This is a genomic window from Enterobacter sp. H2G27, assembly GCF_054403075.1.
Map to the genome: position 1 here is coordinate 4240739 of NZ_JBSVSI010000001.1, position 57671 is coordinate 4298409.

Annotated in this window: 51 protein-coding genes, 1 tRNA gene and 3 rRNA genes (2 of these 55 running past the window's edge); 34 read left to right on the top strand and 21 right to left on the bottom strand. The window is 54.0% G+C overall.

Going from position 1 to position 57671, the window contains the following annotated elements:
• The 4 genes from glnA to ACW9E7_RS20205 all read left to right on the top strand — a co-directional run.
• A protein-coding gene (gene glnA, locus ACW9E7_RS20190) for a glutamate--ammonia ligase (RefSeq protein WP_008501856.1) crosses the window boundary here: on the top strand, window positions 1–105 show its final stretch. The gene continues 1305 nt to the left of window position 1, outside the view; the window shows 105 of its 1410 coding nt (coding positions 1306–1410); its start codon lies beyond the left edge, outside the window; its stop codon occupies window positions 103–105.
• Between the two features lie 170 nt (window positions 106–275).
• Window positions 276–1325: a nitrogen regulation protein NR(II) gene (gene glnL, locus ACW9E7_RS20195; protein ID WP_008501857.1), complete on the top strand. Its 1050-nt coding sequence runs from the start codon at window positions 276–278 to the stop codon at window positions 1323–1325.
• A gap of 11 nt (window positions 1326–1336) precedes the next feature.
• The gene (glnG, locus tag ACW9E7_RS20200; RefSeq protein WP_008501858.1) at window positions 1337–2749 is read left to right on the top strand and encodes a nitrogen regulation protein NR(I); all 1413 of its coding nucleotides are present in this window, start codon (window positions 1337–1339) and stop codon (window positions 2747–2749) included.
• 110 nt (window positions 2750–2859) lie between these two features.
• Window positions 2860–2970, top strand: coding sequence for a YshB family small membrane protein (locus ACW9E7_RS20205; RefSeq protein ID WP_136196048.1), 111 nt, complete (start codon window positions 2860–2862; stop codon window positions 2968–2970).
• Window positions 2971–3070: 100 nt separating this feature from the next.
• Here ACW9E7_RS20205 and hemN read toward each other — a convergent pair whose 3' ends face one another.
• Both hemN and yihI read right to left on the bottom strand, forming a co-directional pair.
• On the bottom strand, window positions 3071–4444 hold the full coding sequence (gene hemN, locus ACW9E7_RS20210) for an oxygen-independent coproporphyrinogen III oxidase (protein WP_458728267.1): 1374 nt from the start codon (window positions 4442–4444) through the stop codon (window positions 3071–3073).
• A gap of 188 nt (window positions 4445–4632) precedes the next feature.
• Window positions 4633–5148, bottom strand: a complete 516-nt coding sequence (gene yihI / locus ACW9E7_RS20215) for a Der GTPase-activating protein YihI (protein ID WP_032644299.1) — start codon at window positions 5146–5148, stop codon at window positions 4633–4635.
• Between the two features lie 577 nt (window positions 5149–5725).
• On the opposite strand from yihI, the gene yihA reads away from it, so the two are divergent.
• Window positions 5726–6355 (top strand): ribosome biogenesis GTP-binding protein YihA/YsxC, encoded by a 630-nt coding sequence (gene yihA / locus ACW9E7_RS20220; RefSeq protein ID WP_111963937.1) that lies wholly within the window; start codon window positions 5726–5728, stop codon window positions 6353–6355.
• Between the two features lie 97 nt (window positions 6356–6452).
• Here yihA and ACW9E7_RS20225 read toward each other — a convergent pair whose 3' ends face one another.
• Together ACW9E7_RS20225 and polA are read right to left on the bottom strand one after the other, a co-directional pair.
• The gene (locus ACW9E7_RS20225; RefSeq protein ID WP_071892919.1) at window positions 6453–6500 is read right to left on the bottom strand and encodes a spot 42 RNA, inhibition of DNA synthesis; all 48 of its coding nucleotides are present in this window, start codon (window positions 6498–6500) and stop codon (window positions 6453–6455) included.
• 166 nt (window positions 6501–6666) lie between these two features.
• Entirely contained in the window at window positions 6667–9459 is a 2793-nt protein-coding gene (gene polA, locus ACW9E7_RS20230) for a DNA polymerase I (protein ID WP_458728268.1), read from the bottom strand.
• A gap of 440 nt (window positions 9460–9899) precedes the next feature.
• Between polA and ACW9E7_RS20235 the strand changes: the two genes are divergently transcribed.
• The gene (locus tag ACW9E7_RS20235; protein ID WP_133295371.1) at window positions 9900–10808 is read left to right on the top strand and encodes an acyltransferase; all 909 of its coding nucleotides are present in this window, start codon (window positions 9900–9902) and stop codon (window positions 10806–10808) included.
• A 23-nt stretch (window positions 10809–10831) separates the two neighbouring features.
• On the opposite strand, the gene dsbA is transcribed toward ACW9E7_RS20235, so the two are convergent.
• From dsbA to ACW9E7_RS20250, 3 genes are all read right to left on the bottom strand, one after another.
• Window positions 10832–11455, bottom strand: a complete 624-nt coding sequence (gene dsbA / locus ACW9E7_RS20240) for a thiol:disulfide interchange protein DsbA (protein WP_045285687.1) — start codon at window positions 11453–11455, stop codon at window positions 10832–10834.
• 26 nt (window positions 11456–11481) lie between these two features.
• The gene (locus tag ACW9E7_RS20245; protein ID WP_115876964.1) at window positions 11482–12468 is read right to left on the bottom strand and encodes a serine/threonine protein kinase; all 987 of its coding nucleotides are present in this window, start codon (window positions 12466–12468) and stop codon (window positions 11482–11484) included.
• A gap of 75 nt (window positions 12469–12543) precedes the next feature.
• Complete coding sequence (locus tag ACW9E7_RS20250) at window positions 12544–12813, bottom strand: YihD family protein (RefSeq protein ID WP_008501866.1); 270 nt, start codon at window positions 12811–12813, stop codon at window positions 12544–12546.
• 68 nt (window positions 12814–12881) lie between these two features.
• On the opposite strand from ACW9E7_RS20250, the gene mobA reads away from it, so the two are divergent.
• Window positions 12882–13466: a molybdenum cofactor guanylyltransferase MobA gene (gene mobA, locus ACW9E7_RS20255; protein ID WP_458728269.1), complete on the top strand. Its 585-nt coding sequence runs from the start codon at window positions 12882–12884 to the stop codon at window positions 13464–13466.
• Window positions 13463–13966 carry a molybdopterin-guanine dinucleotide biosynthesis protein MobB gene (gene mobB, locus ACW9E7_RS20260; protein WP_458728270.1) on the top strand — a complete coding sequence of 168 codons (504 nt, stop codon included), beginning with the start codon at window positions 13463–13465 and terminating at the stop codon, window positions 13964–13966. Before mobA ends, mobB begins: the two co-directional genes overlap by 4 nt.
• A gap of 99 nt (window positions 13967–14065) precedes the next feature.
• Here the strand turns inward: mobB and rrf are convergent.
• The 4 genes from rrf to ACW9E7_RS20280 form a co-directional block, all read right to left on the bottom strand.
• Window positions 14066–14181 (bottom strand): 5S ribosomal RNA (gene rrf / locus ACW9E7_RS20265).
• A gap of 72 nt (window positions 14182–14253) precedes the next feature.
• Window positions 14254–17158, bottom strand: a 23S ribosomal RNA gene (locus tag ACW9E7_RS20270).
• Window positions 17159–17342: 184 nt separating this feature from the next.
• A tRNA-Glu gene (locus tag ACW9E7_RS20275) sits at window positions 17343–17418 on the bottom strand.
• Between the two features lie 84 nt (window positions 17419–17502).
• Window positions 17503–19044 (bottom strand): 16S ribosomal RNA (locus tag ACW9E7_RS20280).
• Together the 16S, 23S and 5S rRNA genes with 1 tRNA gene alongside form the textbook arrangement of a ribosomal RNA operon.
• Before the next feature lie 454 nt (window positions 19045–19498).
• Between ACW9E7_RS20280 and ACW9E7_RS20285 the strand changes: the two genes are divergently transcribed.
• Window positions 19499–20206 (top strand): FadR/GntR family transcriptional regulator, encoded by a 708-nt coding sequence (locus ACW9E7_RS20285; RefSeq protein WP_136195843.1) that lies wholly within the window; start codon window positions 19499–19501, stop codon window positions 20204–20206.
• Window positions 20203–21636 (top strand): multidrug transporter subunit MdtD, encoded by a 1434-nt coding sequence (mdtD, locus tag ACW9E7_RS20290; protein WP_115876784.1) that lies wholly within the window; start codon window positions 20203–20205, stop codon window positions 21634–21636. The genes ACW9E7_RS20285 and mdtD overlap by 4 nt, the downstream gene beginning before the upstream one ends.
• Here the strand turns inward: mdtD and rbsR are convergent.
• From rbsR to kup, 7 genes are all read right to left on the bottom strand, one after another.
• The gene (gene rbsR / locus ACW9E7_RS20295; RefSeq protein ID WP_111964226.1) at window positions 21602–22594 is read right to left on the bottom strand and encodes a ribose operon transcriptional repressor RbsR; all 993 of its coding nucleotides are present in this window, start codon (window positions 22592–22594) and stop codon (window positions 21602–21604) included. The two genes, mdtD and rbsR, sit on opposite strands and share 35 nt — an antisense overlap.
• 3 nt (window positions 22595–22597) lie before the next feature.
• Window positions 22598–23527 carry a ribokinase gene (gene rbsK / locus ACW9E7_RS20300; RefSeq protein WP_458728409.1) on the bottom strand — a complete coding sequence of 310 codons (930 nt, stop codon included), beginning with the start codon at window positions 23525–23527 and terminating at the stop codon, window positions 22598–22600.
• A gap of 107 nt (window positions 23528–23634) precedes the next feature.
• Window positions 23635–24525, bottom strand: a complete 891-nt coding sequence (gene rbsB / locus ACW9E7_RS20305; protein ID WP_008503498.1) for a ribose ABC transporter substrate-binding protein RbsB — start codon at window positions 24523–24525, stop codon at window positions 23635–23637.
• A gap of 27 nt (window positions 24526–24552) precedes the next feature.
• On the bottom strand, window positions 24553–25518 hold the full coding sequence (gene rbsC / locus ACW9E7_RS20310; RefSeq protein WP_021242657.1) for a ribose ABC transporter permease: 966 nt from the start codon (window positions 25516–25518) through the stop codon (window positions 24553–24555).
• Window positions 25519–25522: 4 nt separating this feature from the next.
• Window positions 25523–27028, bottom strand: a complete 1506-nt coding sequence (gene rbsA, locus ACW9E7_RS20315; protein ID WP_021242658.1) for a ribose ABC transporter ATP-binding protein RbsA — start codon at window positions 27026–27028, stop codon at window positions 25523–25525.
• A 7-nt stretch (window positions 27029–27035) separates the two neighbouring features.
• Window positions 27036–27455 (bottom strand): D-ribose pyranase, encoded by a 420-nt coding sequence (rbsD, locus tag ACW9E7_RS20320; protein ID WP_003862392.1) that lies wholly within the window; start codon window positions 27453–27455, stop codon window positions 27036–27038.
• Window positions 27456–27671: 216 nt separating this feature from the next.
• On the bottom strand, window positions 27672–29540 hold the full coding sequence (gene kup / locus ACW9E7_RS20325; RefSeq protein ID WP_023309781.1) for a low affinity potassium transporter Kup: 1869 nt from the start codon (window positions 29538–29540) through the stop codon (window positions 27672–27674).
• A 222-nt stretch (window positions 29541–29762) separates the two neighbouring features.
• Between kup and ravA the strand changes: the two genes are divergently transcribed.
• Window positions 29763–31259 (top strand): ATPase RavA, encoded by a 1497-nt coding sequence (gene ravA, locus ACW9E7_RS20330; RefSeq protein ID WP_115876782.1) that lies wholly within the window; start codon window positions 29763–29765, stop codon window positions 31257–31259.
• Window positions 31253–32704 carry an ATPase RavA stimulator ViaA gene (viaA, locus tag ACW9E7_RS20335; RefSeq protein WP_115876781.1) on the top strand — a complete coding sequence of 484 codons (1452 nt, stop codon included), beginning with the start codon at window positions 31253–31255 and terminating at the stop codon, window positions 32702–32704. The genes ravA and viaA overlap by 7 nt, the downstream gene beginning before the upstream one ends.
• Here the strand turns inward: viaA and asnA are convergent, their stop codons facing one another.
• The gene (asnA, locus tag ACW9E7_RS20340; protein ID WP_115876780.1) at window positions 32705–33697 is read right to left on the bottom strand and encodes an aspartate--ammonia ligase; all 993 of its coding nucleotides are present in this window, start codon (window positions 33695–33697) and stop codon (window positions 32705–32707) included.
• Window positions 33698–33848: 151 nt separating this feature from the next.
• Between asnA and asnC the strand changes: the two genes are divergently transcribed.
• The 21 genes from asnC (at window position 33849) to ACW9E7_RS20445 (ending at window position 55130) form a co-directional block, all read left to right on the top strand.
• Entirely contained in the window at window positions 33849–34307 is a 459-nt protein-coding gene (gene asnC / locus ACW9E7_RS20345) for a transcriptional regulator AsnC (RefSeq protein WP_008500198.1), read from the top strand.
• Between the two features lie 90 nt (window positions 34308–34397).
• On the top strand, window positions 34398–34847 hold the full coding sequence (gene mioC, locus ACW9E7_RS20350) for an FMN-binding protein MioC (RefSeq protein WP_458728271.1): 450 nt from the start codon (window positions 34398–34400) through the stop codon (window positions 34845–34847).
• A gap of 374 nt (window positions 34848–35221) precedes the next feature.
• A complete protein-coding gene (gene mnmG, locus ACW9E7_RS20355; protein ID WP_458728272.1) occupies window positions 35222–37111 on the top strand; it encodes a tRNA uridine-5-carboxymethylaminomethyl(34) synthesis enzyme MnmG in 1890 nt (629 codons plus the stop codon).
• A 107-nt stretch (window positions 37112–37218) separates the two neighbouring features.
• The gene (rsmG, locus tag ACW9E7_RS20360) at window positions 37219–37842 is read left to right on the top strand and encodes a 16S rRNA (guanine(527)-N(7))-methyltransferase RsmG (protein WP_115876778.1); all 624 of its coding nucleotides are present in this window, start codon (window positions 37219–37221) and stop codon (window positions 37840–37842) included.
• Between the two features lie 616 nt (window positions 37843–38458).
• Window positions 38459–38839 (top strand): F0F1 ATP synthase subunit I, encoded by a 381-nt coding sequence (gene atpI / locus ACW9E7_RS20365; protein ID WP_008500194.1) that lies wholly within the window; start codon window positions 38459–38461, stop codon window positions 38837–38839.
• Between the two features lie 8 nt (window positions 38840–38847).
• The gene (gene atpB, locus ACW9E7_RS20370; RefSeq protein ID WP_008500193.1) at window positions 38848–39663 is read left to right on the top strand and encodes a F0F1 ATP synthase subunit A; all 816 of its coding nucleotides are present in this window, start codon (window positions 38848–38850) and stop codon (window positions 39661–39663) included.
• Window positions 39664–39712: 49 nt separating this feature from the next.
• Window positions 39713–39952 (top strand): F0F1 ATP synthase subunit C, encoded by a 240-nt coding sequence (gene atpE / locus ACW9E7_RS20375; protein ID WP_000429386.1) that lies wholly within the window; start codon window positions 39713–39715, stop codon window positions 39950–39952.
• A gap of 48 nt (window positions 39953–40000) precedes the next feature.
• Complete coding sequence (atpF, locus tag ACW9E7_RS20380) at window positions 40001–40471, top strand: F0F1 ATP synthase subunit B (RefSeq protein WP_014072436.1); 471 nt, start codon at window positions 40001–40003, stop codon at window positions 40469–40471.
• Between the two features lie 14 nt (window positions 40472–40485).
• On the top strand, window positions 40486–41019 hold the full coding sequence (gene atpH / locus ACW9E7_RS20385; protein WP_023309790.1) for a F0F1 ATP synthase subunit delta: 534 nt from the start codon (window positions 40486–40488) through the stop codon (window positions 41017–41019).
• A 12-nt stretch (window positions 41020–41031) separates the two neighbouring features.
• Window positions 41032–42573 (top strand): F0F1 ATP synthase subunit alpha, encoded by a 1542-nt coding sequence (gene atpA / locus ACW9E7_RS20390; protein WP_006808751.1) that lies wholly within the window; start codon window positions 41032–41034, stop codon window positions 42571–42573.
• Between the two features lie 51 nt (window positions 42574–42624).
• Window positions 42625–43488, top strand: a complete 864-nt coding sequence (atpG, locus tag ACW9E7_RS20395) for a F0F1 ATP synthase subunit gamma (protein ID WP_133295377.1) — start codon at window positions 42625–42627, stop codon at window positions 43486–43488.
• Between the two features lie 31 nt (window positions 43489–43519).
• Complete coding sequence (gene atpD, locus ACW9E7_RS20400) at window positions 43520–44902, top strand: F0F1 ATP synthase subunit beta (RefSeq protein ID WP_003862362.1); 1383 nt, start codon at window positions 43520–43522, stop codon at window positions 44900–44902.
• A gap of 20 nt (window positions 44903–44922) precedes the next feature.
• On the top strand, window positions 44923–45342 hold the full coding sequence (locus tag ACW9E7_RS20405) for a F0F1 ATP synthase subunit epsilon (protein ID WP_003862360.1): 420 nt from the start codon (window positions 44923–44925) through the stop codon (window positions 45340–45342).
• Between the two features lie 138 nt (window positions 45343–45480).
• Window positions 45481–46851 (top strand): bifunctional UDP-N-acetylglucosamine diphosphorylase/glucosamine-1-phosphate N-acetyltransferase GlmU, encoded by a 1371-nt coding sequence (gene glmU / locus ACW9E7_RS20410; protein WP_458728273.1) that lies wholly within the window; start codon window positions 45481–45483, stop codon window positions 46849–46851.
• 226 nt (window positions 46852–47077) lie between these two features.
• Window positions 47078–48907, top strand: coding sequence for a glutamine--fructose-6-phosphate transaminase (isomerizing) (glmS, locus tag ACW9E7_RS20415; RefSeq protein ID WP_048990817.1), 1830 nt, complete (start codon window positions 47078–47080; stop codon window positions 48905–48907).
• A 321-nt stretch (window positions 48908–49228) separates the two neighbouring features.
• Window positions 49229–50269, top strand: a complete 1041-nt coding sequence (gene pstS, locus ACW9E7_RS20420; protein WP_008500186.1) for a phosphate ABC transporter substrate-binding protein PstS — start codon at window positions 49229–49231, stop codon at window positions 50267–50269.
• A 128-nt stretch (window positions 50270–50397) separates the two neighbouring features.
• Window positions 50398–51357, top strand: a complete 960-nt coding sequence (pstC, locus tag ACW9E7_RS20425; protein ID WP_023309793.1) for a phosphate ABC transporter permease PstC — start codon at window positions 50398–50400, stop codon at window positions 51355–51357.
• The gene (pstA, locus tag ACW9E7_RS20430) at window positions 51357–52247 is read left to right on the top strand and encodes a phosphate ABC transporter permease PstA (RefSeq protein ID WP_111964235.1); all 891 of its coding nucleotides are present in this window, start codon (window positions 51357–51359) and stop codon (window positions 52245–52247) included. Before pstC ends, pstA begins: the two co-directional genes overlap by 1 nt.
• 47 nt (window positions 52248–52294) lie before the next feature.
• The gene (pstB, locus tag ACW9E7_RS20435) at window positions 52295–53068 is read left to right on the top strand and encodes a phosphate ABC transporter ATP-binding protein PstB (protein ID WP_008500183.1); all 774 of its coding nucleotides are present in this window, start codon (window positions 52295–52297) and stop codon (window positions 53066–53068) included.
• Window positions 53069–53094: 26 nt separating this feature from the next.
• Window positions 53095–53820, top strand: coding sequence for a phosphate signaling complex protein PhoU (gene phoU, locus ACW9E7_RS20440; protein ID WP_008500182.1), 726 nt, complete (start codon window positions 53095–53097; stop codon window positions 53818–53820).
• A 161-nt stretch (window positions 53821–53981) separates the two neighbouring features.
• On the top strand, window positions 53982–55130 hold the full coding sequence (locus ACW9E7_RS20445; protein WP_458728410.1) for an esterase: 1149 nt from the start codon (window positions 53982–53984) through the stop codon (window positions 55128–55130).
• 31 nt (window positions 55131–55161) lie between these two features.
• Here the strand turns inward: ACW9E7_RS20445 and yieH are convergent, their stop codons facing one another.
• A complete protein-coding gene (yieH, locus tag ACW9E7_RS20450; RefSeq protein WP_136195846.1) occupies window positions 55162–55827 on the bottom strand; it encodes a 6-phosphogluconate phosphatase in 666 nt (221 codons plus the stop codon).
• Window positions 55828–55992: 165 nt separating this feature from the next.
• Between yieH and adeP the strand changes: the two genes are divergently transcribed.
• Window positions 55993–57330, top strand: coding sequence for an adenine permease AdeP (gene adeP / locus ACW9E7_RS20455; protein ID WP_145974506.1), 1338 nt, complete (start codon window positions 55993–55995; stop codon window positions 57328–57330).
• A 91-nt stretch (window positions 57331–57421) separates the two neighbouring features.
• On the opposite strand, the gene ACW9E7_RS20460 is transcribed toward adeP, so the two are convergent.
• Window positions 57422–57671: the 3' portion of an NADPH-dependent FMN reductase gene (locus ACW9E7_RS20460; protein ID WP_045372098.1), read on the bottom strand. The gene runs 317 nt beyond the window's last position; only the last 250 of its 567 coding nucleotides appear in the window; its start codon lies beyond the right edge, outside the window; it ends in the stop codon at window positions 57422–57424.

The window sequence follows — 57671 nt, forward strand, 5'->3', positions numbered from 1 at the left end:
ACTGACGACGCTATCGATGCTTACATCGCCCTGCGCACTGAAGAGAACGACCGCGTGCGCATGACTCCGCATCCGGTTGAGTTCGAACTGTACTACAGCGTTTAATTAAGTTGTTTTACCCGGCGTGACAAGCGCCGGGAGTAGTTGCCGTGGAAACTTTTAGCCCATCTCCGGATGGGCTTTTTTCTCCACCAACAATCTGATCTCACGCGCTTTTTACGCCGAAAACGCTATACTGCACTAAATTAGTGCAAACGACTCCAGGAGACTGCTGAATGGCAACTGGCACGCTGCCCGATGCTGGGCAGATCCTCAATTCTTTGATTAACAGCATTTTGCTGGTCGATGACGAGCTGGCCGTTCATTACGCCAACCCGGCGGCACAGCAGCTGCTTGCCCAAAGCGCACGTAAACTATTCGGTACCCCGCTTCCGGAACTCCTGAGCTATTTTTCGCTGAATATTGGCCTGATGCAGGAAAGCTTACAGGCAGGCCAGGGTTTCACCGATAACGAAGTGACGCTGGTGATCGACGGGCGCTCGCACATTCTGTCGCTAACCGCGCAACGTCTTCCCGAAGGCCTGATCCTGCTGGAAATGGCGCCGATGGATAATCAGCGTCGACTGAGCCAGGAGCAGCTTCAGCATGCGCAGCAGATTGCAGCCCGTGACCTCGTGCGCGGTCTGGCGCATGAAATTAAAAACCCGCTGGGTGGGTTACGCGGCGCGGCGCAGCTTCTGACCAAGGCGCTGCCTGACCCTGCGCTGGCGGAATATACCAACGTCATCATTGAGCAGGCGGACCGTCTGCGGAATCTGGTAGACCGTCTTCTCGGTCCGCAGCAGCCGGGAATGCACGTCACTGAAAGCATCCATAAAGTGGCTGAGCGGGTGGTGAAGCTCGTCTCAATGGAGCTGCCGGAGAACGTCACGCTGGTACGTGATTACGACCCAAGCCTGCCGGAACTGGCCCATGACCCGGATCAGATTGAGCAGGTCCTGTTGAATATTGTGCGTAATGCTCTGCAGGCGCTGGGACCTGAAGGCGGCGAGATTATTTTACGCACCCGCACCGCCTTCCAGCTCACGTTACACGGCGTGCGCTACCGGCTGGCCGCCCGAATCGACGTTGAGGATAACGGGCCCGGCATTCCATCGCATCTGCAGGACACCCTGTTCTACCCGATGGTCAGCGGCCGTGAAGGCGGAACCGGCCTGGGCTTATCCATTGCCCGCAGTTTGATCGACCAACACTCTGGAAAAATTGAATTTACCAGTTGGCCGGGACATACCGAGTTTTCGGTTTTCCTGCCGATTAAAAAATAAAGGTGACGTTTATGCAACGAGGGATAGTCTGGGTAGTCGATGACGATAGCTCCATCCGTTGGGTGCTTGAACGCGCGCTCACAGGGGCGGGATTAAGCTGCACGACGTTTGAGAGCGGCAGCGAAGTGCTCGACGCACTCACCACTAAAACGCCCGATGTTCTGCTGTCGGATATCCGTATGCCGGGCATGGACGGGCTGGCGCTGTTAAAGCAGATCAAACAACGCCACCCTATGCTACCGGTCATCATAATGACCGCGCACTCCGATCTGGATGCCGCAGTGAGCGCCTATCAGCAAGGGGCGTTCGATTACCTGCCCAAACCGTTTGATATCGACGAAGCGGTGGCGCTGGTTGAGCGCGCGATTAGCCATTATCAGGAGCAGCAACAGCCGCGCCACGCGCCCGATTTTGGGCCAACCACCGACATCATCGGCGAAGCGCCGGCGATGCAGGACGTGTTTCGCATTATTGGCCGTCTGTCCCGCTCGTCCATCAGCGTCTTGATTAACGGCGAATCGGGCACCGGTAAAGAGCTTGTGGCGCATGCGCTGCATCGCCATAGCCCGCGGGCAAAAGCCCCGTTCATCGCCCTGAATATGGCGGCGATCCCGAAGGATTTAATTGAGTCCGAACTGTTCGGCCATGAAAAAGGGGCATTTACCGGCGCAAATACCATTCGCCAGGGGCGCTTCGAACAGGCTGACGGCGGCACGCTGTTCCTGGATGAAATCGGTGATATGCCGTTGGACGTTCAGACCCGCCTGCTGCGCGTGCTGGCCGACGGGCAGTTTTATCGCGTGGGCGGCTATGCGCCGGTGAAAGTGGACGTGCGTATTATCGCCGCGACCCACCAGAACCTGGAGCAACGCGTGCAGGAAGGAAAATTCCGTGAGGATTTATTCCACCGTCTGAACGTCATCCGCGTTCATCTGCCGCCGCTGCGTGAACGTCGGGAAGATATTCCCCGCCTGGCGCGTCATTTTCTGCAGGTGGCTGCCCGCGAGCTGGGCGTGGAAGCCAAGCAGCTTCACCCGGAAACCGATGCCGCTCTGACGCGTCTGGCGTGGCCGGGCAACGTGCGTCAGCTGGAAAACACCTGCCGCTGGTTAACCGTGATGGCTGCCGGTCAGGAAGTGCTGATTCAGGATTTACCGGCCGAACTGTTTGAGGCGACCGCGCCGGAAAGCAGTAGCGGACACGCGCTGCCGGACAGCTGGGCGACGCTGCTGGCGCAGTGGGCCGACCGCGCGCTGCGTTCCGGTCATCAAAACCTGCTGTCTGAGGCTCAGCCTGAGATGGAGCGTACGCTGTTGACCACCGCGCTTCGTCATACGCAGGGTCACAAGCAGGAAGCCGCTCGCCTGTTGGGATGGGGTCGCAATACCCTGACGCGCAAGCTGAAAGAGCTGGGAATGGAGTAATATCCGCGCTTGTGTAAAGGTTATTAATTGAACGCAAATCGTCGTTATTTTGCGCTTTACTGTTCCGATGAGTTTTGTATGATCGTGCCCGGAAATTGGGGGTGAACATCATGCTGGAAACATTCGTGAATATGCTCTCTAGCGGAGCCGCTGAAAGCCACACGCCACAAACAGCCGTTGCGGCTATGTTGTGCGCGGCGCTGGTTGGGCTGTTTAGCTAGCGAGTTGGCGATGAAAAGCCGGGTGACGCTTCGCTTACCCGGCCTACATTTCGCACTTTTGTAGGCCGGGTAAGGCGAAGCCGCCACCCGGCATTACAGTTTAAATAACTCGCGAGAACTGCTGCATTCGCGCTTTCTGACGCAGATACGCGTCAAAGCACATGCAGATATTACGGATCAACAGACGCCCTTTCGGGGTGACCTCTATGGCTCTCTCCGACACATCCACCAGCCCGTCTTTCGCCAGCGGCGCCAGAAGCTTCAGATCTTCCGCGAAATAATCGCTGAAGTTCAGTTCCCACTGCGCTTCCACATCGCTGAAATCGAGACGGAAGTTGCAGATAAGCGCCTTAATCACATCGCGACGGATACAGTCATCACGCGTTAACGCAATGCCGCGCCACAGCGCGTTGCCAGTCTCATCAACCTGCTGGTAATACAGCTTCAGCTCTTTCTGGTTCTGCGCGTAGCAGTCGCCAATCATGCTAATGGCGGAGACACCCATTCCCAGTAAATCGGTATCGCCCTGGGTCGTATATCCCTGGAAGTTACGGTGCAGGACCCCTTCGCGCTGAGCAACGGCCAGCTCGTCATCCGGGCGGGCAAAGTGATCCATGCCGATAAACTGATAGCCGGTGTCGGTCAGCGAGGTGATGGTTTCCTGCAGGATATCCAGCTTCTGCTGGGCAGAAGGAAGATCGGCATCTTTGATTTTGCGCTGGGCGGCAAAGAGCGTTGGCAGATGCGCATAGTTAAAGACGCTCAGGCGGTCCGGGTTAAGTTCAGCCACGCGCTTCAGCGTGAAGGCGAAGCTTTCCGGCGTTTGCTTTGGCAGGCCGTAAATCAGGTCAATATTGGTCGAGGTGAAACCAATCTCACGCGCGTGATTGAGTAAGGCAAAGATAAATTCTTCGTCCTGCTCGCGGTTCACCAGACGCTGAACCTCTTTATTGAAATCCTGTACGCCCATGCTCAGACGGTTGAATCCTTCTGCGCGTAAATGACCCAGGACATCCAGCTGAATTTCACGCGGATCGACTTCGATCGAGATCTCAGCGTCAGCATTAAAACTGAAATTGCCGCGCAGAAGCGCCATCAGGCGGCTTATTTGCGCTTTGTTCAGATAGGTTGGCGTACCGCCGCCCCAGTGAAGCTGGCTCACGTGACGGCCTTTAAACAGCGGCGCGCGATGCACAATTTCCTGTTCGAGCGCATCAAGATACTGGTCGGCTTTATGCTGCTGGCGGGTCACGATTTTATTGCAGCCGCAGAAGTAGCAAAGCTTGTGGCAGAACGGAATATGGACGTAGAGCGACAGCGGACGCTCAGGATAGCGCGCGACAGCCTGCTGGAAATCACGCTCTCCGAAGGCATCGGAGAACTCCAGCGCGGTGGGGTATGACGTATAACGCGGCCCGGAATAGTTATATTTCTGGATTAGGGCCAAATCCCAGTCGATAGTTGATGCTGACATGCTCACTCCTTCCGTTGGTGTCGCGTTCGTATACGGCGGCCCGTTCTGACCCCATTGCGGGCCATCATTCGGGTGCGCAGCCACTTCTGTCGCCGCGACAACCGCCGTAGTTTAACGAATAACCACACCAGATAACATATAACCGGAAGGGTTATAAGCAGGACTATCGTGCCTGCCGGGTGCAAATGTTAGTTTCCACCCTTCAGAAGACGCATCATATCTTCCTGCTTCTCGTCTTCTTCTTCATCTTCGTCATCGTCGTATGACAGGCCCAGCTTCTGCATCAGTTCATCAATACGATCCAGTTTGGCATCCACCCATGACTGCTCTTCAGCGGTCAGGGTTTCACCCTCTTCAAGACGTTCCAGCAGCGCGTCCAGGCGCTCATCGTTCTCCAGCAAATCCAGCTCAGCCTGCGGTGAAAGCATAGGTTTCTCGCTCTTTGGTTTGTGCTGCTTAGTGACCGGGGTGTCTGTCACGCCCAGTGGAATGGGAGTTTTACTGCCGATACGAGGATCTTTCTGCTGCTTGCCTTTTGCAGAAGCGCCCGCTGCACCACCACCGTTGGCACGGCTACCCGCAGCATGACCGCGATGTTTTTTGTCGCGTTTGCGGTCACGCGCTTCCTGGTTCAGTTCTTCGCGCGTTTTGCGGCGTGCTTTTGCAGGGCGTTTCGCGCCCGCAGCGGAGGTTGGTTTTTTCATGATGTTTTATCTTTAAGTCGTTTTCTTCAGTATAGAATTGCGGCGAAATCTAGCAGAAAGCAAGCAAAGAAAAAAGGCGACAGAGCAATCTGTCGCCTTTTTTCCTGACTCACAACCCTTAGCGGGTCAGACATTCCATGTTTGCCAACAACAAACCCTGTTTATCCCTTGGCTAATACCGTCCGTGATACGGTTCCATTTCCTTTTAAAACGCCTCCAGGCGCTGGTCGTCCTGACAATCCTGCGTCTTCGCCTCCTGGCGCTCCTGACCCTAATCCTTAAGTCGATTTCCTGTTGGCTTCCTCGCCCTGACGCACACTTTACCTTGTTCCGTTAAACTAACAAGCAACGAAACGGCATAAAAAGAGATTTTCAGACAATTACCCGAAAATAAGCTTATGATTTAAAACAGTTTGCATTTTTTAACGCCTGCGAATTCTCTGAAATCTCCCATAGCATCACTGGCCGATCTCTCACACCGGTTGGGGCATTCGCCTACAGCTCATAGCAATCAGAAAAGCCTTTTGCCTGCATTCGGGTATAATCCCCTTCAGATTACGATTTTGGAGACGACCACGTGACTACCTGGAACTACCAACAGACGCATTTTGTCACTAGTGCGCCCGATATTCGCCACCTGCCTTCTGATACCGGTATTGAAGTGGCCTTTGCTGGCCGCTCAAATGCGGGGAAATCCAGCGCCCTGAATACGCTGACCAATCAGAAGAGCCTGGCGCGTACCTCAAAAACACCTGGCCGTACCCAGCTGATCAACCTGTTTGAAGTCGCAGAGGGCAAACGCCTGGTCGACTTACCGGGCTACGGTTACGCGCAGGTACCGGAAGAGATGAAAATCAAGTGGCAGCGTGCGCTGGGTGAATACCTGGAAAAACGTCTGTGCCTGAAAGGTCTGGTGGTGCTGATGGATATTCGTCACCCGCTAAAAGATCTCGATCAGCAGATGATCGACTGGGCTGTAGCAAGCGATATCGCCGTACTGGTGCTGCTGACGAAAGCCGATAAGCTGGCGAGCGGCGCGCGTAAAGCGCAGGTGAATATGGTTCGCGAAGCGGTGCTGGCGTTCAACGGTGATGTACAGGTTGAGCCGTTCTCCTCGCTGAAAAAGCAGGGCGTGGACAAGTTGCGTCAGAAACTCGATACCTGGTTTAGCGAGCTGGAACCCGCGAAGGAAGCGGAAGAAGAGTAATACCTGGCGCGGCAATGTCCGCGCTTTTTTTGCCTGAACATTTCTTTGCCGCAATAAAAAACGCCCCAGTCATTACTGACTGGGGCGGCTAAAATATTCAGCCAAATCCGATTACGTGAAGTAAAAGGTCTGAAAGATAGAACATCTTACCTCTGTACCCTACGCCGATAACTCTACCCCTTTTTGTGCTGCAGAAAAAGCACTTTTTGTAGTTTTTTTTCATTCTTTACATAGGGAATTCTAATGATCGTCACAAAACGCGCGTTCTAATGTTGCAAACTTACATAAATAGCGCGTTATGCGAAGAATCGTTAGTGAGCCTGATCCCAGTTTTCACCACTTCCCACTTCCACCAGCAACGGCACATCAAGCGTCATGCTGCTTTCCATCAGTTCGTGGATCTTCTTCGACACGGCGTCGAGGTCGTCCTTGTGCACTTCAAATACCAGTTCATCGTGTACCTGCATGATCATTTTCACGCGAGGCTTCTCTTCTTCCAGCCAGGCATCAACGGCGATCATTGCACGCTTAATAATATCCGCCGCGGTACCCTGCATCGGGGCGTTGATCGCCGCACGCTCTGCGCCAGCGCGGCGCGCCGCGTTGCTGGATTTGATGTCCGGTAGGTAGAGACGGCGGCCATCCAGGGTTTCGACGTAACCTTTTTCCTTCGCCTGCGCGCGTGTGCGTTCCATATATTCCAGCACGCCCGGATAACGCTCGAAGTAGAGATCCATATACTTCTGCGACTCTTTACGCGGAATGTTGAGCTGGCGCGACAGACCAAATGCACTCATGCCGTAGATCAGACCGAAGTTGATCGCCTTAGCGCTGCGGCGCTGCTCGTTGGTCACGCTGTCCAGCGGCAAGCCGAAGACTTCCGCCGCGGTTGCCCGGTGGATATCCTTTCCTTCAGCAAACGCGGTAAGCAGGCCTTTGTCACGGGACAGATGCGCCATTATGCGCAGTTCGATTTGCGAGTAGTCAGCAGAGACAATCAGATAATCCTCTGGTGCGATGAAAGCCTGGCGAATACGACGGCCCTCTTCGTTACGTACCGGGATGTTCTGTAGGTTAGGATCGGTAGACGAGAGACGACCGGTCGCCGCAACAGCCTGATGATACGACGTGTGTACGCGACCCGTTTTCGGGTTGATCATAAGCGGAAGCTTGTCGGTGTAGGTCGACTTCAGCTTCGCGAGACCACGGTACTGCAGAATCACTTTTGGCAGCGGGTAATCCAGCGCCAGCTCTTCCAGCACCTCTTCAGAGGTTGACGGTGCACCGCCAGGGGTTTTCTTCAGCGGCTTGATGCCCTGCTTTTCAAACAGAATGGTTTGCAGCTGCTTCGGTGAAGAGAGGTTAAACGGCTCGCCTGCAAGCTCATGCGCTTTTTGCTCAAGCTCGGTCAGGCGCTGCGCCAGCTCCCCGGAGTGGTTATGCAGCACCGTTGGGTCGATTTTCACGCCGTTGCGTTCAATGCGGGATAGCACGGGCACCAGCGGCATCTCGATATGCTGGAACACGTTCAGCGGACCTTCGTGCTTCTGCAGTTTTGGCCACATCTTCAGATGCAGCTGCAGCGTGACGTCAGCATCTTCCGCCGCGTAGCGACCCGCCTCTTCAAGAGCAATCTGGTTAAAGGTGAGCTGATTTTTCCCTTTTCCGGCAATCTCTTCAAAGGTGATGGTTTTGTGCTTGAGCCAGCGGTCAGATAAGGAATCCATATCATGGCGGCCCGCGACGCTGTCCAGAATGTAGGATTCGAGCATGGTGTCGAAGGCGATCCCACGCAGTTCAATGCCGTAGTTTTGCAGAATGCCGCGGTCGTACTTGAGGTTTTGCCCAACCTTGAGCGCCTTTTCGTCTTCCAGGATCGGCTTCAGCAGCTCAAGCACGCGTTTACGGGAGAGCTGCTCCGGCGCATCCAGGTAATCGTGCGCCACAGGAACGTAGGCTGCAATACCCGGCGCTGTCGCAAATGACAGGCCAACCATATTGGCTGAGATGTTATCGAGACTGTCAGTTTCGGTATCAAAGGCAAAGACCGGCGCCTTTTTCAGTTTCTCGATCCAGGCGATCAGCTGTGACTCTTCAAGAATGGTTTCGTAGTTGTCGAATGAAAGCGCCACGGCTTCTTCTTCAGCCTGATCTTCTGCTTCAACAACAATCGTCTCCTTCGGCTTTGCAGCAGGTTTGGCCCCTTTTGCCTGTAGCCATTTACCGGCTTCCACGTCAGTGATCCAGCGCTTGAATTCGTATTTCTTAAACAGGCTCAGCAGATCGCCAGCAGAAGGCTGTTGCACCTCAAGCTGCTCACAGCCCAGCTCCAGTTCGACATCGGTTTTGATTGTAGCCAGCTTATAGGAGAGATAAGCCACCTCTTTGTTCTCTGCCAGTTTTCCGGCCATGGTTTTTGCGCCACGGAAGGAGAGCCCGGCGATTTTGTCTGATTCCGCGTAGAGCGTATCCAGCCCGCCCAGCCCTTGAAGCAGCGCCTGCGCGGTTTTCTCACCAACGCCAGGGACACCCGGGATGTTATCCGAGGAGTCGCCCATCAACGCAAGGAAGTCGATAATCAGCTCAGGCGGCACGCCATACTTAGTGACAACCTCTTCAGGCCCCAGAATGGTATTGGTCATGGTATTAATCAGGGTGATACCTGGCGTCACCAGCTGCGCCATATCTTTATCACCGGTGCTGATCAGTACAGGACGACCCATCTTTTCTGCTTCACGCGCCAGCGTACCGATGACGTCATCGGCTTCAACGCCAGAGACGGCCAGCAGCGGTAGCCCCATCGCTTTTACCATGGTGTGCAGCGGCTCAATCTGCGCACGCAGATCGTCAGGCATTGGCGGACGGTGAGATTTGTAATGCTCAAACAGCTCATCGCGGAACGTTTTGCCTTTCGCATCAAAGACCACAGCCGCATGGGTTGGCTGGTACTGAAGGATCAGGCTGCGCAGCATGTTCAGCACGCCGTACATTGCGCCGGTGGGTTCCCCTGCGCTATTGGTCAGAGGAGGAAACGCATGGTATGCCCGATACAGGTAAGAAGAGCCATCGACGAGAATAAGAGGGTTTTCTGGGATCTGAACCATAATGTCCGTGCCTTTAATCAATTTATGGGTAAAGGATGCCACAGAAGGATGAAAACATCAGTTATTAGCGCCTGATACAGGAAAAGATTTTGCGATCGTGAGGATCGCTCGCAAAATTCAAACTGTGGATAAGTTTGTGCATATTTTCACTTCATATGAATAACAGACAAAAAATACACATATGAGTTATTTTTTAGATCTTAATTATCATGCTGTTATGGCATTAGATCTTATCTATATGGCCAACCGATGGCAATTTAGTCTATGTGGATATAAGCCTTGATAAGCGCGGAATCACAGTGAAATCGTCTACGACAGGGTAAAAGCGGCCAAAACATCACATGAAAGCGCCATTAATTTGTCCGTTTTCTGGTAAAATCAGCGCCCAGCGTCGAATAGCCGGCCGCTAACTTACAGCTAACTACCTGAAAAAGCTCATCATGTCGAGATTGCTCGCTGCAATAACATTACTGTTAAGCATCATTTTAACTATTCTGGTAACTGTCGCATGTTCTGTGCCGATCATCGTAGCCGGGATCATTAAACTGCTGCTGCCTGTCCCCATGGTGTGGCGAGCCGTGTCCGCATTTTGTAATTTCATGATGTACTGCTGGTGCGAAGGGCTGGCGATCCTGCTGTGCCTGAACCCGCATCTGAAGTGGGATATCAAAGGACTGGAGAGTCTTAACAAGAAGAACTGGTACCTGCTGATCTGCAATCACCACAGCTGGGCGGACATCGTGGTGTTATGCGTGCTTTTTCGCAAACACATCCCGATGAACAAATACTTTCTGAAACAGCAGCTCGCCTGGGTGCCTTTTATTGGGCTGGCCTGCTGGGCGCTAGATATGCCCTTTATGAAACGCTATTCGCGCAGCTATTTGATTCGTCATCCCGAGCGTCGCGGCAAAGATGTGGAGACCACGCGCCGTTCCTGCGAAAAGTTTCGCGCGCATCCAACGACCATCGTGAACTTTGTTGAAGGTTCCCGGTTTACGGAAGAGAAGCGCCAGCAAACTCGCTCTCCTTATCAGCATCTGTTGCCGCCAAAGGCAGCGGGGATTGCGATGGCGCTTAACGTGCTGGGAGCACAGTTCGATAAACTTCTTAACGTCACGCTCTGCTATCCGGAAAACGACAGGACGCCATTCTTCGACATGCTCAGCGGCAAACTGACGCGCATTGTCGTGCATGTCGACCTGGTTCCGATTGACGCTGAACTGCACGGTGATTACGTTAACGACAAGAATTTCAAACGTCGTTTCCAGCAGTGGCTTAATACGCTTTGGAAAGAGAAAGACGAACAGATAGGCAAGATTAAATCTTCATACAAAAACGCCGGTCAGTGACCGGCGTTTTTACATCAGTGAAATTACTTCTTCTCAACCAGGTATTTCACGGTATCAGCATACTGTTGTACGAAGATATCCATGCTGCTGGTGTCCATGCCCTGCATGTTCAGCTGATATTTGCCGTTAACAAACATCGCCGGAACGCCCTGAAGCTGGAGGTCAGCAGCCGCTTTTTCCTGCTGGGCAACCAGTGATTTCACCACGAAGCTGTTCCACGCGGCATCATACTCTTCACCTTTCACGCCGGCATCAACGAACACTTTACGGATATCCGCAGTGGTCTGAACGGTCTGTGTTTTCTGTACGGCTTCAAACATTGGCGAAGTGATCTTATCTTCCACGCCCAGTGCCATCGCCACCGCCCATGCCTGAGTCAGGTCTTTACCCAATGGGCCCAGGAACTCGACGTGGTACTTGGTCATTTTTGTGCCTTCCGGCAGCTTTTTCTTCACGTTGTCAGAAACATGCAGCACCTGCTCGAACTGATAGCAGTGTGGGCAATAGAACGAGAAGAACTCCAGAACCTGTGGCTCGCCAGCGACCGGCTTGTCCAGCGTGATGTACTGTTTGCCGTCGGTAAACTGCGCAGCAGAAGCGCTAAATGCCAGAATCATACCTGCCAGCGCCAGCCAAATTTTTTTCATGATTAACTCTCTCCTGGGTGTGTCCATTAATACATCGGCGTTAATTGCAGAGGGGGCTCCTGAAGAACCTTAACCTGCTCAGTAAATGTAGATATCTGGCTACGCCAGTAATCCTCTCCGGTAAGCCACGGGAAATTGCGAGGAAATGCCGGATCGTCCCAACGCCTGATTAACCATGCGAGATAATAAACAAAACGCATCGCACGTAAAGGCTCAATCAGGGCAATTTCGTCTGAATTAAACGGGCTAAATTCTTCATAAGCTTCAATAATGGTTTCAAGCTGCATGCGCTGCTCGGCTTTATCGCCATTGAGCAGCATCCACAGGTCCTGAACCGCTGCCCCCATGCGCGCATCGTCGAGATCGACAAAGAGCGGGCCGTCACGCCAGAGAATATTCCCGGCGTGACAATCGCCATGCAGGCGCAGGACGGAAATATCATCGCGCCAGCAGGTTTTCACTGCAGCAATAAGCTTATCGGTGGCGTTGAGGAAATCATCCTTTAGCGCTGCGGGGATCATTGCAGACGTTTCGAATACTTGGCGCGGTTCAAGAAGGTATTCCTGAATCCCGATAGTCGGGCGGGCAATAAAGGCTTTTTTGCGTCCCGTCTGGTGTATACGCCCAAGATAGCGGGCAACCCACTCCATCTGATCGATATTATCCGCTTCAAACTGGCGCCCCCCCAGGCTCGGGAATACAGCGTAGTAAAACCCTTCGTGCGTGAGGAGCGTTTGGTTATTGAATTTCAGCGGTGCGGCAACGGGAACATCGTCATCCAGCAGATCGTGAGCAAACTGATGCTCTTCCTGAATTTGTTCTGCGGACCAGCGTTCAGGACGATAGAATTTTACGACGTAGCGCTGACGATCCTCGTCCTGAAATTGATAGACGCGGTTTTCGTAGCTGTTTAAAGGTGTTAGCCCGGAATCCACCCGAATACCCTGTTCAAACAGGGCATCCATAATGGTGTCCGGGTGTAATGTCTGGAAAGTAAAAGCCTGGTCGTTCATCCGATCATCCGGAAATTATACGAATGATTCAGGATATCATCTTGTGGCGATTTCGGTGCCGCCGCTTACAAGCTTTTACTCTTTAATTACGCCTCGTGCGCGCAATAATGCGGTCTTAAAATCTTCCTCATAATCTTTCTGAATACCAGGAATAACAGCATCTTTGGCAGAGTCGCGCATTTTAAGGTGGTAGATCAGGATGTCGTCAGAAAGGTCAGCCAGATCGCCGTCAAAACCTGACTCTTTCGCCAGTTTCTGTAAAAATTGCATCAGATTTAGCTCTGGCTCTTTTTGCCAGGCGGGCTGGAGGAGTTCAATAACTTCATTCAGACGTTTACATTTCATGGTGGTGCTCCTTTCATTTAGAGTGACACGTTAGCAGGGTCAATCCCACAATAAAAGAGGCGATATTCGTGAATCTTAGCCAGGAAATCATCGGGGTCGTTCTGGCAGGCGGCAGAGCAACGCGAATGGGCGGAAAAGATAAGGGGCTTCAGCTTCTTAATGGAAAACCCTTGTGGCTGCATGTCGCCGATACGCTCTCAGGCCAGGTGTCGACAATGGCCATCAGCGCTAACCGGCATATCGACACTTACCGAAGCAGCGGGTACGCCGTCTACCAGGATATCGTTGAGGATTACCCAGGACCGCTGGCCGGTATGCTTTCGGTCATACAACAGTCTCAAGGAGAGTGGTTTATCTTCTGCCCCTGCGATACCCCGTTTATTCCGTCCTGTCTTGCCGAGCGTTTATTACAGCTTCGCAGTACAGCTCCAGTGGTTTGGGTACATGACGGCGAGCGTGACCATCCTGCTATCGCATTAATGCACCGATCGCTAGCGCCTGCTCTGCAGAGCTATCTGGCTGGGGGAGAGCGCAGGGTAATGGTCTTCATGCGTGAGTCTGGCGGCCATTCCGTTGATTTTAGCGATGTGAAATCAGCGTTTGTGAATGTGAATACGCATGAAGATTTGCAGATGATGCAGGAGAAAAAATGATACCTGTTGTAGCCATATCCGCCTGGAGTGGAACCGGGAAAACCACGCTGCTGAAAAAGCTCATTCCTGCGCTATGTGCCAGAGGTATTCGTCCAGGATTGATTAAGCATACCCACCATAATATGGATGTCGATAAACCGGGAAAAGACAGCTTTGAGCTGCGTAAAGCGGGTGCCGCGCAAACGATAGTGGCAAGTTCTCAACGCTGGGCGTTAATGACAGAAACGCCGGACGAGGCGCCGCTGGATCTCGCTTATCTTGTCAGTCGGATGGATCACTCCACCCTGGATCTGGTGCTGATTGAGGGATTTAAGCATGAGGCAGTGCCTAAGATCCTGCTATTCAGAAGCGATGCCGGGCATGATTTCAGTGAGTTAACGCTGGATGAGCATGTGATTGCGGTGGTCAGTGATGTTGTATTGCCACTTGAAGTTCCGGTACTGGATTTAAATGATGTGGATGGGATTGCGGAGTTTATTATGGAGTGGAGTGCGATCTGACTTGCCAGGTGGCGGCTTTGCCTTGCCCGGCCTACAAAATTCGGTGGTTCCGAAACGCAAAAAGGCCATCCTTCCGGATGGCCTCTTCACTTGTTTGATGCCTGGCAGTTCCCTACTCTCACATGGGGAGACCCCACACTACCATCGGCGCTACGGCGTTTCACTTCTGAGTTCGGCATGGGGTCAGGTGGGACCACCGCGCTAAAGCCGCCAGGCAAATTCTGTTAATCTGTATCAGGCTGAAATTTGATTGTTCTGTCTCTTCGCCAAAACATCTTCGGCGTTGTAAGGTTAAGCCTCACGGTTCATTAGTATCGGTTAGCTCAACGCATCGCTGCGCTTACACACCCGACCTATCAACGTCGTCGTCTTCAACGTTCCTTCAGGACCCTTAAAGGGTCAGGGAGAACTCATCTCGGGGCAAGTTTCGTGCTTAGATGCTTTCAGCACTTATCTTTTCCGCATTTAGCTACCGGGCAGTGCCATTGGCATGACAACCCGAACACCAGTGATGCGTCCACTCCGGTCCTCTCGTACTAGGAGCAGCCCCCCTCAATTCTCCAGCGCCCACGGCAGATAGGGACCGAACTGTCTCACGACGTTCTAAACCCAGCTCGCGTACCACTTTAAATGGCGAACAGCCATACCCTTGGGACCTACTTCAGCCCCAGGATGTGATGAGCCGACATCGAGGTGCCAAACACCGCCGTCGATATGAACTCTTGGGCGGTATCAGCCTGTTATCCCCGGAGTACCTTTTATCCGTTGAGCGATGGCCCTTCCATTCAGAACCACCGGATCACTATGACCTGCTTTCGCACCTGCTCGAGCCGTCACTCTCGCAGTCAAGCTAGCTTATGCCATTGCACTAACCTCCTGATGTCCGACCAGGATTAGCTAACCTTCGTGCTCCTCCGTTACTCTTTGGGAGGAGACCGCCCCAGTCAAACTACCCACCAGACACTGTCCGCAACCCGGATCACGGGTCTACGTTAGAACACCAGCCATTAAAGGGTGGTATTTCAAGGACGGCTCCACGCAGACTGGCGTCCACGCTTCAAAGCCTCCCACCTATCCTACACATCAAGGACCAGTGTTCAGTGTCAAGCTATAGTAAAGGTTCACGGGGTCTTTCCGTCTTGCCGCGGGTACACTGCATCTTCACAGCGAGTTCAATTTCACTGAGTCTCGGGTGGAGACAGCCTGGCCATCATTACGCCATTCGTGCAGGTCGGAACTTACCCGACAAGGAATTTCGCTACCTTAGGACCGTTATAGTTACGGCCGCCGTTTACCGGGGCTTCGATCAAGAGCTTCGCGTTGCCGCTAACCCCATCAATTAACCTTCCGGCACCGGGCAGGCGTCACACCGTATACGTCCACTTTCGTGTTTGCACAGTGCTGTGTTTTTAATAAACAGTTGCAGCCAGCTGGTATCTTCGACTGATTTCAGCTCCACCCGCAGGGGCTTCACCTACATATCAGCGTGCCTTCTCCCGAAGTTACGGCACCATTTTGCCTAGTTCCTTCACCCGAGTTCTCTCAAGCGCCTTGGTATTCTCTACCTGACCACCTGTGTCGGTTTGGGGTACGATTTCGTGTTACCTGATGCTTAGAGGCTTTTCCTGGAAGCAGGGCATTTGTTACTTCAGCACCGTAGTGCCTCGTCATCACACCTCAGCGTTAATAAGGTACCGGATTTACCTGGAACCTCCGCCTACATGCTTAAACCGGGACAACCGTCGCCCGGCTAACATAGCCTTCTCCGTCCCCCCTTCGCAGTAACACCAAGTACAGGAATATTAACCTGTTTCCCATCGACTACGCCTTTCGGCCTCGCCTTAGGGGTCGACTCACCCTGCCCCGATTAACGTTGGACAGGAACCCTTGGTCTTCCGGCGAGCGGGCTTTTCACCCGCTTTATCGTTACTTATGTCAGCATTCGCACTTCTGATACCTCCAGCATGCCTCACAGCACACCTTCAACGGCTTACAGAACGCTCCCCTACCCAACAACACATAGTGTCGCTGCCGCAGCTTCGGTGCATGGTTTAGCCCCGTTACATCTTCCGCGCAGGCCGACTCGACCAGTGAGCTATTACGCTTTCTTTAAATGATGGCTGCTTCTAAGCCAACATCCTGGCTGTCTGTGCCTTCCCACATCGTTTCCCACTTAACCATGACTTTGGGACCTTAGCTGGCGGTCTGGGTTGTTTCCCTCTTCACGACGGACGTTAGCACCCGCCGTGTGTCTCCCGTGATAACATTCTTCGGTATTCGTAGTTTGCATCGGGTTGGTAAGCCGGGATGGCCCCCTAGCCGAAACAGTGCTCTACCCCCGAAGATGAGTTCACGAGGCGCTACCTAAATAGCTTTCGGGGAGAACCAGCTATCTCCCGGTTTGATTGGCCTTTCACCCCCAGCCACAAGTCATCCGCTAATTTTTCAACATTAGTCGGTTCGGTCCTCCAGTTAGTGTTACCCAACCTTCAACCTGCCCATGGCTAGATCACCGGGTTTCGGGTCTATACCCTGCAACTTAACGCCCAGTTAAGACTCGGTTTCCCTTCGGCTCCCCTATACGGTTAACCTTGCTACAGAATATAAGTCGCTGACCCATTATACAAAAGGTACGCAGTCACACCACGAAGGTGCTCCCACTGCTTGTACGTACACGGTTTCAGGTTCTTTTTCACTCCCCTCGCCGGGGTTCTTTTCGCCTTTCCCTCACGGTACTGGTTCACTATCGGTCAGTCAGGAGTATTTAGCCTTGGAGGATGGTCCCCCCATATTCAGACAGGATACCACGTGTCCCGCCCTACTCTTCGAGTTCACAACCTGTGTGCTTTCGTGTACGGGACTGTCACCCTGTACCGTGCGACTTTCCAGACGCTTCCACTAACACACAAGCTGATTCAGACTCTGGGCTGCTCCCCGTTCGCTCGCCGCTACTGGGGGAATCTCGGTTGATTTCTTTTCCTCGGGGTACTTAGATGTTTCAGTTCCCCCGGTTCGCCTCGTTAACCTATGTATTCAGTTAACGATAGTGCAACGAATTGCACTGGGTTTCCCCATTCGGACATCGCCGGGTCAAAGGTTCATATCACCTCGCCGGCGCTTTTCGCAGATTAGCACGTCCTTCATCGCCTCTGACTGCCAGGGCATCCACCGTGTACGCTTAGTCGCTTAACCTCACAACCCGAAGATGTTTCACTTCATGATCGCGAAAATTTGAGAGACTCAAACACACCATTAAAGATGTGTCGTTTCAATTTTCAGCTTGATCCAGATTTTTAAAGAGCAAATATCTCAAACATGACTCGCAAGTCAGTTTTGAGATATGACGGCAGGTGACTTTCACTCACGAACCAGCAAGTGGCGTCCCCTAGGGGATTCGAACCCCTGTTACCGCCGTGAAAGGGCGGTGTCCTGGGCCTCTAGACGAAGGGGACGTGTAGTCTCAATCGCAAGACGCCTTGCTATTTACTTTTCATCAGACAATCTGTGTGAGCACTACAAAGGCAGGTTCTTTAAGGTAAGGAGGTGATCCAACCGCAGGTTCCCCTACGGTTACCTTGTTACGACTTCACCCCAGTCATGAATCACAAAGTGGTAAGCGCCCTCCCGAAGGTTAAGCTACCTACTTCTTTTGCAACCCACTCCCATGGTGTGACGGGCGGTGTGTACAAGGCCCGGGAACGTATTCACCGTAGCATTCTGATCTACGATTACTAGCGATTCCGACTTCATGGAGTCGAGTTGCAGACTCCAATCCGGACTACGACGCACTTTATGAGGTCCGCTTGCTCTCGCGAGGTCGCTTCTCTTTGTATGCGCCATTGTAGCACGTGTGTAGCCCTACTCGTAAGGGCCATGATGACTTGACGTCATCCCCACCTTCCTCCAGTTTATCACTGGCAGTCTCCTTTGAGTTCCCGGCCTAACCGCTGGCAACAAAGGATAAGGGTTGCGCTCGTTGCGGGACTTAACCCAACATTTCACAACACGAGCTGACGACAGCCATGCAGCACCTGTCTCAGAGTTCCCGAAGGCACCAATCCATCTCTGGAAAGTTCTCTGGATGTCAAGAGTAGGTAAGGTTCTTCGCGTTGCATCGAATTAAACCACATGCTCCACCGCTTGTGCGGGCCCCCGTCAATTCATTTGAGTTTTAACCTTGCGGCCGTACTCCCCAGGCGGTCGACTTAACGCGTTAGCTCCGGAAGCCACGCCTCAAGGGCACAACCTCCAAGTCGACATCGTTTACGGCGTGGACTACCAGGGTATCTAATCCTGTTTGCTCCCCACGCTTTCGCACCTGAGCGTCAGTCTTTGTCCAGGGGGCCGCCTTCGCCACCGGTATTCCTCCAGATCTCTACGCATTTCACCGCTACACCTGGAATTCTACCCCCCTCTACAAGACTCTAGCCTGCCAGTTTCGAATGCAGTTCCCAGGTTGAGCCCGGGGATTTCACATCCGACTTGACAGACCGCCTGCGTGCGCTTTACGCCCAGTAATTCCGATTAACGCTTGCACCCTCCGTATTACCGCGGCTGCTGGCACGGAGTTAGCCGGTGCTTCTTCTGCGGGTAACGTCAATCGCTGAGGTTATTAACCTCAACGCCTTCCTCCCCGCTGAAAGTACTTTACAACCCGAAGGCCTTCTTCATACACGCGGCATGGCTGCATCAGGCTTGCGCCCATTGTGCAATATTCCCCACTGCTGCCTCCCGTAGGAGTCTGGACCGTGTCTCAGTTCCAGTGTGGCTGGTCATCCTCTCAGACCAGCTAGGGATCGTCGCCTAGGTGAGCCATTACCCCACCTACTAGCTAATCCCATCTGGGCACATCTGATGGCAAGAGGCCCGAAGGTCCCCCTCTTTGGTCTTGCGACGTTATGCGGTATTAGCTACCGTTTCCAGTAGTTATCCCCCTCCATCAGGCAGTTTCCCAGACATTACTCACCCGTCCGCCGCTCGCCGGCAAAGTAGCAAGCTACTTTCCGCTGCCGCTCGACTTGCATGTGTTAGGCCTGCCGCCAGCGTTCAATCTGAGCCATGATCAAACTCTTCAATTTAAGTTTGATGCTCGTGAATTAAACTTCGTAATGAATTACGTATGTTCACTCAGAGACTTGGTATTCATTTATTGTCCGAAGACATTAAGAATCCATGTCACTTTGAGTGCCCACACAGATTGTCTGATAAATTGTTAAAGAGCAGTGCCGCTTCGCTTTTCGCAGCGGCGCGGGGTGTGCATATTACGCCTTCCCGCTTCAGAGTCAAGCGTTTATTTACGCTATTCTCTGCTGACCCGGCGGCGTGTGTGCCGTTGTTCCGTGTCAGTGGAGGCGCATTATAGGGAGTTATTCCGACGTGACAAGAGGAAATTTAAAAAAAGTTTTCATCCGCGTTTTTTTTCACCACCAGAGGTGAAATCAAGCTACAAATTGTTCTATTTGATGTATCTGCAACCACAATCACATTCGAGGTGGCATAATTATCAGCATGTATCTTTAAGGAATAAAAGCGATGCCATTAAGCGCACAACAGCTGGCCGCCCAAAAAAACCTGTCGTACGTGCTGGCAGAAAAGCTGGCGCAGCGAATTTTAGCGGGTAAATATGCCCCCGGTAGCATCCTGCCGGGTGAAATAGAGCTGGGTGAGCAGTTTGGGGTGAGTCGTACCGCGGTTCGCGAGGCGGTAAAAACCCTGACGGCAAAAGGTATGGTGCTTCCACGTCCTCGCATTGGCACACGCGTAATGCCACAGAGTAACTGGAATTTTCTCGATCAGGAGCTGCTCTCCTGGTGGATGACGGAAGATAACTTTCATCAGGTCGTCGATCACTTTCTGGTGATGCGCAGCAGCCTTGAACCTCAGGCATGTCTGCTTGCCGCTACGCTGGGAACAGCAGAGCAGAAAGCGCAGCTTAACGCGTTGATGGCAGAGATGGTGTTCCTGAAAAAACACTTCAACCGCGAACGCTGGGTTGAGGTCGATATGGCCTGGCATGAACACATCTATATGATGAGCGCCAATCCGTTCCTTACCTCTTTTGCCTCATTATTTCATTCGGTGTATCACACCTACTTTACCTCTATTACACAAAACGAAGTGGTAAAACTGGATTTGCATCAGGCGATAGTGGATGCCATCCAGGAAAGCGACGGGCAACGAGCCCTGAGTGCGTGCCAGGCATTGCTGGCCGCGCCAACCCACCAGCAGGTAAATAAATGACAAAGAAAAAAGCGCGCAGCATGGCCGGATTGCCGTGGATTGCAGCCATGGCGTTTTTTATGCAGGCACTGGATGCCACCATCCTCAACACCGCGCTTCCCGCTATTGCGCAAAGCCTCAACCGTTCCCCACTGGCGATGCAGTCAGCCATCATCAGCTACACCCTGACGGTGGCAATGTTAATACCGGTCAGCGGCTGGCTGGCCGACCGCTTTGGCACCCGCAGAGTTTTCATGCTGGCCGTAACGCTCTTTACGCTCGGTTCGCTGGCCTGTGCGCTCTCCTCATCATTAACAGAGCTGGTTATCTTCCGCGTATTGCAGGGCATCGGCGGCGCGATGATGATGCCCGTGGCGCGCCTTGCCCTACTGCGAGCCTACCCGCGCAGCGAATTACTTCCCGTGCTCAACTTTGTTACCATGCCAGGCCTTGTTGGCCCGATACTTGGACCGGTACTCGGTGGCGTGTTTGTCACCTGGGCAAGCTGGCACTGGATCTTCCTGATTAATATTCCAATTGGCGTTGCGGGGCTGCTGTATGCCCGCAAATATATGCCGAACTTCACCACGCCAAGGCGCAGCTTCGACATGGGCGGCTTTTTCCTGTTCGGCCTGAGCCTGGTATTATTCTCCAGCGGGATGGAGCTGTTTGGCGAGAAGATCGTCGCAACGTGGATAGCGCTCTCCGTTATCCTGGGCGGTATTCTGTTATTTCTTCTTTATATACGTCACGCGCGCCGCCACCCGACACCGTTAATCTCCCTGGGGCTCTTTAATACCCGAACCTTTTCCGTAGGGATTGCAGGCAACATTGCGTCTCGTCTGGGGACGGGTTGTGTGCCGTTCCTGATGCCATTGATGCTGCAGGTGGGTTTCGGCTACCCGGCCCTGATTGCTGGCTGCATGATGGCGCCCACGGCAATGGGCTCGATTCTGGCAAAATCAACCGTTACGCAGGTGCTGCGCTGGTTTGGCTATCGTAAGACGCTGGTTGGCGTGACGGTCTTTATCGGTTTGATGATTGCGCAGTTTTCGCTGCAGTCCGCCGCGTTACCCGTCTGGATGCTGATCCTGCCGCTGTTTGTGTTGGGCATGGCGATGTCGACGCAGTTCACATCGATGAACACCATCACTCTCGCCGACCTGACTGACGAGAACGCCAGTAGCGGCAACAGCGTGCTGGCGGTAACGCAACAGCTGTCGATCAGTTTAGGGGTTGCCGTGAGTGCAGCGGTGCTGAGGTTTTATGAGGGTTTTGACAACGCAAATACCGTTGAGCAGTTCCACTATACCTTTATTACCATGGGCGCACTTACCGTGGTATCGGCGCTGGTCTTTATGCTGTTAAAACCGAAAGACGGCAGAAACCTGATTAAAGAGCGTCATAAAGAGAAAGCTAAACCGAACCGCGTTCCATCAGAACAGGAGTAAGCTGCAGGCGTTGTTGCTGCAGCGTGGGCTGCGCCATACGGTGGATCAACACATCTATGGCCAGCTCTCCCAGTTCATCCTTCGGCTGATGAATAGTAGTCAGCGGCGGCGTCATGTAGCGGGCAAGTTCAATATCATCGTAGCCAATCACCGCCATATCGTCCGGCACGCGTAGCCCCGCCTGGTACAACGCCTGATAGGCACCAAACGCCATCGCATCATTACCAATAAAGACCGCCTGCGGGCGCTGCGCTTGCGTCAGCAGTTTCTGCATTGCCTCGAAGCCACCGTTAAATTCGAAATCACCAGTGATCCGGTAGCCATCAGGAATGGCGAGCCCTGCTCGATCCATGGCGGAGAGATACCCTTCCAGACGCAAACGCGCCGGGGTTTTATCCAGCGGACCGGTAATACAGGCGATGCGGGTATAGCCTTTATCAATCAGATACTGAGTCGCCATATCACCACCCAGCAGGGAGTTATCCTGAATGAGATCGCTGGTTCCGTCGAATGGGGCCCAGTCCATCATCACGGTGGGAATAGAAGGATAGCGCTGGATGATCTCTTTCGAGGGCTGGTGCGTTTCGGTGCAGAGCAACAGTAGCCCGTCGACGCGTTTTTGCATCAGCGTCTCCAGGTTACGATTCATGCGCTGCTCGTCACCTTCGGTGTTACACAGCACCAGGCTGTAGCCGCGCTCGAAGCAGCTGCGCTCCACGCCGCGAACCAGTTCTGAATAAAAGGGGTTGGTACTGGCAGTGATCAGCATACCGATAGTACGCGTCTGATTGAGCTTAAGGCTGCGCGCCAGCGCAGACGGCGCATAGTTGAGTTCTTTTACCGCAGCTTCGACTTTTTCCCGAATCGCCTCGCTGACGAAGCGATCTTTATTAATGACGTGGGAGACCGTCGAGGTAGAAACGCCCGCCATACGGGCTACATCTTTCATTGTAGCCAAGCGTTACCCCTGCTGACTTAAGAATTCATCGATCTCTTTACGCCACGGAACGGAAGGCTGGGCGCCCTTGCGCGTCACCGCAATCGCGGCAGCGGCGTGAGCGAAGCGAATAGCGTCATCCATTTTCTTGCCTTCCAGCAGCGCGGTCACCAGTGCACCATTGAAGGTGTCTCCCGCTGCGATGGTATCAATCGCTTTGACCTTAAAGCCCGGCACGCGACGACCTTCGCCATTGACGCTTGCCCACACCCCACGGCTGCCAAGGGTGATAATTACGGTGCCGATGCCCTTATCATGCAGTGCACGCGCGGCTCGTGCGGCATCGTCATCATTTTCTACGCGAATGCCCGTCAGCTTTTCGGCTTCGGTTTCGTTCGGCGTAATGATGTCCACCAGCGCCAGCAGCTCGTCTGATAATACACGTGCTGGGGCCGGGTTCAGTACAACAGTGGTATGATTTTCATGTGCAATTTTTGCGGCGGCCAGCACGCTTTCAACCGGTGATTCCAGCTGCATGAGCAGGGCTTCCGCTCCGGCGATGCTTGCATGTTGCGCTTCTACGCGCTCCGTCGTCAGCGCAGCGTTAGCCCCAGCATGAATACCGATGACATTCTCACCTTCAGCATTGACGAAAATCAGCGCCACGCCGGTAGATTCCCCTGCAACAACGCTGACCGGTGCGATATCAATGTTGTCGCTCGCGAGCTGCTTGCGTACACGCTCCCCGGTATCGTCATCCCCCGTGCAGGCGATAAACGCAATATTCGCCCCACTGCGACCCGCGGCCACGGCCTGGTTGGCACCTTTACCGCCAAATGCCACCTGATAATGATTACCCGTGACGGTTTCGCCCGGTGCAGGGAACGATTCAAGGTTAAGAATGTGATCGGCATTGATACTGCCAAGGACGACGAGGTTGCCTGCGGTTTTCATGGTTGGGTTGTCCATCTGAGAGCGCCACCGGTGTTACCCGGTGGCGTATGCCACACTTTTCTTTTATTGGTGTCCCTCAGGCAGCCAGCGACTGCCTGATTCGCCTTTTACTGCTTGATGACCAGCTTCAGGTCAACCGGGTATTTAGCCTGAACTTTTTCGCCCTTCAGCACTTTGTCGGCAGTTTCAACGCCAGTGGCGCCAATCTGCTCAGGCAGCTGAGCGATGGTCGCAGCCAGTTTGCCATCGTTTACTGCTTTTTCACCATCCGGCGTGCCGTCAAATCCGACAACCATCACATCAGATTTACCTGCAGTCTGCAGAGCACGCAGCGCACCGAGCGCCATTTCGTCGTTCTGCGCGAAGACCGCCTGCACGTCAGGATGTGCGGTCAGCAGGTTCTGCATGACGTTCAGACCTTTGGTACGATCGAAGTCTGCTGGCTGGCTCGCCAGCACGTTGAATTTGTGTGCAGCCACAGCCTGCTGGAAGCCTTCGCCACGCTCGCGGGCGGCGGACGTACCGGCAATCCCCTGCAGTTCGATAACTTTCGCGCCTTCGCCAGCTTTCTTCGCGATGTAATCACCCGCGATTTTGCCGCCCAGCACGTTATCAGACGCAATGTGGCTCACCACGTCGCCTTTGGTTGCCTGACGGTCCAGGGTGATCACCGGAATTTTCGCCTGGTTTGCCATTTTAACGGCGTTACCTACGGCGTCAGAGTCGGTTGGGTTGATCAGCAGAATCTTGGTGCCACGAACGGTTAAGTCCTGAACGTTAGCCAGCTCTTTCGCCGGGTTGTTCTGTGAATCCAGCACCACCAGGTTGTAGCCCAACTTGTCCGCTTCTTTCTGCGCACCGTCCTTCAGGGAGACAAAGAACGGGTTGTTCAGGGTTGAGACAACCAGCGCGATGGTATCTTTCGCCATGGCGTTAGCACTTACGGTTGCGCTCAGCGCGACAGCGGAAACCAGGGTAGCCAGTTTTTTCATGTTCATATCTAAGATGTCCTGTAGTGTCGTCAGTTACTGTTTTTTGTTGTCTACCAGTACCGCCAGCAAAATCACCACTGCCTTAACGATCATCTGGTAATAGGAGGAAACACCTAACAAATTCAAACCATTATTCAGGAAACCGAGAATCAGTGCGCCGATCAATGTCCCAACAATGCGACCTTTACCGCCCGCAAGACTCGTACCGCCCAGAACCACTGCCGCGATAGCATCCAGCTCATACCCCGTACCCGCCGTCGGCTGCGCGGAAGAGAGGCGCGCCACTTCGATAATGCCCGCCAGTGACGCCAGCAGACCGCACAGGGAGTAGACGATAACTTTGACTTTATTAACGCTGATACCGGACAGGCGCGTTGCCGCTTCGTTACCGCCCAGCGCATAAATATAACGGCCCAGACGGGTATGGTGCAGCATGTACCACGCCGCCAGGAAGACGATAGCCATGATCCAGACCGGTGTCGGAACACCCAGCGGGCGACCGATACCGAACCAGCCAAACAGATCGGCATTATCGGTGAAGCCGGTATTGACCGGGCTGCCGTTGGTATAAACCATGGTCACCCCGCGCAGCAGCAGCATCATCACCAGCGTGGCGATGAATGCCTGAACGCGACCTTTTGCCACAATCACGCCGGTGACGGCGCCAATCGCGGCCCCTGCCGCCAGGGCCGCGGCCACAGCCACCAGCGCGTTGACTTCAATCCCGACAAGCGAAGCGGCGATCGCGCCGGTAAGGGCCAGCAGGGAACCGACGGACAGATCGATACCTGAGGTCAAAATTACCAGCGTCATGCCGACCGCCATAATGGCATTCACCGACGTCTGCTGCAGAATGTTGAACAGGTTATTAACGGTGAAAAAGTTCGGGCTCATGGTCGATACAATCGCGATCAGCACCAGCAGGGCAATCAGCGATTTTTGCTCCATGAGCCACGCCTTTGTGAAATAGCGGCGACCAGAAACAGCCTGGGTAGTCATCTTCTTACTCCTGATTCACGCGATTAAGCTTGCCCACAGCGGCAGCCATCAGAACTTCCTGGGTGGCCTGCTCGCGAGTGAATTCACCGCCGAGATGCCCTTCATGCATAACGATAATGCGATCGCTCATGCCTAATACTTCTGGCATCTCGGAAGAGACCAGAATGATGCTCAGACCGTCGGCCTTAAACTGGTTAATCAGCTGATAGATCTCTTTCTTCGCGCCCACGTCCACGCCGCGGGTTGGCTCGTCGAGGATCAGCACTTTCGGGCGCGTCATCAGCCCGCGCGCAATCGCCACTTTCTGCTGATTCCCGCCGGATAACAGGCCAATCGCCTGCTCCATCGACGGGGTTTTGACGTTAAAGAGGCGGATAAAATCACTGACCGCCTGCTGTTCGTCTTTATGCTTCAGGCTTCCACCGCTATGGCTGAAATAGCGCAGCGCGGTCAGGGACATGTTCTCTTTTACCGACATGCCCAGCACCAGGCCATCGCGTTTGCGGTCTTCGGAGATATAGACGATGCCGTTCGCCAGACCATCCTGCGGAGAGCGGGTGACCACTTCATGGCCGTCAAGGGTGACATAACCGCTGGTGCGCGGCAGTGCGCCGTACAACACTTTCATCAGCTCGGTACGTCCCGCCCCCATCAGGCCCGCCACGCCCAGGATCTCGCCCTGGCGCAGGGTAAAGGTCACGTCGTTCACGCCCGGACCGCAGAGGTTGTCTACCTTCAGGCGGATCTCTCCCGGCGCTTTATCCAGATGCGGATATTGATCTTCAAGCTTACGTCCCACCATCATTTCAATGAGCGTATCTTCGGTCAGCGTGGCCACTTCGCGCTCGGCAATAAACTGCCCGTCGCGGAAAACGGTGACGTCGTCGCAGATCTCGAAGATCTCTTTCATGCGGTGAGAGATATAGACAATCCCGCGCCCCTGCGACTTCAGCTCGCGGATGACGCGGAACAGGGATTCGGTTTCAGTATCGGTCAGGGCGTCGGTCGGTTCATCCATAATGATGACCTTAGACTCAAAGCTCAGCACCTTCGCGATTTCCACCATCTGCTGATCGCCAATCGACAAATCGCCTACCAGACGGTCGCTCTTAAAGCGCAGGTTCAGCTTCGCCAGCAGCTTGTCCGCTTCAGCATACATAGTTTTCCAGTCGATTTTGCCGAACCGGTTAACAAACTCGCGGCCGAGGAAGATGTTTTCCGCAATGGTGAGCTGCGGGATCAGGTTCAGCTCCTGGTGAATAATGCCGATACCCGCTTCCTGAGAAGATTTCGGGCCAGTGAAGGTAGTTTCTTTACCCAGCCAGAGGAGTGAGCCAGCATCGCGTTGATAGATACCGGTCAGCACTTTCATCATGGTGGATTTGCCGGCGCCGTTTTCCCCCACCAGCGCCATTACGCGCCCGGGGTAGACGTTCAGCGCCGCGCCGGAGAGGGCTTTTACGCCCGGGAACGACTTATCGATCCCTTTGAGTTGCAGTAATGCGTCCATGATGGCCTCAGAAGGTGACGCCAGCACAGAGAATGATATTCGCATACGGGGAACACTCCCCGCTGCGAATTACCGCCTGACTGTCTGCGGTTTGTTGTTTGAACTGCTCGTGCGTTGTGTAACGAATTTCTATGGTGTTTCCCTGGTGTTGTTGCAGTTGCTCAATATGGCTGAGCAACGTTTCGTGGAGTTGCGGATTATGTTGTTTGATTTCCGCCGCGAGAATGGCTGCCTCAACCTGCATCTCCGCAGTCACGACTTCCAGTACCTGCATAAACGAAGGAACACCCTGCGTTAACGCCATATCAATACGGGTTGTGCTGCGCGGAACCGGTAAGCCTGCATCGCAAACCACCAGCGTATCGGTATGCCCCAGACGGGAAATAACCGATGAGATTTCTGAGTTGAGTACCGTGCCTTTCTTCATTTTCTTGCTCCACTAGCGAAACGTTTCGCTAAAAGTAGTGTAGCGCCAGAAATGTTCAGAAAACCATCATGACGTAACAGATTTGTGATCGACGTCGAAACGTTTCGCTAAGTGAAATATTGATGGGAGAAATAGCCCGACGGCGCTTCGCTTGCACGGGCCTACGGGTTTGGTAGGCCGGGTAAGCGCAGCGCCACCCGGCATTTTCGAAAGGACTTAAATCTCGACCTGCGTACCCAGCTCTATCACGCGGTTAGGCGGGATCTCAAACTGGTCAGGCGCGCGCAGGGCGTTACGCTGCAGGATCAGGTACAGCTTGCCGCGCAGGCGCAAATACCAAGGGCGCTTGCCGATGATAAGCGATTCGTGAGACATAAAGAACGACGTCTCCATCATCCGGCAGCTCAGCCCTTCAAGACCGCAGCGGTGGAACACCTCTTCCACGTTTGGCGTTTCACGCCAGCCGTAGCTCGCCACCACGCGCCAGAATGTCGGGGAGAGCTGCTCGATTTGCACGCGACGCACGTTGTGAACGTAAGGCGCATCTTCGGTGCGTAGCGTCAGCAGGATCACGCGCTCGTGCAGCACTTTGTTGTGCTTGAGGTTATGCATCAGCGCGAAGGGAATGACGTTCAGGGCGCGAGACATGTACACCGCGGTGCCCGGCACGCGGACCGGCGGGGATTTCTCCAGAGAAGCGATCATCGCCTCAAGAGAGTTCCCGTGCTCGTGCATACGGCGCAGCAGACGGAAACGCTCGCTTTTCCAGGTGGTCATGACGATGAACATCACCAGACCCAGCGTCAGCGGCAGCCAGCCGCCGGAGACAATCTTGTCGAGGTTTGCGGAGAACAGCGGCACGTCAATGCACAGGAAGCCCACCAGAATCATCGCCACGAGGAATTTATTCCAGTGCCAGTTTCGGTACGCCACCGTGGTGGAGAGAAGCGATGTCAGCACCATCGTACCGGTTACCGCAATACCGTACGCCGCCGCCAGGTTGCTGGAGTGCTCGAAGCTGACGATAACAATCACAACAGCGAAGTAGAGCAGCCAGTTAACGAACGGGATGTAGATCTGGCCCGACTCCATCTCAGAGGTATGGATGATGCGCATCGGAGAGAGATACCCCAGACGCACGGCCTGGCGCGTCAGAGAAAACACGCCGGAAATCACCGCCTGAGAGGCAATGACGGTCGCCAGCGTCGCCAGAATCAGCATCGGCACCAGCGCCCAGTCAGGTGCCAGCAGGAAGAACGGGTTCTTGATCGCTTCCGGGTTTTTAAGTAACAGCGCACCCTGGCCGAAATAGTTCAGCACCAGCGACGGCAGCACCACAATAAACCAGGCCACGCGGATAGGCAGTTTCCCGAAGTGCCCCATGTCAGCATATAGCGCTTCCACACCGGTGATGGAGAGCACGACGGCACCCAGCGCCACGAAGGAAACCACTTTGTATTCAAGGAAGAAATGCACGGCCCAGTAAGGGTTCAGCGCATGCAGCACTTCCGGGTTAGCAATAATGCTGCGCAAACCAAGCGCCGCCAGGATCAGGAACCAGGCCAGCATAATCGGCGCAAACAGTTTGCCCACCAGCCCGGTACCGTGCTTCTGGATCATAAACAGCAGCGTCAGGACAATAATGGCCAGAGGAACAACCCATGAATCGAGCTGCGGGGCAATAATTTCCAGCCCCTCTATCGCCGAGAGCACCGAAATAGCCGGCGTTATCACCACTTCCCCATAGAAGAAGCTGCCGCCAATCAGGCCGATAATGACCAGCACGGACGTCATCCTGGCTGACGTATTGCGCCCAGCCAGGGACATCAGGGTCAGGATCCCACCTTCACCTGCGTTATCAGCACGCATAACGAAGGAGAGATATTTAACGGAAACCACCAGGATCAGCAGCCAGAAGATGAGGGACAGGAAGCCAAATACGGCATCGCGCTCAACACCAAAGCCAAACTGGCCGGACAGACATTCACGAAGCGTATAAAGCGGGCTGGTGCCAATATCACCGTAGACAACCCCGATCGCCGCAAGCGTTATTGCGGGTAATGATTGCTTATTATCAGTGCTCATAGACTAGTCTTTTCGTTTAAATAACAAATGTGTTCCTGGTCCCTTGGCCCACAAAAAGCGCACAGTATGCACGATTCATTGCAAAATCGTACCCCTAAATGCAACCGCATTAATGTAGCGCAAAGAAAATTGCGCCGCACTTCAGTCTATTACCAGCCCTGACTGAAACGTCTATACTCGCTTCAATTGGCCGCCACGACGGCGAAAGGATGCAAAACTATTATGGCTCACTCACATTTATTAGCAGAAAGAATTTCCCGCCTTAGCAGCGCGCTGGAGAAAGGCCTTTTCGAGCGTAGCCACGCCATTCGCCTCTGTTTACTGGCGGCGTTGAGCGGCGAGAGCGTGTTTTTGCTGGGTCCGCCGGGCATTGCCAAAAGCCTGATTGCCCGCAGGCTAAAATTTGCTTTTCAGAACGCCCGCGCCTTCGAATATCTCATGACCCGGTTTTCCACCCCAGAAGAAGTTTTTGGCCCGCTTTCCATTCAGGCACTGAAAGATGAGGGGCGCTATCAGCGTCTGACAGAAGGGTATCTTCCGGAGGCTGAAATTGTCTTTCTTGATGAGATCTGGAAAGCGGGACCGGCCATTCTGAACACCCTGCTCACGGCGATAAACGAACGTCGGTTCCGCAACGGCGCCAGTGAAGAAAAAATCCCAATGCGCCTGCTGGTGGCCGCCTCAAACGAACTGCCTGAAGCCGACAGCAGCCTGGAAGCGCTGTATGACCGTATGCTGATCCGCCTGTGGCTGGACAAAGTACAGGATAAATCCAACTTCCGCTCCATGCTGGTCAGCCAGCAGGACGAGAGCGAAAATCCGGTCCCCGCTTCGCTGCAGGTGACGGATGAGGAGTACCACCAGTGGCAGCAGGATATTGGCAAAATCAAATTGCCGGACGCGGTATTCGAGCTGATCTATCTGCTGCGTCAGCAGCTTGATCACCTTCCTTCGGCGCCCTATGTCTCCGATCGCCGCTGGAAAAAAGCGATCCGTCTGCTGCAGGCCAGCGCCCTGTTCAGTGGCCGCGATGCCGTTGCCCCCATCGATCTGATCCTGCTGAAAGATTGCCTCTGGCACGACGCGGAAGGCATGAATCTGATGCAGCAGCAGCTTGACGTTTTGATGACCGGACACGCCTGGGGACAGCAGGCGATGCTCAATCAGTTGGGGGCGATTGCCCAGCGGCGCATCCAGCTCCAGCAGCAGCAAAGTGATAAAACCGCGCTGAAAGTGAATCGCCTGGGGGGGATGTTCGCACGCAAACCGCACTATGAATTACCCACTGAACTCACCAGCCCGACGCTGACCCTGCTGCTCCAACAGCCGCTTAAGCTGCATGATATGCAGGTGGTGCATGTGACGATTGAGCGCGAGGCGCTGGCACAGTGGCTGGATAAGGGCGGAGAGATCCGTGGAAAGCTCAACGGCATCGGTTTCGCGCAGCCGCTGAATATGGAAGTGGACAGCAGCCAGCATCTGGTGATCCGCGACGTCAGCCTGCAGGGATCGCGTCTGGCGCTGCCGGGCACCGCCTCGGACAGCGTACCGGAAGAGATTAAGCAGCAGCTGGAAGCGCTGGATACGGAATGGCACCAGCAGCACACCCGCTTTAGCGAGCAGCAAAAGTGCCTCTTTATTCATAGCGACTGGTTAGGTCGCATCGAAGCCAGCCTGCAGGACGTCAGCGCGCAGATTAAACAGGCGCGTCAATGCTAACTCTGGATACGCTTAACGTCATGCTGGCCGTCAGCGAGGAAGGGTTGATCGAAGAAGTGGTCATAACCCTTCTGGCTTCGCCGCAGCTGGCAGCCTTCTTTGAAAAATTTCCGAAGCTCAAAAAGGCGATGACGGACGATCTTCCGCGCTGGCGGGAAAATTTGCGTCAGCGGTTCAGGGAGACCGAAGTTCCGCCTGAGCTAACGGAAGAGGTGGCCTGTTATCAGCAGTGCCAGCGGCTCTCCACATCGCAGTTTATCGTTCAGCTTCCGCAAACCCTGACGCTGCTCGACAAGGTCCACTCTCCGTTTGCCAGCCAGGCCCGGGCGCTGGTCACGGATAACGCCACGTTCACTCCCGCACTGCACACCCTCTTCTTACAGCGCTGGCGCCTCAGCCTGGTGGTGCAGGCTACGACGCTAAACCAGCAGCTGCTGGACGAAGAGCGCGAACAGCTGCTCAGTGAAGTTCAGGAGCGCATGACCTTAAGCGGCCAGCTTGAGCAGGTGCTGGTGGAGAATGAAAACGCCGCAGGGCGTCTCTGGGATATGAGCGCCGGTCAGCTCCGGCGCGGGGACTATCAGCTGATCGTCAAATACGGCGATTTTCTGGCGCAGCAGCCCGAGCTGATGAAGCTTGCAGAACAGCTGGGTCGCTCAAGGGAGGCAAAGTCGGTCCCAAAGAAAGATGCCCCCATGGAGACCTTCCGCACCCTGGTGCGCGAACCGGCTACCGTGCCGGAGCAGGTCGACGGGCTCCAGCAGAGTGATGACATTTTACGCCTGCTGCCCACGGAACTGAGCACGCTCGGGATGACCGAGCTGGAGTATGAGTTTTATCGTCGGCTGGTGGAAAAACAGCTCCTCACCTACCGGCTGCACGGCGAAGCCTGGCGCGAAAAGGTAAGCCAGCGTCCTGTGGCTCATCAGGATTTTGATGAACAGCCGCGCGGGCCATTCATAGTTTGCGTGGATACGTCCGGATCGATGGGTGGGTTTAACGAGCAGTGTGCGAAGGCGTTCTGTCTGGCACTGATGCGCGTGGCGCTCGCCGATCGCCGTCGCTGCTTCATCATGCTGTTCTCCAGCGAAGTCGTGGGCTATGAGCTGACGAACCAGCAGGGGATCGAGCAGGCAATCCGCTTCCTGAGCCAGCGTTTTCGCGGTGGAACCGATCTGGCAAGCTGTTTTCGCAGCATTGTGGAGCGTATGCAGGGCGGCGACTGGTACGACGCTGACGCAGTGGTGATTTCCGATTTTATTGCCCAGCGGCTGCCGGATGATGTGGTCAATAAGGTGAAGGAATTACAGCGGGTGCATCAACACCGTTTTCATGCGGTGGCGATGTCCGCCCATGGAAAACCCGGCATCATGCGCATCTTCGATCATATCTGGCGCTTTGATACCGGGCTGCGTAGCCGCCTGCTCAGACGCTGGCAGCGTTAATTACAGAAGAGAGCCAACGCTTTCACGTACCTGCTGCGGCCAGACGCCACACTGAACCTGACCGATATGAGGTAATTGCAGCAGCAGCATGGTCAGACGGGACTGGCCGATACCGCCGCCAATCGTCTGCGGCATTTCGCCGCGCAGCAGCGCCTGGTGCCACTCGAGTTTGAGACGGTCTACATCACCGGTGACCGCCAGCTGGCGCTTCAGCGCGTCAGCATCCACGCGGATCCCCATAGAAGAGAGCTCGAATGCGTCTTCCAGTATCGGGTTCCAGACAAGAATATCGCCGTTCAGCCCGGCAAATTCGCCCTCACCCGCAGTACTCCAGTCATCATAATCAGGCGCACGAACGTCGTGGCGTTTGCCATCAGACAATTTGCCGCCGATACCGATCAGGAACACAGCACCTAATTCTTTGGCGATCGCACGCTCACGGCCTTTGGCATCCAGATCCGGGAAACGGGTCAGCAGTTCCTGGCTGTGGACAAAGTGGATCGTATCCGGCAGGAACGTTGCCAGACCAAACTCTTTGCTCACTGCCGCTTCGGTTGCTTTGATCCCGGCGTAGATCGCCTCAACGGTGGATTTCAGCGTGCCGATATGACGTTCACCATCACCCATTACGCGCTCCCAGTCCCACTGGTCAACGTAAACGGAATGAATCGGTGAAAGGCGATCTTCATCAGGGCGAAGGGCTTTCATGTGCGTGTAGAGCCCTTCGCCCGCGCTGAAGTCGTGTTGTCCCAGGGTCTGACGCTTCCACTTCGCCAGTGAATGAACCACTTCGAACTGGGCGTCTGGCAGTGTTTTCACTTTCACCTGTACCGCTTTTTCGCATCCAGAGAGGTTATCCTGCGTCCCGTCACCCACGCGGCTGAGGATCGGTGCCTGGACTTCAATCAGCCCAAGCTTCTCTTCCAGCTGGCGGGAAAAATGGGATTTTACGAAACTGATCTGGCGTTGTTTTGCGATGTAAGCGGTTTTCATTTTTTATACTCCTGCGTCCTGTTGATATTGATTAAGCAACAGAAACGGCGCCTTATTCAATAACCCATCAACAAAAAGCCACCTTCATTTTTGATTCGATAAAATATAGCGCTAGAATAAAGTGATTCATTAATCTTCATAAGAAAAAGCTATGGAAAATTATCAGATCGACAATCTTGACCGCGGCATTCTGGAGGCGTTAATGGCCAATGCCCGTACCGCCTACGCCGAACTGGCGAAACAGTTTGGCGTCAGCCCGGGAACCATTCACGTTCGCGTAGAAAAGATGAAGCAGGCAGGGATCATTACCGGTGCGCGCATTGACGTCAGCCCAAAGCAGCTGGGTTACGACGTCTGCTGCTTTATCGGCATCATTCTTAAAAGCGCCAAAGACTACCCTTCTGCCCTGGCGAAACTGAACGCGCTGGATGAAGTCACCGAGGCGTACTACACCACCGGGCACTACAGCATCTTTATTAAAGTTATGTGCCGATCCATCGACGCGCTCCAGCAGGTACTTATCAACAAGATCCAAACAATCGATGAAATTCAGTCCACCGAGACCCTGATCTCCCTGCAAAACCCGATCATGCGTACCATACGCCCGTGATCGGGCAAATCCATTCCCACATTTTCCACAGGTAGATCCCAGCTCGTTCACAGCGTACAATGGCCGTCTCTTTATCTGGGCGAGCGATCAATGGCGGACATTACCCTTATCAGCGGCAGCACCCTGGGTGGTGCAGAATACGTAGCGGAACATCTGGCTGAAAAGCTGGAAGAGGCGGGCTTTTCCACGGAAACCCTGCACGGCCCGTTGCTTGAAGATCTCCCAACTGACGGGGTCTGGCTGCTGATCACCTCCACGCACGGCGCGGGGGATCTGCCGGATAATCTGCAACCTTTATATGACGAACTGCTGGAACAGCAGCCCGACCTGTCAAACGTCCGTTTTGGCGCAGTGGGGATCGGCAGTCGTGAATATGACACCTTTTGCGGGGCAATAGAGAAAGTCGAAGCCGCTGTGACCTCCTGCGGAGCAAAACAGCTGGGTGAAACGCTCAAGATCAACATCCTCGATCATGAAATTCCGGAGGATCCAGCCGAGATCTGGCTCGCGGAATGGAAAAATTTACTCAAAAACGATTAAAGATCGCGCGAACGGATGTGGATAACTCTGGTTAAAAGCTCGTATTAACCCGTAGTTATCCAAATAACAACCGTAGCGCCGTTTTTGGCCTGTGTATAAAGTCGCGATCTGATCCCAGCTTATACGGTCCAGGATCACCGATCATTCACAGCAAACGATCCTTTCTAACTGCATGATCTTCTTTATGAGATCGGACTTATCCACACAGGTTCGCGATCCTAATAAGAGATCACAATAGAACAGATCTCTAAATAAAAAGATCTTCTTTTTAATAGCCCAGGATCCCAATGCTTTCTCGAAAGACTAAAGTTGAGTAGAATCCACGGCCCGGGCTTCAATCCATTTTCATACCGCTTTACGCGAGGCAGACCACCATGTTTTATCAGGATCCTTTTGACGTCATCATCATTGGCGGGGGTCACGCAGGCACTGAGGCCGCAATGGCCGCAGCGCGAATGGGTCAGCAGACCCTGCTTTTGACACACAATATCGACACGCTGGGACAAATGTCCTGTAATCCGGCGATTGGCGGCATTGGGAAAGGACACCTGGTAAAAGAAGTGGATGCACTTGGCGGCCTGATGGCGAAAGCGATCGATCGGGCCGGCATCCAGTTTAGGATACTAAACGCGAGTAAAGGTCCCGCTGTGCGTGCGACCCGTGCTCAGGCAGACCGCGTACTTTACCGTCAGGCGGTGCGTACCGCCCTGGAGAACCAGCCGAACCTGATGATCTTCCAGCAGGCGGTTGAAGATCTAATCGTTGAGAACGATCGCGTCGTGGGTGCCGTGACCCAGATGGGCCTCAAATTCCGCGCCAAAGCCGTGGTGCTGACCGTGGGTACATTCCTTGACGGTAAAATTCATATCGGTCTGGATAACTACAGCGGCGGCCGTGCTGGCGATCCGCCTTCTATTCCACTGTCTCGCCGTCTGCGTGAACTGCCGCAGCGCGTCAGCCGCCTGAAAACCGGTACGCCGCCGCGTATTGATGCGCGCACCATTGATTTCAGCGTGCTGGCGCAACAGCACGGTGATAACCCAATGCCGGTCTTCTCGTTCATGGGCAATGCGGCACAGCATCCGCAGCAGGTGCCGTGCTATATCACGCATACCAACGAGAAAACCCACGATGTGATCCGCAATAACCTCGATCGCAGCCCGATGTACGCCGGCGTGATCGAAGGGATCGGTCCGCGCTACTGCCCGTCGATCGAGGACAAAGTGATGCGCTTCGCCGATCGTAACCAGCACCAGATCTTCCTGGAGCCGGAAGGGCTGACCTCGAACGAAATTTACCCGAACGGCATCTCCACCAGCCTGCCGTTTGACGTGCAGATGCAAATTGTTCGCTCAATGCAGGGCATGGAGAACGCAAAAATCGTTCGCCCTGGCTACGCTATTGAGTACGATTTCTTCGATCCGCGTGACCTGAAGCCAACCCTGGAGAGCAAATTCATCCACGGTCTGTTCTTTGCGGGTCAGATTAACGGCACCACCGGCTACGAAGAAGCTGCTGCACAGGGCCTGCTTGCCGGTCTGAACGCCGCGCGTTTCTCTGCTGAGAAAGAGGGCTGGGCACCCGGCCGTTCTCAGGCGTATCTGGGCGTGCTGGTTGACGATCTCTGCACGCTGGGTACCAAAGAACCGTACCGTATGTTTACCTCTCGCGCGGAATATCGCCTGATGCTGCGTGAAGATAACGCCGACCTGCGTTTGACCGAAATCGGCCGCGAGCTGGGTCTGGTCGATGACGAACGCTGGGCGCGCTTTAACGAGAAGCTGGAGCGCATTGAACAGGAACGTCAGCGCCTGAAAACCACTTGGGTGAACCCGCAGGCGGAAACCGCTGCCGAAGTAAACGCTCACTTAACCGCGCCGCTGTCGCGCGAGGCCAGCGGTGAAGATTTGTTGCGCCGTCCTGAAGTCACCTACGAGAACCTGGTCAAACTGACCGCGTTCGCGCCGGGCCTGGAAGATGCTGAAGCGGCAGAGCAGGTTGAGATCCAGGTTAAGTACGAAGGTTACATCGCGCGTCAGCAGGATGAGATCGAAAAACAGCAGCGTAACGAAAACACGCTGCTGCCGGAAATGCTGGACTACCGCCAGGTGACTGGCCTTTCCAACGAAGTGATCGCCAAGCTGAACGATCACAAACCGGTCTCGATCGGCCAGGCCTCACGTATCTCCGGCGTCACGCCTGCAGCGATTTCCATTCTGCTGGTGTGGCTGAAAAAGCAGGGCATGCTGCGCCGTAGCGCGTAAGGCCCGGAATATTGCCCGGTGGCGCAGCGCTTACCGGGCCTACTGAACCCGTAGGGCGGGTAAGCCAAGCGCCACCCGCCACCTAAGTTTTCCAACAGGTATTCACCGTGCTCAACAAACTCTCTCGTCTGCTGGATCAGGCAGGTATTTCGCTCACCGATCACCAGAAAAATCAGCTGGTGGCCTATGTCGATATGCTGAATAAATGGAATAAAGCGTACAACCTGACGTCTGTTCGCGACCCCAACGAGATGCTCGTTCGCCACATTCTCGACAGCATCGTGGTTGCCCCTTATCTGAAAGGTGAGCGTTTTATCGACGTAGGGACGGGCCCTGGTCTGCCGGGTATTCCGCTGTCGATTGTTCGCCCTGAGAGCCATTTCACGCTTCTGGACAGTCTTGGCAAGCGTGTGCGCTTTTTACGTCAGGTACAGCATGAGCTGAAGCTTGAAAATATTACGCCCGTACAGAGCAGGGTAGAGGCTTTCCCGGCAGAGCCGCCGTTTGACGGGGTTATCAGCCGCGCATTTGCGTCGCTCAATGATATGGTGAGCTGGTGCAAGCACTTACCTGCTGAGAATGGTCGCTTTTATGCGCTAAAAGGGCAGTTGCCAGGCGATGAGATTGAACAGCTTCCGGACGGTTTTGCTGTTGAATCCATCGAGAAATTAAACATTCCTCAGCTCGATGGCGAACGTCATCTGGTGATAATTAAGCCAAACAATTTTTAAAAAATTAATAAAAAATGTGGAATTTGTGCTGTTCTTCGCATGTTAAAAAACAGCACAACTACCGGGGATTTACTGGTGAGCTTTTAACCTTGCTTTCACTAAGGTTTTTCTTCTGGTTAACCTGGCGACTATTTTTCCCCTGGAAGATAGTCATCTGTGAAAATATAAGTCTGCTAAAAGTGGAAAGCAGTAACCAGAACGCAATGTTAATTATTTATTAAGAATGTCAATAAAACGTTTTTATTGTGTACCGGGCTGTTTTGAAAATAGTTGCGACATTTTGCGTTTAATTTCATAAAGATAAATTTCTGCGATTTGCGCCTTTGATAAATACAACCTTATCGCAAATGTGTGTTTTGTGATCTCGTGCACGCTTTATCGACAACGTTTTCGCGCTGTTTGCAGTTTTGGTCGAAGGTTGGTGCTTTGCTCGAAAGTTAAAAAATAGCGGTGGGGAAAAATATTTAAACATTTATTCACCTTTTCGCTACTTAATGTTTGAAATCACGGGTGCGCACCGTATAATTTGACCGCTTTTTGATGCTTGACTCTGAGCCTTAAAGGACGTTTTATACGACACGCGACATACCTCGAAGGGAGCAGGAGTAAAAACGTGATGTCTGTGTCGCTCTTGAGTAGAAACGTTGCTCGTAAGCTTCTGTTCATTCAGTTTCTGGCTGTGATAGCAAGTGGACTGCTGTTTAGCCTCAAAGACCCCTTCTGGGGCATCTCCGCCGTGTGCGGGGGTTTGGCGGTTGTGCTGCCAAACGTGTTGTTTATGATTTTTGCCTGGCGTCATCAGGCGCATACACCCGCCAAAGGCCGCGTGGCCTGGTCCTTCGCTCTCGGCGAAGTGTGTAAGGTGTTGCTGACCTTTGCTCTACTGGTGATGGCGCTGGCGGTTTTGAAAGTGGTCTTCATGCCGCTGATAGCAACGTGGGTTTTGGTGCTGGTGGTACAAGTTCTGGCTCCAGCTGTAATCAATAACAAAGGGTAAAAGGCATCATGGCTTCAGAAAATATGACGCCGCAGGATTACATAGGTCACCATCTGAATAACCTTCAGTTGGACCTGCGTACATTCTCGCTGGTGGATCCACATAACCCCCCGGCCACCTTCTGGACGATCAACATCGACTCCATGTTCTTCTCGGTGGTTTTGGGTCTTCTGTTCCTGGCCATGTTCCGCGGTGTTGCTAAACGAGCGACCAGCGGTGTACCAGGGAAATTCCAGACCTTCATCGAAATGATCATCGGCTTCGTCCATGGCAGCGTCAAAGACATGTACCATGGCAAGAGCAAGCTGATTGCTCCGCTGGCCCTGACCGTGTTCGTTTGGGTCTTCCTGATGAACCTGATGGACCTGCTGCCAATCGATCTGCTGCCGTTTATCGGTGAGCACATCTTCGGCCTGCCAGCGCTGCGTGTTGTACCGTCTGCGGACGTGAACATCACCCTGTCGATGGCGCTGGGCGTATTTATCCTGATTCTTTTCTACAGCATCAAAATGAAAGGCGTAAGCGGCTTTGTGAAAGAGCTTACCTTGCAGCCGTTCAACCACTGGGCGTTTATTCCGGTCAACCTGATCCTGGAAGGCGTTAGCCTGCTGTCCAAACCTGTTTCACTGGGTCTGCGACTGTTCGGCAACATGTATGCGGGTGAGCTGATTTTCATTCTGATCGCGGGTCTTCTGCCGTGGTGGTCACAGTGGGTTCTGAATGTGCCGTGGGCCATTTTCCACATCCTGATCATTACGCTGCAAGCCTTTATCTTCATGGTTCTGACGATCGTCTATCTGTCGATGGCGTCTGAAGAGCACTGATTTTTTACCAACACTACTACGTTTTAATTGAAACAAACTGGAGACTGTCATGGAAAACCTGAATATGGATCTGCTGTACATGGCTGCCGCTGTGATGATGGGTCTGGCGGCTATCGGTGCTGCGATCGGTATCGGCATCCTCGGGGGCAAATTCCTGGAAGGCGCAGCGCGTCAACCTGATCTGATTCCTCTGCTGCGTACTCAGTTCTTTATCGTTATGGGTCTGGTGGATGCTATCCCAATGATCGCTGTAGGTCTGGGTCTGTACGTGATGTTTGCTGTCGCGTAGTAGTAGTTTTAAAACCCTAAGCCACAGATATTAAAGAGGTATTGTGCTGTGAACATGAACGCAACAATCCTCGGCCAGGCCATCGCGTTTATTCTCTTTGTCTGGTTCTGCATGAAGTATGTATGGCCGCCTTTAATGGCTGCCATCGAAAAACGTCAGAAAGAAATTGCTGACGGTCTGGCTTCTGCAGAACGCGCTAAGAAAGATTTGGACCTTGCACAGGCCAACGCGACAGACCAGCTGAAAAAAGCGAAAGCGGAAGCTCAGGTTATCATCGAACAGGCTAACAAACGCCGTTCGCAGATCCTGGACGAAGCCAAAGCTGAAGCAGAACAGGAACGTACTAAGATCGTGACACAGGCTCAGGCAGAAATTGATGCTGAGCGTAAACGTGCTCGTGAAGAACTGCGTAAGCAGGTTGCGATTCTGGCTGTTGCTGGCGCCGAGAAGATCATCGAACGTTCCGTGGATGAAGCTGCTAACAGCGACATCGTGGACAAACTTGTCGCTGAACTGTAAGGAGGGAGGGGCTGATGTCTGAATTTGTTACGGTAGCTCGCCCCTACGCCAAAGCAGCTTTTGACTTTGCTGTCGAACACCAAAATGTCGATCGCTGGCAGGATATGCTGGCGTTTGCCGCTGAGGTGACGAAAAACGAACAAATGGCTGAGTTGCTTTCCGGTGCGTTAGCACCTGAAACTCTCGCCGCGTCGTTTATCGCCGTGTGCGGAGAGCAACTGGATGCCAACGGCCAGAACCTGATTAAGGTGATGGCAGAAAATGGTCGTCTCCGTGTGCTCCCGGATGTTCTCGAGCAGTTTGAGCACTTACGTGCCCTTAGTGAAGCAACCGCTGAAGTCGAAGTGACTTCTGCGACTGAACTGAGTAATGAACAGCTTGCGAAAATCACCGCCGCGATGGAAAAACGTCTGTCACGCAAAGTTAAGCTGAATTGCAAAATCGATAAGTCTGTAATGGCAGGCGTAATCATCCGTTCGGGTGATATGGTCATTGATGGCAGCGTACGCGGCCGTCTTGAACGCCTTGCAGACGTCTTGCAGTCTTAAGGGGACTGGAGCATGCAACTGAATTCCACCGAAATCAGCGAACTGATCAAGCAGCGCATTGCTCAGTTCAGTGTTGTGAGTGAAGCTCACAACGAAGGTACTATTGTTTCTGTAAGTGACGGTGTTATCCGTATCCACGGCCTGGCCGATTGTATGCAGGGTGAGATGATTTCCCTGCCGGGTAACCGTTACGCTATCGCACTGAACCTGGAGCGCGACTCCGTAGGTGCAGTTGTGATGGGTCCATACGCTGACCTCGCCGAAGGCATGAAGGTTAAGTGTACTGGCCGTATTCTGGAAGTACCGGTTGGCCGTGGCCTGCTGGGTCGCGTTGTTAACACCCTGGGTGCGCCAATCGACGGTAAAGGTCCGGTTGAGCACGATGGCTTCTCTCCAATCGAAGTTATCGCACCAGGCGTTATCGACCGTCAGTCCGTAGATCAGCCTGTTCAGACAGGTTATAAGTCCGTTGATGCCATGATCCCAATCGGTCGTGGTCAGCGTGAACTGATCATCGGTGACCGTCAGACCGGTAAAACCGCGATGGCTATCGACGCCATCATCAACCAGCGTGACTCCGGCATCAAATGCGTGTACGTGGCCATCGGCCAGAAAGCGTCCACCATTTCTAACGTGGTTCGTAAACTGGAAGAGCACGGCGCACTGTCTAACACCATCGTTGTGGTAGCGACCGCGTCTGAATCTGCTGCACTGCAATACCTGGCGCCATACGCCGGTTGCGCAATGGGCGAATACTTCCGTGACCGCGGTGAAGATGCGCTGATCGTATACGATGACCTGTCTAAACAGGCTGTTGCTTATCGTCAGGTTTCCCTGCTGCTCCGTCGTCCACCTGGACGTGAAGCGTTCCCTGGCGACGTATTCTACCTCCACTCTCGTCTGCTGGAGCGTGCTTCCCGCGTTAACGCGGAATACGTCGAGAACTTCACCAAAGGTGAAGTGAAGGGTAAAACGGGCTCTCTGACCGCTCTGCCGATCATTGAAACCCAGGCGGGTGACGTTTCTGCGTTCGTTCCGACCAACGTAATCTCTATTACCGATGGTCAGATCTTCCTGGAAACCAACCTGTTTAACTCCGGTATTCGTCCGGCAGTTAACCCGGGTATCTCCGTATCCCGTGTTGGTGGTGCTGCTCAGACCAAGATCATCAAGAAACTGTCCGGTGGTATCCGTACCGCGCTGGCACAGTATCGTGAACTGGCTGCGTTCTCTCAGTTCGCATCCGATCTGGACGAAGCAACCCGTAAACAGCTGAGCCACGGTCAGAAAGTGACCGAGCTGCTGAAGCAAAAACAGTACGCACCAATGTCTGTTGCTCAGCAGGGCCTGGTACTGTTCGCGGCTGAACGCGGTTACCTCGAAGATGTGGAACTGGCGAAAATCGGTAGCTTCGAAGCCGCTCTGCTGGCTTACGTCGACCGTGATCACGCTCCGCTGATGCAAGAGATCAACCAGACCGGTGGCTATAACGACGAAATCGAAGGCAAGCTGAAAGCTATCCTCGATTCCTTCAAAGCAACCCAATCCTGGTAATCGTCCGGCGGCTTGTCTCAGGACAAGCCGCCTGGCATTGAGGAGAAGCTCATGGCCGGCGCAAAAGAGATACGTAGTAAGATCGCAAGCGTCCAGAACACGCAAAAGATCACTAAAGCGATGGAGATGGTCGCCGCTTCCAAAATGCGTAAATCGCAGGATCGCATGGCGGCCAGCCGTCCTTATGCAGAAACCATGCGCAAAGTGATTGGTCACCTTGCAAACGGTAATCTGGAATATAAGCACCCTTACCTGGAAGAACGCGAAGTTAAGCGCGTGGGCTACCTGGTGGTGTCGACCGACCGTGGTCTGTGTGGCGGCTTGAACATTAACCTGTTCAAAAAACTGCTGGCGGATATGAAAGCATGGTCTGAAAAAGGCGTTCAGTGCGATATCGCAATGATCGGCTCTAAAGGCGTCTCTTTCTTTAACTCCGTTGGTGGCAACATTGTCGCTCAGGTGACCGGTATGGGTGATAACCCGTCCCTGTCCGAACTGATCGGCCCGGTTAAAGTGATGTTGCAGGCTTATGATGAAGGCCGTCTGGACAGACTGTACGTTGTCAGCAACAAATTCATTAACACCATGTCTCAGGTTCCAACGCTCACTCAGATGCTGCCGTTACCGGCATCAGAAGATGGCGAGCTGAAGCAAAAAACCTGGGATTACCTGTATGAACCCGATCCGAAACCGCTGCTGGATACCCTGCTGCGTCGTTACGTTGAATCTCAGGTTTATCAGGGCGTTGTAGAAAACCTGGCCAGCGAGCAGGCCGCACGAATGGTGGCGATGAAAGCCGCGACCGATAATGGCGGCAGCCTGATTAAAGAGCTGCAGTTGGTTTACAACAAAGCTCGTCAGGCCAGCATTACTCAGGAACTCACCGAGATCGTCTCGGGGGCCGCCGCGGTTTAACCAGGTTTACGAATTACGTAGAGGATTCAAGATGGCTACTGGAAAGATTGTCCAGGTAATCGGCGCCGTGGTGGACGTCGAGTTCCCTCAGGACGCCGTACCACGCGTGTACGACGCGCTTGAGGTACAGAATGGTAACGAGAGCCTGGTGCTGGAAGTTCAGCAGCAGCTCGGCGGCGGTATCGTGCGTACCATCGCGATGGGTTCTTCCGACGGTCTGCGTCGTGGTCTGGAAGTAAAAGACCTTGAGCACCCGATCGAAGTCCCGGTAGGTAAAGCAACACTGGGTCGTATCATGAACGTATTGGGTCAGCCAATCGACATGAAAGGCGACATCGGTGAAGAAGAGCGTTGGGCTATCCACCGCGCGGCACCTTCCTACGAAGAGCTGTCCAGCTCTCAGGAACTGCTGGAAACCGGTATCAAAGTTATCGACCTGATGTGTCCATTTGCGAAGGGCGGTAAAGTTGGTCTGTTCGGTGGTGCGGGTGTAGGTAAAACCGTAAACATGATGGAGCTGATCCGTAACATCGCGATCGAGCACTCCGGTTACTCTGTGTTTGCGGGTGTAGGTGAACGTACTCGTGAGGGTAACGACTTCTACCACGAAATGACCGACTCCAACGTTCTGGACAAAGTATCCCTGGTTTACGGCCAGATGAACGAGCCACCTGGAAACCGTCTGCGCGTTGCGCTGACCGGCCTGACGATGGCTGAGAAGTTCCGTGACGAAGGCCGTGACGTTCTGCTGTTCGTTGATAACATCTATCGTTACACCCTGGCCGGTACGGAAGTATCTGCACTGCTGGGTCGTATGCCTTCAGCGGTAGGTTACCAGCCTACGCTGGCGGAAGAGATGGGTGTTCTTCAGGAACGTATCACCTCTACCAAAACTGGTTCTATCACTTCCGTTCAGGCGGTATACGTACCTGCGGATGACTTGACTGACCCATCTCCAGCAACCACCTTTGCGCACTTAGATGCAACCGTGGTACTGAGCCGTCAGATCGCGTCTCTGGGTATCTACCCGGCCGTTGACCCGCTGGACTCCACCAGCCGTCAGCTGGATCCACTGGTTGTTGGTCAGGAGCACTACGACACCGCGCGTGGCGTACAGTCTCTGCTGCAGCGTTATCAGGAACTGAAAGACATCATCGCCATCCTGGGTATGGATGAACTGTCTGAAGAAGACAAACTGGTGGTAGCACGTGCGCGTAAGATCCAGCGCTTCCTGTCCCAGCCGTTCTTCGTTGCGGAAGTATTCACCGGTTCTCCAGGTAAATACGTTTCCCTGAAAGACACCATCCGTGGCTTTAAAGGCATCATGGAAGGCGAATACGATCACCTGCCAGAGCAGGCGTTCTACATGGTTGGTTCCATCGAAGAAGCTGTGGAAAAAGCCAAAAAACTTTAACGCCTTAATCGGAGGGTGATATGGCAATGACTTACCACCTGGACGTCGTCAGCGCAGAGCAACAAATGTTCTCTGGTCTGGTCGAGAAAATCCAGGTAACGGGTAGTGAAGGTGAACTGGGTATTTTCCCGGGTCACGCACCGCTGCTCACCGCCATTAAGCCTGGTATGATCCGCATCGTTAAACAGTTCGGTCACGAAGAGTTTATCTATCTGTCCGGCGGCATTCTTGAAGTGCAGCCTGGCAGTGTGACCGTTCTGGCCGATACCGCTATTCGTGGCCAGGATCTCGACGAAGCGCGAGCCCTGGAGTCGAAGCGTAAGGCTGAAGAGCACATTAACAGCTCTCATGGTGACGTGGATTACGCTCAGGCGTCTGCGGAGCTGGCCAAAGCGATCGCGAAACTGCGCGTTATCGAGTTGACCAAAAAAGCGATGTAACACCGGCTTGAAAAGCACAAAAGCCAGTCTGGATACCAGGCTGGCTTTTTTTTTCGGCCTTAATTCATGATGAAAAAGATGTAGAATTTTAAGCATCAAACGTTTTTACTTCACACTCAAACTACCGTCAGGATGCGTATGTCAAATAGTGCGATGAGCGTGGTGATCCTTGCCGCAGGCAAAGGGACCCGCATGTATTCCGATCTGCCTAAAGTGCTTCACACGCTTGCTGGAAAGCCAATGGTGCAGCATGTCATTGATGCAGCGAATGAACTGGGTGCCAATCAGGTCCACCTGGTCTACGGCCACGGCGGCGATCTTCTTAAAAAGACGCTGAGCGACGACAAGCTCAACTGGGTGCTTCAGGCTGAACAGCTGGGCACAGGTCATGCGATGCAGCAGGCAGCACCGTTCTTTGCGGATGACGAAGACATTTTGATGCTCTACGGCGATGTCCCGCTGATCTCCGTTGAAACCCTGACTCGCCTGCGTGAAGCCAAACCGCAGGGCGGCATCGGTTTATTAACCGTCGTGCTGGACGAGCCAACCGGTTATGGCCGTATCACCCGTGAAAACGGTAACGTCACGGGTATTGTTGAGCACAAAGATGCCAGCGATGAACAGCGCCAGATTCAGGAGATCAACACCGGTATCCTGATTGCCAATGGCGCGGATATGAAGCGCTGGCTGTCCAGACTCGACAACAACAACGCGCAGGGTGAATTCTACATCACCGACATCATTGCGATGGCGTATCAGGAAGGACGTGAGATTGCGGCGGTTCATCCGGCGCGTATTAGCGAAACCGAAGGGGTGAATAACCGCCTTCAGCTTTCCCGTCTGGAGCGTGTTTATCAGTCCGAGCAGGCTGAAAAACTGCTTCTGGCAGGTGTGATGCTGCGCGATCCGGCGCGTTTCGATCTGCGTGGTTCGTTATCTCACGGTCGTGACGTTGAAATTGATACTAACGTTATCCTCGAGGGTAACGTGACGCTGGGTAACCGCGTCAAAATCGGTGCCGGCTGTGTGATTAAAAACAGCATCATCGGTGACGACTGCGAAATCAGCCCGTACAGCGTGGTGGAAGATGCCCGTCTTGACGTGGCCTGTACCATCGGCCCGTTTGCGCGCCTGCGCCCGGGCGCAGAGCTGCTGGAAGGCGCTCACGTGGGTAACTTCGTGGAAATGAAAAAAGCGCGTCTGGGTAAAGGCTCGAAAGCCGGTCATCTGACCTATCTGGGCGACGCGGAAATTGGCAATAACGTGAATATTGGTGCAGGGACCATAACCTGTAATTATGACGGCGCGAATAAGTTTAAAACCATCATTGGTGATGATGTGTTCGTGGGCTCCGATACGCAGCTGGTGGCGCCTGTTACCGTGGGTAACGGGGTGACCATTGCAGCCGGAACAACCGTAACGCGCGATGTGGCCGAGAACGAGCTGGTGTTAAGCCGCGTTCCGCAGGTCAGCAAACAGGGCTGGAAACGTCCGGTGAAGAAAAAGTAACGGATTTACCCCTCTCCCCAAAGGAGAGAGGGGATCGTTCGGTGCGGTGTTTTTCTCCCTCGCCCCTTTGGGGAGAGGGCCGGGGTGAGGGGATAATATAATCCTCCCCCCACAAGCAGTACCCATAAAAATAACCCCACTCTCTACAAGGCTCGGGGCGCCCGGAAAGGGCAAATACAGGTCAGCGACAACGCAGGCATAATGCCTAAATTCGGAATCTAAAATTATGTGTGGAATTGTTGGCGCAGTTGCGCAGCGTGATATTGCTGAAATCCTTCTCGAAGGTTTACGTCGTCTGGAATACCGTGGTTACGACTCTGCCGGTCTGGCTGTCGTCGATGCAGAAGGTCATATGACCCGTCTGCGTCGTCTCGGTAAAGTGCAGATGCTGGCCCAGGCCGCGGAAGAACATCCGCTGCACGGGGGAACCGGTATTGCGCACACCCGCTGGGCGACGCACGGCGAACCGTCTGAAGGCAACGCGCACCCGCATGTGTCTGAACACATCGTGGTGGTGCACAACGGCATTATCGAAAACCACGAACCGCTGCGCGAAGAACTGAAAGCGCGCGGCTACACTTTCGTCTCAGAAACTGACACCGAAGTGATTGCTCACCTGGTGCACTGGGAGCTGGAGCAGGGCGGTACACTGCGTGATGCGGTGCTCCGTGCTATCCCTCAGCTGCGCGGTGCGTACGGTACGGTGATCATGGATTCCCGCGATCCGTCAACGCTTCTGGCCGCGCGTTCCGGTAGCCCGATGGTTATCGGTCTGGGCATGGGTGAAAACTTTATCGCCTCTGACCAGCTGGCGCTCCTGCCGGTTACCCGTCGCTTTATCTTCCTCGAAGAGGGTGATATCGCGGAAGTGACCCGTCGCAGCGTGACCGTCTTCGATACTAAAGGCGAGCAGGTGAAGCGTCAGGAGATCGAATCGAATCTGCAGTACGACGCGGGCGACAAAGGCGCTTACCGTCACTATATGCAGAAAGAGATTTACGAGCAGCCAAACGCCATCAAAAACACCCTGACCGGGCGCATTAGCCACGGTGAAGTGGATCTGAGCGAGCTGGGCGCAAACGCGAACGAACTGCTCAGCAAGGTCGAGCATATTCAGATCGTGGCCTGCGGCACCTCCTACAACTCCGGTATGGTTTCTCGCTACTGGTTTGAATCCCTGGCGGGCGTGCCGTGCGATGTGGAAATCGCGTCTGAATTCCGCTATCGCAAATCTGCGGTGCGTCGTAACAGCCTGATGATAACCCTTTCCCAGTCCGGCGAAACGGCGGATACGCTCGCAGCGCTGCGTCTGTCTAAAGAGCTGGGCTACCTGGGCTCTCTGGCCATCTGTAACGTCCCGGGCTCCTCGCTGGTGCGTGAATCCGATCTGGCGCTGATGACTAAAGCGGGCACCGAAATCGGCGTGGCTTCAACCAAAGCGTTTACCACGCAGCTGACCGTTCTGCTGATGCTGGTGGCGAAGCTTGCGCGTCTGAAAGGTGAAGATGCGTCCGTTGAGCATGACATCGTTCATGGTCTGCAGGCGCTGCCAAGCCGTATTGAGCAGATGCTGTCTCAGGACAAACGCATCGAAGCGCTGGCGGAAGATTTCTCTGACAAACATCACGCCCTGTTCCTGGGTCGTGGCGATCAGTATCCGATTGCGCTGGAAGGCGCACTGAAGCTTAAAGAGATCTCCTACATCCACGCGGAAGCCTATGCGGCAGGCGAGCTGAAGCACGGCCCGCTGGCGCTGATTGACGCGGATATGCCGGTCATCGTTGTGGCACCTAACAACGAACTGCTGGAAAAACTGAAATCTAACATCGAAGAAGTGCGTGCCCGTGGCGGTGTTCTGTACGTCTTCGCCGACAAAGATGCCGGTTTTGTCAGCAACGACAACATGCACATCATCGAGATGCCGCATGTGGAAGAGGTGATTGCACCGATCTTCTATACCGTTCCGCTGCAGCTGCTGGCTTACCATGTGGCGCTGATCAAAGGCACCGACGTTGACCAGCCGCGTAACCTGGCGAAATCAGTTACCGTAGAATAATCCCTTCAGGCTCCACCCTCGGGTGGAGCTTTTTTATCCCGCCCGGTTTGTTTTTAATCAATCCTGTCTCGTTTTTAATAATGACAATTTGTCATCTTCAGCTACTTTTTTCAGTGTCACATAAAGAAAATATTTCTGAAAACGTATTGTCATAAAAGTGGCTAACACGATGAAAATTAAGCTTTATTGTGTGGTATTTTAAGTTAAATTTTCATTGTCATAAAACTGTCATAATTCGTACATTTATCTGTCACCTGTTTGTCCTATTTTGCTCATCGTAGCCACTAAACAACGATTTATGAAAATCTTGCAGGAGACATTATGAAAGTTATGCGTACCACTGTCGCAACTGTTGTCGCCGCGACCTTATCTCTGAGCGCGTTCTCTGTATTTGCAGAAGCAAGCCTGACTGGCGCTGGTGCAACCTTCCCTGCGCCGGTGTATGCCAAATGGGCGGATACCTACCAGAAAGAAACCGGTAACAAGGTTAACTATCAGGGTATCGGCTCCTCCGGTGGCGTGAAACAAATTACCGCGAACACGGTTGATTTCGGCGCATCTGACGCTCCGCTGTCTGATGATAAGCTGGCTCAGGAAGGCCTGTTCCAGTTCCCTACCGTGATCGGTGGCGTGGTCCTGGCGATCAACCTGCCGGGCGTGAAGTCGGGCGAGCTGGTGCTGGACGGCAAAACGCTGGGTGACATCTACCTGGGCAAAATCAAAAAATGGGATGACGAAGCGATCGCTAAGCTCAACCCAGGCCTGAAGCTGCCTTCTCAGAACATCGCCGTGGTTCGCCGCGCGGATGGTTCCGGTACGTCTTTCGTGTTCACCAGCTACCTGGCGAAAGTGAACGAAGAGTGGAAATCTAAAGTCGGCTCCGGCTCAACCGTTAACTGGCCTACCGGTCTGGGCGGTAAAGGTAACGACGGTATCGCCGCGTTCGTACAGCGTCTGCCTGGCTCCATCGGCTACGTAGAGTATGCGTACGCGAAGCAGAATAACCTGTCCTACACCAAACTGGTGTCTGCCGACGGCAAACCGGTTAGCCCGACCGAAGAGAACTTTGCTAACGCTGCCAAAGGCGCTGACTGGAGCAAATCCTTCGCGCAGGATCTGACTAACCAGAAGGGCGAAGGTGCATGGCCAATCACCTCTACCACCTTCATCCTGGTGCACAAAGAGCAGAAGAAACCTGAGCAGGGCGCTGAAGTGCTGAAGTTCTTCGACTGGGCATACAAAAACGGCGGCAAACAGGCTAACGCTCTGGATTACGCCACCCTGCCGGACAACGTGGTTGAGCAGATTCGTGCTGCATGGAAAACCAACGTGAAAGACAGCAGCGGTAAAGCGCTGTACTAACAGGATATATTTAACGAAGATGGCGGGTGGCGCTGCGCTTACCCGCCCTACGGTTTAAGCTGTAGGCCCGGTAAGCGTCAGCGCCACCGGGCATATTCGTAAAAACGTCTCAAACAGAAGAGTAATTTATGGCTGCAACCAAGCCTGCATTTAACCCTCCGGGTAAAAAAGGTGACATGATTTTCAGCGCGCTGGTCAAACTGGCTGCGTTGATTGTGCTATTGCTGCTGGGCGGCATTATCGTGTCTCTGATTTTCTCCTCCTGGCCGAGCATCCAGAAATTCGGTTTCTCCTTCCTGTGGACCAAAGAGTGGGACGCGCCGAACGACATCTACGGTGCTCTGGTGCCGATTTACGGCACGCTGGTAACCTCGTTCATCGCCTTGCTGATTGCGGTTCCGGTGAGCTTTGGTATTGCCCTGTTCCTGACGGAGCTGGCGCCAGGCTGGCTGCGTCGTCCGCTGGGTATTGCCATCGAACTGCTGGCAGCTATTCCGAGTATCGTCTACGGCATGTGGGGCCTGTTCATCTTTGCCCCGCTGTTCGCTACATATTTCCAGGAACCGGTGGGTAATGTCCTTTCTGCCATTCCGTTTGTGGGGGCCCTGTTCTCTGGCCCGGCTTTCGGTATCGGCATTCTGGCGGCAGGTGTGATCCTCGCCATCATGATAATTCCGTACATTGCGGCGGTCATGCGTGATGTGTTCGAACAAACGCCGGTGATGATGAAAGAGTCGGCCTACGGTATCGGCTGCACCACCTGGGAAGTTATCTGGCGCATTGTCCTTCCGTTCACCAAAAATGGGGTGATCGGGGGCGTGATGCTGGGCTTAGGTCGTGCGCTGGGTGAAACCATGGCGGTCACCTTTATCATCGGTAACACCTACCAGCTCGACAGCGCGTCGCTCTACATGCCGGGTAACAGTATTACCTCGGCGCTGGCGAATGAATTTGCGGAAGCGGAATCCGGGCTGCACGTGGCGGCGCTGATGGAGCTGGGTCTGATTCTGTTCGTTATTACCTTCATTGTTCTGGCGATTTCAAAGCTGATGATTATGCGCCTCGCTAAAAATGAGGGAGCGCGCTAATGGCTACTCTCGAAATGCAAGCTACCGCTGAACTGGCGGAATCCCGCCGCAAGATGCAGGCCAGACGCCGCATGAAAAACCGCATTGCCCTGACGCTCTCAATGGCGACTATGGCATTCGGCCTGTTCTGGCTGGTCTGGATCCTCTTCTCGACAATCGTTCGTGGGATTGACGGAATGTCACTCTCGCTGTTCACCGAAATGACGCCGCCGCCGAACACGGCGGGCGGTGGCCTGGCGAATGCGCTGGCCGGCAGCGGGTTGCTGATCCTCTGGGCGACGGTCTTCGGCACGCCGCTGGGCATCATGGCGGGCATTTACCTGGCAGAATACGGTCGTAAATCCTGGCTGGCGGAAGTGATTCGCTTCATTAACGATATTTTGCTGTCAGCCCCGTCTATCGTGGTGGGTCTGTTCGTTTACACCGTTGTTGTAGCGCAGATGGAACACTTCTCCGGCTGGGCGGGTGTGATTGCCCTGGCGCTGCTGCAGGTGCCGATTGTGATTCGAACCACCGAGAACATGCTGAAACTGGTGCCGGACAGCCTGCGTGAAGCGGCTTATGCACTGGGTACGCCGAAATGGAAGATGATCTCTGCGATTACGCTGAAGGCGTCCGTATCCGGGATCATGACCGGTATCCTGCTGGCGGTTGCGCGTATCGCGGGTGAAACTGCGCCGCTGCTGTTTACGTCCCTCTCCAACCAGTTCTGGAGCACGGACATGATGCAGCCGATCGCCAACCTGCCGGTGACGATCTTTAAATTTGCGATGAGCCCATTCGCGGAATGGCAGCAGCTGGCCTGGGCCGGGGTGCTGATCATTACCCTTTGCGTACTGTTGCTGAACATTCTGGCGCGCGTCATTTTCGCGAAGAAGAAACACGGTTAATTTTTTACGGCGCGGCAGCTCGCGGCGCCGAATGAGGAAATGAGTCAATGAGTATGGTTGATACTGCCCCGGGTAAGATTCAGGTTCGTGATTTGAACTTCTACTACGGCAAATTCCATGCCCTGAAGAACATCAACCTGGATATCGCGAAGAACCAGGTCACGGCATTTATCGGTCCGTCCGGCTGTGGGAAATCCACGCTGCTGCGTACCTTTAACAAAATGTATTCGCTCTATCCGGAGCAGCGCGCTGAAGGGGAAATCATCCTCGATGGCGAAAATATTCTGACCCAGGCTCAGGATATCGCCCTGCTGCGCGCCAAAGTGGGAATGGTGTTCCAGAAACCCACGCCCTTCCCGATGTCCATTTATGACAACATCGCCTTTGGCGTTCGCCTGTTTGAAAAGCTCTCCCGCGCCGATATGGACGAGCGCGTGCAGTGGGCTTTGACCAAGGCCGCATTATGGAACGAAACCAAAGATAAGTTGCACCAGAGCGGTTACTCTCTCTCCGGTGGTCAGCAGCAGCGTCTGTGCATTGCGCGCGGTATTGCGATTCGCCCGGAAGTGTTGCTGCTGGATGAGCCGTGTTCAGCGCTGGACCCGATCTCAACCGGTCGTATTGAAGAACTGATCACCGAGCTGAAACAGGATTACACCGTGGTTATCGTGACCCATAACATGCAGCAGGCTGCACGTTGCTCCGATCACACGGCGTTTATGTACCTGGGTGAATTGATTGAGTTCAGCAACACGGACGATCTCTTCACTAAGCCCGCGAAGAAACAAACCGAAGATTATATTACTGGCCGCTACGGTTGATTTGCCTTAGTGCATGTGGAGAAACCATGGACAACCTCAATCTTAATAAACACATTTCCGGCCAGTTCAACGCAGAGCTGGAAAGCATTCGCACCCAGGTGATGACCATGGGCGGTATGGTCGAGCAGCAGCTTTCTGATGCGATTACGGCGATGCACAACCAGGACAGCGAGCTGGCGAAACGCGTCATTGAAGGCGACAAAAACGTCAACATGATGGAAGTCGCTATCGACGAGGCCTGCGTGCGCATTATCGCGAAACGTCAGCCGACGGCGAGCGACCTGCGTCTGGTGATGGCCATTATCAAAACCATCGCCGAGCTGGAACGTATTGGCGACGTTGCGGATAAAATCTGCCGCACCGCGCTGGAGAAGTTCTCTCAGCAGCACCAGCCGCTGCTGGTCAGCCTGGAGTCGCTGGGCCGCCACACCGTGCAGATGCTTCATGACGTGCTGGATGCCTTTGCGCGAATGGATCTTGACGAAGCGGTGCGTATCTACCGTGAAGATAAAAAGGTCGATCAGGAGTATGAAGGCATCGTGCGTCAGCTGATGACCTACATGATGGAAGATTCCCGTACGATCCCAAGCGTACTGACCGCCCTGTTCTGCGCGCGCTCCATCGAGCGTATCGGCGACCGCTGCCAGAACATTTGCGAATACATTTTCTACTTCGTGAAAGGTCAGGACTTCCGTCACGTGGGCGGCGACGAGCTGGACAAGCTGCTGGCGGGTAAAGATCCGAAAGAGTAATCCTGTCATCTGATAACAACGCCGGTACTTACCGGCGTTGTTATTTCTAGTGTAATCACAATTTTCCCCTTCATCCGTTGTCTGACGTTCGAAACGCGCTAACGTGAGACGAAAAAAACAGCAAAGGATGGGATATGAAAAATTCATTAGCGTGCCTGGCGATGGCCATCATCATCGGGATCGGTACTGGAACAGACGTTATTGCCGCACCGTTGCCGGTCACACCTGACCAGACTACCCCGGTCAGCCACTATGTGACCCAGGTTAATGCGGATAAAAGCATTACGTTTCGCCTGTTTGCACCCGGCGCAACGCGAGTCTCCGTGGTGACGGGGTCAATGCCTGAAAGCCAGGTTTCCCATGATATGACGAAAGAGAACAATGGCGTCTGGTCATGGAAAAGCGAGCCGATGGCCCCGAATCTCTACGAATATTATTTCGACATCGATGGTTTCCGTTCAGTCGACACGGGAAGCCGCTATCAAAAACCTCAGCGGCAGGTGAACACCAGCCTGATTCTGGTTCCGGGCAGTATTCTCGACGATCGCGCCGTACCGCATGGCGATCTCACCACCCTGACCTGGCACTCGCCGTCGCTCAGGTCAGAGCGCCGCGTCTATGTATGGACTCCCCCTGGCTACAACGGCACAGGGGACCCCTTACCGGTGCTCTACTTCTACCATGGTTTTGGCGATACCGGGCTCTCGGCCATCGACCAGGGCCGTCTGCCTCAAATCATGGATAACCTGATGGCCGAGGGGAAAATCAAACCGATGCTGGTGGTGGTACCCGACACCGAGACGGAGAGCGCTGAGGCCATCCCCGAGAACTTCCCACCGGCAGAACGACGGAAGTCTTTCTACCCGCTTAATGCGAAAGCCGCAGACCGTGAACTGATGAGCGAAATTATTCCTCTGGTGGATACACGCTTCAACGTGCGTAAAGATGCTGACGGCCGGGCGCTGGCGGGGTTGTCACAGGGCGGTTATCAGGCGCTGGTCTCCGGGATGAATCATCTGGAGAGCTTCGGCTGGCTGGGAACGTTCAGCGGCGTTACCACGACAACCGTGCCTGACGAAGGCGTGGCCGCACGCTTTAAGCAGCCTGAGGCCATTAATCGGCAGCTGCATAACTTCACCGTCGTTGTGGGAGAGCGCGATTCGGTGACCGGCAAAGATATCGCCGGTCTGAAAGCGGAGCTGGAAAAACAGGGCATCAAATTCGACTATAAAATGTACCCTGGTCTGAATCACGAAATGGACGTCTGGCGTCCGGCCTATGCAGAGTTTGTTCAAAAGCTCTTCAGATAAACCTGTCGCCCTCCCTGAAGGGAGGGGCGGCTTAGCGCGTAATATCCCACCCGCGAGCCTTCCACAGCGCGGGTAGCTGCGCCAGATCGGTGAAGGTCGTGACTTTTGGATGATCGATCGGCTTGTTGTGCGGGTCGGCGCAGAAGTAAAACACCTCCATTCCCGCATCAATCCCCGACTGCGCCCCCGCAGACGAGTCATCCACCAGAATGCAGTTCTCTACGTTAACGTTCATCGCTTTTGCCGCATGAAACATCAGCGCCGGGTCCGGCTTCCAGCGCTGGATATCGTAGCCGCTGAACAGTTTTTCCGGGAAGTGGTGCAGCATCTCAAGCTTGCCCAGCGAGTGCTGCATTTTGCTGACCGGACCGTTGGAGACCACGCAGATCGGCACCGTCATGGCATCCAGCAGCGCGTTTGCGCCCGGAATCACCTCCAGCTCCGAATCGAACAGGCGTGCAACCTCGGCGCGGTACACCGGTTCCAGAGCCGCCTTCTCAAGAACGACGCCGTGTTCTTCGTTAATGATGTCGATGATCTCGTAGAGCTTCACGCCCTTAAAGCGTTTAAACACCTCTTCGAGTTCCAGAGTAATGCCAAATTCCTGGAACATGGTGACATACGCGCGGGAACAAATGACCTCACTGTCGACCAGCGTACCGTCGCAGTCGAAAAATACCGCTTCAATTCCGGACATGCCTTTCCCTTTTAACAAGTTTAACGTTTACGTACGGCGGTTCACCGGGACGCAATCGTTGCCGTATAAGCAAAATCAATGAAAAAAGTATCACGTAACCGCCACTATTGTCGCATTTTGGTATAGGATAGCGACGAATTTTCCCTCCTTGTTCGGAAATTGATGATGAGTCAACAACACACTACCCAGACATCTGGTCAGGGTCTGCTTGAGCGCGTTTTTAAACTGCGCGAGCACGGCACAACGGCACGCACCGAAGTGATCGCTGGTTTCACCACCTTCCTGACGATGGTCTATATCGTTTTTGTGAACCCACAAATTCTGGGCGTTGCTGGCATGGATACCAGCGCCGTCTTTGTAACCACCTGCCTGATCGCCGCCCTTGGCAGCATTCTGATGGGTGTATTCGCTAACCTGCCAGTTGCATTGGCACCGGCGATGGGCCTGAATGCGTTCTTCGCGTTCGTGGTTGTTCAGGCGATGGGTCTGCCTTGGCAGGTGGGCATGGGCGCTATCTTCTGGGGCGCGGTTGGCCTGCTGCTGCTGACCATTTTCCGCGTACGTTACTGGATGATTGCAAACATTCCCGTGAGCCTGCGCGTGGGCATTACCAGCGGTATCGGTCTGTTCATCGGTATGATGGGGCTGAAAAACGCGGGTGTTATCGTGGCGAACCCGGATACGCTGGTGAGCATCGGTCACCTGACCTCGCATAACGTGCTGCTGGGCGTGCTGGGCTTCTTTATCATCGCGATCCTCGCTTCCCGCAATATTCACGCGGCAGTTCTGGTGTCCATCGTGGTGACCACGCTGCTGGGCTGGATGCTGGGCGACGTTCACTATAACGGCATCGTTTCCGCGCCACCGAGCGTTTCTACCGTTGTTGGTCATGTTGATCTGGCGGGTTCCCTGAACCTGGGCCTGGCGGGCGTGATTTTCTCCTTCATGCTGGTGAACCTGTTCGACTCCTCCGGTACGCTGATCGGCGTGACTGACAAAGCGGGTCTGGCAGATGAGAAAGGCAAATTCCCGCGCATGAAGCAGGCGCTGTTTGTGGACAGTATCTCCTCCGTGACCGGCTCATTTATCGGGACCTCGTCTGTTACCGCTTACATTGAATCCTCTTCCGGCGTGTCCGTGGGCGGCCGCACCGGCCTGACGGCGGTTGTGGTGGGTATTCTGTTCCTGCTGGTGATCTTCCTCTCGCCACTGGCGGGCATGGTGCCTCCGTACGCGGCGGCCGGCGCGCTGATCTATGTGGGGGTGCTGATGACCTCCAGCCTGTCTCGCGTGAAGTGGGATGATTTAACCGAAGCGGTGCCGGCTTTTATTACCGCCGTGATGATGCCGTTCAGCTTCTCGATTACCGAAGGTATCGCGCTGGGCTTTATCTCTTACTGCGTAATGAAGATCGGTACCGGCCGCTTCCGCGACCTCAGCCCTTGCGTCATTATTGTGGCGCTGCTGTTTGTGCTGAAGATTGTGTTTATTGACGCGCACTAAGGTGCGGTTTGTGGTGTCAGGTGGCGCTTCGCTTACCTGACCTACTGAAGAGTGTAGGCCCGGTAAGCGCTAGCGCCACCGGGCTTTTTTATCAGGCTTTTACCCGCTTAATATAATCCCCGAACGCCGTCAGCTGGCCAGAGAGATGGTCGCGCGTGCTCTGATCCACCACTTCACCCGTTTGCGGGTCGACTTTGTTCTGAATCACACCACCCATAAATTCCGGCTTGTTCATCACCATCGCATCCAGGAAGACCAGGATCTGACGCAGATGATACTGGCAGCGAGCGCCGCCAATCGCGCCCATTGAGCTGGTCTGGATCAGCACCGGTTTGCCTGAC

Bases quoted from the DNA above. Each gene is read 5' to 3' on its own strand.
- glnL (WP_008501857.1), top strand. From the start codon at position 276: ATGGCAACTGGCACGCTGCCCGATGCTGGGCAGATCCTCAATTCTTTG.
- glnG (WP_008501858.1), top strand. From the start codon at position 1,337: ATGCAACGAGGGATAGTCTGGGTAGTCGATGACGATAGCTCCATCCGT.
- ACW9E7_RS20205 (WP_136196048.1), top strand. From the start codon at position 2,860: ATGCTGGAAACATTCGTGAATATGCTCTCTAGCGGAGCCGCTGAAAGC.
- hemN (WP_458728267.1), bottom strand. From the start codon at position 4,444: ATGTCAGCATCAACTATCGACTGGGATTTGGCCCTAATCCAGAAATAT.
- yihI (WP_032644299.1), bottom strand. From the start codon at position 5,148: ATGAAAAAACCAACCTCCGCTGCGGGCGCGAAACGCCCTGCAAAAGCA.
- polA (WP_458728268.1), bottom strand. From the start codon at position 9,459: ATGGTTCAGATCCCAGAAAACCCTCTTATTCTCGTCGATGGCTCTTCT.
- ACW9E7_RS20235 (WP_133295371.1), top strand. From the start codon at position 9,900: ATGTCGAGATTGCTCGCTGCAATAACATTACTGTTAAGCATCATTTTA.
- dsbA (WP_045285687.1), bottom strand. From the start codon at position 11,455: ATGAAAAAAATTTGGCTGGCGCTGGCAGGTATGATTCTGGCATTTAGC.
- ACW9E7_RS20245 (WP_115876964.1), bottom strand. From the start codon at position 12,468: ATGAACGACCAGGCTTTTACTTTCCAGACATTACACCCGGACACCATT.
- ACW9E7_RS20250 (WP_008501866.1), bottom strand. From the start codon at position 12,813: ATGAAATGTAAACGTCTGAATGAAGTTATTGAACTCCTCCAGCCCGCC.
- mobB (WP_458728270.1), top strand. From the start codon at position 13,463: ATGATACCTGTTGTAGCCATATCCGCCTGGAGTGGAACCGGGAAAACC.
- ACW9E7_RS20285 (WP_136195843.1), top strand. From the start codon at position 19,499: ATGCCATTAAGCGCACAACAGCTGGCCGCCCAAAAAAACCTGTCGTAC.
- mdtD (WP_115876784.1), top strand. From the start codon at position 20,203: ATGACAAAGAAAAAAGCGCGCAGCATGGCCGGATTGCCGTGGATTGCA.
- rbsK (WP_458728409.1), bottom strand. From the start codon at position 23,527: ATGAAAACCGCAGGCAACCTCGTCGTCCTTGGCAGTATCAATGCCGAT.
- rbsB (WP_008503498.1), bottom strand. From the start codon at position 24,525: ATGAACATGAAAAAACTGGCTACCCTGGTTTCCGCTGTCGCGCTGAGC.
- rbsC (WP_021242657.1), bottom strand. From the start codon at position 25,518: ATGACTACCCAGGCTGTTTCTGGTCGCCGCTATTTCACAAAGGCGTGG.
- rbsA (WP_021242658.1), bottom strand. From the start codon at position 27,028: ATGGACGCATTACTGCAACTCAAAGGGATCGATAAGTCGTTCCCGGGC.
- rbsD (WP_003862392.1), bottom strand. From the start codon at position 27,455: ATGAAGAAAGGCACGGTACTCAACTCAGAAATCTCATCGGTTATTTCC.
- kup (WP_023309781.1), bottom strand. From the start codon at position 29,540: ATGAGCACTGATAATAAGCAATCATTACCCGCAATAACGCTTGCGGCG.
- ravA (WP_115876782.1), top strand. From the start codon at position 29,763: ATGGCTCACTCACATTTATTAGCAGAAAGAATTTCCCGCCTTAGCAGC.
- viaA (WP_115876781.1), top strand. From the start codon at position 31,253: ATGCTAACTCTGGATACGCTTAACGTCATGCTGGCCGTCAGCGAGGAA.
- asnA (WP_115876780.1), bottom strand. From the start codon at position 33,697: ATGAAAACCGCTTACATCGCAAAACAACGCCAGATCAGTTTCGTAAAA.
- asnC (WP_008500198.1), top strand. From the start codon at position 33,849: ATGGAAAATTATCAGATCGACAATCTTGACCGCGGCATTCTGGAGGCG.
- mioC (WP_458728271.1), top strand. From the start codon at position 34,398: ATGGCGGACATTACCCTTATCAGCGGCAGCACCCTGGGTGGTGCAGAA.
- mnmG (WP_458728272.1), top strand. From the start codon at position 35,222: ATGTTTTATCAGGATCCTTTTGACGTCATCATCATTGGCGGGGGTCAC.
- atpI (WP_008500194.1), top strand. From the start codon at position 38,459: ATGTCTGTGTCGCTCTTGAGTAGAAACGTTGCTCGTAAGCTTCTGTTC.
- atpB (WP_008500193.1), top strand. From the start codon at position 38,848: ATGGCTTCAGAAAATATGACGCCGCAGGATTACATAGGTCACCATCTG.
- atpE (WP_000429386.1), top strand. From the start codon at position 39,713: ATGGAAAACCTGAATATGGATCTGCTGTACATGGCTGCCGCTGTGATG.
- atpH (WP_023309790.1), top strand. From the start codon at position 40,486: ATGTCTGAATTTGTTACGGTAGCTCGCCCCTACGCCAAAGCAGCTTTT.
- atpA (WP_006808751.1), top strand. From the start codon at position 41,032: ATGCAACTGAATTCCACCGAAATCAGCGAACTGATCAAGCAGCGCATT.
- atpG (WP_133295377.1), top strand. From the start codon at position 42,625: ATGGCCGGCGCAAAAGAGATACGTAGTAAGATCGCAAGCGTCCAGAAC.
- atpD (WP_003862362.1), top strand. From the start codon at position 43,520: ATGGCTACTGGAAAGATTGTCCAGGTAATCGGCGCCGTGGTGGACGTC.
- ACW9E7_RS20405 (WP_003862360.1), top strand. From the start codon at position 44,923: ATGGCAATGACTTACCACCTGGACGTCGTCAGCGCAGAGCAACAAATG.
- glmU (WP_458728273.1), top strand. From the start codon at position 45,481: ATGTCAAATAGTGCGATGAGCGTGGTGATCCTTGCCGCAGGCAAAGGG.
- glmS (WP_048990817.1), top strand. From the start codon at position 47,078: ATGTGTGGAATTGTTGGCGCAGTTGCGCAGCGTGATATTGCTGAAATC.
- pstS (WP_008500186.1), top strand. From the start codon at position 49,229: ATGAAAGTTATGCGTACCACTGTCGCAACTGTTGTCGCCGCGACCTTA.
- pstC (WP_023309793.1), top strand. From the start codon at position 50,398: ATGGCTGCAACCAAGCCTGCATTTAACCCTCCGGGTAAAAAAGGTGAC.
- pstA (WP_111964235.1), top strand. From the start codon at position 51,357: ATGGCTACTCTCGAAATGCAAGCTACCGCTGAACTGGCGGAATCCCGC.
- pstB (WP_008500183.1), top strand. From the start codon at position 52,295: ATGAGTATGGTTGATACTGCCCCGGGTAAGATTCAGGTTCGTGATTTG.
- phoU (WP_008500182.1), top strand. From the start codon at position 53,095: ATGGACAACCTCAATCTTAATAAACACATTTCCGGCCAGTTCAACGCA.
- ACW9E7_RS20445 (WP_458728410.1), top strand. From the start codon at position 53,982: ATGGCCATCATCATCGGGATCGGTACTGGAACAGACGTTATTGCCGCA.
- yieH (WP_136195846.1), bottom strand. From the start codon at position 55,827: ATGTCCGGAATTGAAGCGGTATTTTTCGACTGCGACGGTACGCTGGTC.
- adeP (WP_145974506.1), top strand. From the start codon at position 55,993: ATGAGTCAACAACACACTACCCAGACATCTGGTCAGGGTCTGCTTGAG.